This window comes from Nocardia sp. NPDC058244, assembly GCF_042882065.1.
GTDB lineage: Bacteria > Actinomycetota > Actinomycetes > Mycobacteriales > Mycobacteriaceae > Nocardia.
The window spans coordinates 1-57,671 of the sequence record NZ_JBHVWX010000016.1 but is presented as its reverse complement, the minus strand read 5'-3'; the positions used below and the strand labels follow the sequence as shown (position 1 = coordinate 57,671).

49 protein-coding genes are annotated in these 57,671 nt (G+C 71.0%); 15 read left to right on the top strand and 34 right to left on the bottom strand.

Features of this window, described 5'->3' with window-relative positions:
* The first annotated feature begins 45 nt into the window (after window positions 1–45).
* The 4 genes from ACFVW6_RS33890 (at window position 46) to ACFVW6_RS33875 (ending at window position 4,753) form a co-directional block, all read left to right on the top strand.
* The gene (locus ACFVW6_RS33890; protein ID WP_378833558.1) at window positions 46–402 is read left to right on the top strand and encodes a DUF485 domain-containing protein; all 357 of its coding nucleotides are present in this window, start codon (window positions 46–48) and stop codon (window positions 400–402) included.
* A complete protein-coding gene (locus tag ACFVW6_RS33885) occupies window positions 399–2,033 on the top strand; it encodes a cation acetate symporter (RefSeq protein WP_355284301.1) in 1,635 nt (544 codons plus the stop codon). The genes ACFVW6_RS33890 and ACFVW6_RS33885 overlap by 4 nt, the downstream gene beginning before the upstream one ends.
* A 76-nt stretch (window positions 2,034–2,109) precedes the next feature.
* A complete protein-coding gene (gene acs / locus ACFVW6_RS33880) occupies window positions 2,110–4,053 on the top strand; it encodes an acetate--CoA ligase (RefSeq protein WP_378833561.1) in 1,944 nt (647 codons plus the stop codon).
* Window positions 4,054–4,132: 79 nt separating this feature from the next.
* Complete coding sequence (locus ACFVW6_RS33875) at window positions 4,133–4,753, top strand: LON peptidase substrate-binding domain-containing protein (protein ID WP_378833607.1); 621 nt, start codon at window positions 4,133–4,135, stop codon at window positions 4,751–4,753.
* 6 nt (window positions 4,754–4,759) lie between these two features.
* Here ACFVW6_RS33875 and ACFVW6_RS33870 read toward each other — a convergent pair whose 3' ends face one another.
* Window positions 4,760–5,734, bottom strand: coding sequence for an NAD(P)-dependent alcohol dehydrogenase (locus ACFVW6_RS33870; RefSeq protein ID WP_378833563.1), 975 nt, complete (start codon window positions 5,732–5,734; stop codon window positions 4,760–4,762).
* A gap of 177 nt (window positions 5,735–5,911) precedes the next feature.
* Here ACFVW6_RS33870 and ACFVW6_RS33865 point away from each other — a divergent pair, with 177 nt between their 5' ends.
* A complete protein-coding gene (locus ACFVW6_RS33865; RefSeq protein ID WP_355284308.1) occupies window positions 5,912–6,331 on the top strand; it encodes a Rieske (2Fe-2S) protein in 420 nt (139 codons plus the stop codon).
* Window positions 6,332–6,339: 8 nt separating this feature from the next.
* Here ACFVW6_RS33865 and ACFVW6_RS33860 read toward each other — a convergent pair whose 3' ends face one another.
* Window positions 6,340–6,810 carry a VOC family protein gene (locus ACFVW6_RS33860; RefSeq protein ID WP_378833565.1) on the bottom strand — a complete coding sequence of 157 codons (471 nt, stop codon included), beginning with the start codon at window positions 6,808–6,810 and terminating at the stop codon, window positions 6,340–6,342.
* 155 nt (window positions 6,811–6,965) lie between these two features.
* On the opposite strand from ACFVW6_RS33860, the gene ACFVW6_RS33855 reads away from it, so the two are divergent.
* Complete coding sequence (locus tag ACFVW6_RS33855; protein WP_378833567.1) at window positions 6,966–7,826, top strand: TIGR03619 family F420-dependent LLM class oxidoreductase; 861 nt, start codon at window positions 6,966–6,968, stop codon at window positions 7,824–7,826.
* Window positions 7,827–7,832: 6 nt separating this feature from the next.
* On the opposite strand, the gene ACFVW6_RS33850 is transcribed toward ACFVW6_RS33855, so the two are convergent.
* A complete protein-coding gene (locus ACFVW6_RS33850; RefSeq protein ID WP_387793623.1) occupies window positions 7,833–8,537 on the bottom strand; it encodes a hypothetical protein in 705 nt (234 codons plus the stop codon).
* The gene (locus tag ACFVW6_RS33845) at window positions 8,534–9,487 is read right to left on the bottom strand and encodes a hypothetical protein (protein WP_378833570.1); all 954 of its coding nucleotides are present in this window, start codon (window positions 9,485–9,487) and stop codon (window positions 8,534–8,536) included. Before ACFVW6_RS33845 ends, ACFVW6_RS33850 begins: the two co-directional genes overlap by 4 nt.
* Window positions 9,488–9,572: 85 nt before the next feature.
* Between ACFVW6_RS33845 and lspA the strand changes: the two genes are divergently transcribed.
* The 3 genes from lspA to ACFVW6_RS33830 all read left to right on the top strand — a co-directional run bounded on the left by lspA (window position 9,573) and on the right by ACFVW6_RS33830 (window position 11,837).
* The gene (gene lspA, locus ACFVW6_RS33840; protein ID WP_378833571.1) at window positions 9,573–10,190 is read left to right on the top strand and encodes a signal peptidase II; all 618 of its coding nucleotides are present in this window, start codon (window positions 9,573–9,575) and stop codon (window positions 10,188–10,190) included.
* Window positions 10,187–11,113 carry an RluA family pseudouridine synthase gene (locus ACFVW6_RS33835; RefSeq protein WP_357349152.1) on the top strand — a complete coding sequence of 309 codons (927 nt, stop codon included), beginning with the start codon at window positions 10,187–10,189 and terminating at the stop codon, window positions 11,111–11,113. The genes lspA and ACFVW6_RS33835 overlap by 4 nt, the downstream gene beginning before the upstream one ends.
* A 70-nt stretch (window positions 11,114–11,183) precedes the next feature.
* Window positions 11,184–11,837 (top strand): hypothetical protein, encoded by a 654-nt coding sequence (locus ACFVW6_RS33830; protein WP_378833573.1) that lies wholly within the window; start codon window positions 11,184–11,186, stop codon window positions 11,835–11,837.
* A gap of 54 nt (window positions 11,838–11,891) precedes the next feature.
* On the opposite strand, the gene ACFVW6_RS33825 is transcribed toward ACFVW6_RS33830, so the two are convergent.
* The 3 genes from ACFVW6_RS33825 to ACFVW6_RS33815 all read right to left on the bottom strand — a co-directional run bounded on the left by ACFVW6_RS33825 (window position 11,892) and on the right by ACFVW6_RS33815 (window position 14,515).
* Window positions 11,892–12,533, bottom strand: a complete 642-nt coding sequence (locus ACFVW6_RS33825; RefSeq protein ID WP_378833574.1) for a hypothetical protein — start codon at window positions 12,531–12,533, stop codon at window positions 11,892–11,894.
* A 168-nt stretch (window positions 12,534–12,701) separates the two neighbouring features.
* Complete coding sequence (locus ACFVW6_RS33820; RefSeq protein ID WP_378833575.1) at window positions 12,702–13,361, bottom strand: response regulator; 660 nt, start codon at window positions 13,359–13,361, stop codon at window positions 12,702–12,704.
* Window positions 13,358–14,515, bottom strand: coding sequence for a sensor histidine kinase (locus tag ACFVW6_RS33815; RefSeq protein ID WP_378833577.1), 1,158 nt, complete (start codon window positions 14,513–14,515; stop codon window positions 13,358–13,360). The genes ACFVW6_RS33820 and ACFVW6_RS33815 overlap by 4 nt, the downstream gene beginning before the upstream one ends.
* Window positions 14,516–14,626: 111 nt before the next feature.
* Between ACFVW6_RS33815 and ACFVW6_RS33810 the strand changes: the two genes are divergently transcribed.
* Complete coding sequence (locus ACFVW6_RS33810; RefSeq protein ID WP_378833578.1) at window positions 14,627–16,711, top strand: MMPL family transporter; 2,085 nt, start codon at window positions 14,627–14,629, stop codon at window positions 16,709–16,711.
* 81 nt (window positions 16,712–16,792) lie between these two features.
* Here ACFVW6_RS33810 and ACFVW6_RS33805 read toward each other — a convergent pair whose 3' ends face one another.
* Together ACFVW6_RS33805 and ACFVW6_RS33800 are read right to left on the bottom strand one after the other, a co-directional pair.
* The gene (locus tag ACFVW6_RS33805; protein ID WP_378833579.1) at window positions 16,793–17,611 is read right to left on the bottom strand and encodes a PhzF family phenazine biosynthesis protein; all 819 of its coding nucleotides are present in this window, start codon (window positions 17,609–17,611) and stop codon (window positions 16,793–16,795) included.
* An 80-nt stretch (window positions 17,612–17,691) separates the two neighbouring features.
* Window positions 17,692–20,115, bottom strand: coding sequence for a cation-translocating P-type ATPase (locus tag ACFVW6_RS33800; RefSeq protein ID WP_378833580.1), 2,424 nt, complete (start codon window positions 20,113–20,115; stop codon window positions 17,692–17,694).
* Between the two features lie 35 nt (window positions 20,116–20,150).
* On the opposite strand from ACFVW6_RS33800, the gene rarD reads away from it, so the two are divergent.
* Window positions 20,151–21,074 carry an EamA family transporter RarD gene (gene rarD, locus ACFVW6_RS33795; protein WP_378833581.1) on the top strand — a complete coding sequence of 308 codons (924 nt, stop codon included), beginning with the start codon at window positions 20,151–20,153 and terminating at the stop codon, window positions 21,072–21,074.
* A 115-nt stretch (window positions 21,075–21,189) separates the two neighbouring features.
* Window positions 21,190–22,119: an ADP-ribosylglycohydrolase family protein gene (locus ACFVW6_RS33790; RefSeq protein ID WP_355284351.1), complete on the top strand. Its 930-nt coding sequence runs from the start codon at window positions 21,190–21,192 to the stop codon at window positions 22,117–22,119.
* 59 nt (window positions 22,120–22,178) lie between these two features.
* Here ACFVW6_RS33790 and ACFVW6_RS33785 read toward each other — a convergent pair whose 3' ends face one another.
* The 3 genes from ACFVW6_RS33785 to ACFVW6_RS33775 all read right to left on the bottom strand — a co-directional run bounded on the left by ACFVW6_RS33785 (window position 22,179) and on the right by ACFVW6_RS33775 (window position 27,553).
* Window positions 22,179–25,415 (bottom strand): arabinosyltransferase domain-containing protein, encoded by a 3,237-nt coding sequence (locus ACFVW6_RS33785; protein ID WP_378833583.1) that lies wholly within the window; start codon window positions 25,413–25,415, stop codon window positions 22,179–22,181.
* A 118-nt stretch (window positions 25,416–25,533) separates the two neighbouring features.
* On the bottom strand, window positions 25,534–26,031 hold the full coding sequence (locus ACFVW6_RS33780) for a hypothetical protein (protein ID WP_357349174.1): 498 nt from the start codon (window positions 26,029–26,031) through the stop codon (window positions 25,534–25,536).
* A 127-nt stretch (window positions 26,032–26,158) separates the two neighbouring features.
* Window positions 26,159–27,553 (bottom strand): DNA polymerase IV, encoded by a 1,395-nt coding sequence (locus tag ACFVW6_RS33775; protein ID WP_378833584.1) that lies wholly within the window; start codon window positions 27,551–27,553, stop codon window positions 26,159–26,161.
* A gap of 95 nt (window positions 27,554–27,648) precedes the next feature.
* Between ACFVW6_RS33775 and ACFVW6_RS33770 the strand changes: the two genes are divergently transcribed.
* The gene (locus tag ACFVW6_RS33770) at window positions 27,649–28,524 is read left to right on the top strand and encodes a UTP--glucose-1-phosphate uridylyltransferase (RefSeq protein ID WP_355284362.1); all 876 of its coding nucleotides are present in this window, start codon (window positions 27,649–27,651) and stop codon (window positions 28,522–28,524) included.
* 3 nt (window positions 28,525–28,527) lie between these two features.
* Here ACFVW6_RS33770 and ACFVW6_RS33765 read toward each other — a convergent pair whose 3' ends face one another.
* The 9 genes from ACFVW6_RS33765 to ACFVW6_RS33725 form a co-directional block, all read right to left on the bottom strand.
* Window positions 28,528–29,037 (bottom strand): NlpC/P60 family protein, encoded by a 510-nt coding sequence (locus ACFVW6_RS33765; protein WP_365016376.1) that lies wholly within the window; start codon window positions 29,035–29,037, stop codon window positions 28,528–28,530.
* Between the two features lie 307 nt (window positions 29,038–29,344).
* Window positions 29,345–32,476 (bottom strand): isoleucine--tRNA ligase, encoded by a 3,132-nt coding sequence (gene ileS / locus ACFVW6_RS33760; protein ID WP_378833586.1) that lies wholly within the window; start codon window positions 32,474–32,476, stop codon window positions 29,345–29,347.
* Between the two features lie 277 nt (window positions 32,477–32,753).
* Window positions 32,754–32,954 carry a hypothetical protein gene (locus ACFVW6_RS33755; protein WP_355284370.1) on the bottom strand — a complete coding sequence of 67 codons (201 nt, stop codon included), beginning with the start codon at window positions 32,952–32,954 and terminating at the stop codon, window positions 32,754–32,756.
* A gap of 83 nt (window positions 32,955–33,037) precedes the next feature.
* The gene (locus ACFVW6_RS33750; protein ID WP_355284373.1) at window positions 33,038–33,898 is read right to left on the bottom strand and encodes a DivIVA domain-containing protein; all 861 of its coding nucleotides are present in this window, start codon (window positions 33,896–33,898) and stop codon (window positions 33,038–33,040) included.
* Window positions 33,899–33,958: 60 nt separating this feature from the next.
* Window positions 33,959–34,261, bottom strand: a complete 303-nt coding sequence (locus tag ACFVW6_RS33745; RefSeq protein ID WP_019046242.1) for a YggT family protein — start codon at window positions 34,259–34,261, stop codon at window positions 33,959–33,961.
* An 89-nt stretch (window positions 34,262–34,350) separates the two neighbouring features.
* On the bottom strand, window positions 34,351–35,106 hold the full coding sequence (locus tag ACFVW6_RS33740; RefSeq protein ID WP_355284375.1) for a cell division protein SepF: 756 nt from the start codon (window positions 35,104–35,106) through the stop codon (window positions 34,351–34,353).
* Window positions 35,107–35,213: 107 nt separating this feature from the next.
* Complete coding sequence (locus tag ACFVW6_RS33735) at window positions 35,214–35,945, bottom strand: YggS family pyridoxal phosphate-dependent enzyme (RefSeq protein ID WP_365016380.1); 732 nt, start codon at window positions 35,943–35,945, stop codon at window positions 35,214–35,216.
* A complete protein-coding gene (gene pgeF / locus ACFVW6_RS33730) occupies window positions 35,942–36,673 on the bottom strand; it encodes a peptidoglycan editing factor PgeF (RefSeq protein WP_355284381.1) in 732 nt (243 codons plus the stop codon). The genes ACFVW6_RS33735 and pgeF overlap by 4 nt, the downstream gene beginning before the upstream one ends.
* Before the next feature lie 153 nt (window positions 36,674–36,826).
* Window positions 36,827–40,015 carry an AAA family ATPase gene (locus ACFVW6_RS33725; protein ID WP_378833588.1) on the bottom strand — a complete coding sequence of 1,063 codons (3,189 nt, stop codon included), beginning with the start codon at window positions 40,013–40,015 and terminating at the stop codon, window positions 36,827–36,829.
* 164 nt (window positions 40,016–40,179) lie between these two features.
* Between ACFVW6_RS33725 and ACFVW6_RS33720 the strand changes: the two genes are divergently transcribed.
* Window positions 40,180–40,725, top strand: a complete 546-nt coding sequence (locus tag ACFVW6_RS33720; protein ID WP_355284854.1) for a hypothetical protein — start codon at window positions 40,180–40,182, stop codon at window positions 40,723–40,725.
* Window positions 40,726–40,788: 63 nt separating this feature from the next.
* Here the strand turns inward: ACFVW6_RS33720 and ftsZ are convergent, their stop codons facing one another.
* The 13 genes from ftsZ to mraZ all read right to left on the bottom strand — a co-directional run bounded on the left by ftsZ (window position 40,789) and on the right by mraZ (window position 57,252).
* Window positions 40,789–42,042 (bottom strand): cell division protein FtsZ, encoded by a 1,254-nt coding sequence (gene ftsZ, locus ACFVW6_RS33715; protein ID WP_355284856.1) that lies wholly within the window; start codon window positions 42,040–42,042, stop codon window positions 40,789–40,791.
* Between the two features lie 160 nt (window positions 42,043–42,202).
* On the bottom strand, window positions 42,203–42,880 hold the full coding sequence (locus ACFVW6_RS33710; RefSeq protein ID WP_378833591.1) for a cell division protein FtsQ/DivIB: 678 nt from the start codon (window positions 42,878–42,880) through the stop codon (window positions 42,203–42,205).
* An 8-nt stretch (window positions 42,881–42,888) separates the two neighbouring features.
* Window positions 42,889–44,331, bottom strand: coding sequence for a UDP-N-acetylmuramate--L-alanine ligase (murC, locus tag ACFVW6_RS33705; protein ID WP_365016463.1), 1,443 nt, complete (start codon window positions 44,329–44,331; stop codon window positions 42,889–42,891).
* Window positions 44,332–44,456: 125 nt separating this feature from the next.
* Window positions 44,457–45,572, bottom strand: coding sequence for an undecaprenyldiphospho-muramoylpentapeptide beta-N-acetylglucosaminyltransferase (murG, locus tag ACFVW6_RS33700; RefSeq protein ID WP_357349194.1), 1,116 nt, complete (start codon window positions 45,570–45,572; stop codon window positions 44,457–44,459).
* Window positions 45,569–46,987: a putative lipid II flippase FtsW gene (gene ftsW / locus ACFVW6_RS33695; RefSeq protein WP_378833594.1), complete on the bottom strand. Its 1,419-nt coding sequence runs from the start codon at window positions 46,985–46,987 to the stop codon at window positions 45,569–45,571. The genes murG and ftsW overlap by 4 nt, the downstream gene beginning before the upstream one ends.
* Entirely contained in the window at window positions 46,984–48,420 is a 1,437-nt protein-coding gene (gene murD, locus ACFVW6_RS33690) for a UDP-N-acetylmuramoyl-L-alanine--D-glutamate ligase (protein WP_378833610.1), read from the bottom strand. Before murD ends, ftsW begins: the two co-directional genes overlap by 4 nt.
* A gap of 50 nt (window positions 48,421–48,470) precedes the next feature.
* Window positions 48,471–49,547 (bottom strand): phospho-N-acetylmuramoyl-pentapeptide-transferase, encoded by a 1,077-nt coding sequence (gene mraY / locus ACFVW6_RS33685; protein WP_218716002.1) that lies wholly within the window; start codon window positions 49,545–49,547, stop codon window positions 48,471–48,473.
* The gene (gene murF, locus ACFVW6_RS33680; protein ID WP_378833598.1) at window positions 49,544–51,043 is read right to left on the bottom strand and encodes a UDP-N-acetylmuramoyl-tripeptide--D-alanyl-D-alanine ligase; all 1,500 of its coding nucleotides are present in this window, start codon (window positions 51,041–51,043) and stop codon (window positions 49,544–49,546) included. The genes mraY and murF overlap by 4 nt, the downstream gene beginning before the upstream one ends.
* Window positions 51,040–52,632, bottom strand: a complete 1,593-nt coding sequence (locus ACFVW6_RS33675) for a UDP-N-acetylmuramoyl-L-alanyl-D-glutamate--2,6-diaminopimelate ligase (protein ID WP_378833600.1) — start codon at window positions 52,630–52,632, stop codon at window positions 51,040–51,042. The genes murF and ACFVW6_RS33675 overlap by 4 nt, the downstream gene beginning before the upstream one ends.
* A gap of 104 nt (window positions 52,633–52,736) precedes the next feature.
* The gene (locus ACFVW6_RS33670) at window positions 52,737–54,620 is read right to left on the bottom strand and encodes a penicillin-binding protein 2 (protein ID WP_365016388.1); all 1,884 of its coding nucleotides are present in this window, start codon (window positions 54,618–54,620) and stop codon (window positions 52,737–52,739) included.
* A complete protein-coding gene (locus ACFVW6_RS33665) occupies window positions 54,617–55,606 on the bottom strand; it encodes a hypothetical protein (protein ID WP_378833604.1) in 990 nt (329 codons plus the stop codon). The genes ACFVW6_RS33670 and ACFVW6_RS33665 overlap by 4 nt, the downstream gene beginning before the upstream one ends.
* Window positions 55,603–56,601 carry a 16S rRNA (cytosine(1402)-N(4))-methyltransferase RsmH gene (rsmH, locus tag ACFVW6_RS33660; protein WP_355284990.1) on the bottom strand — a complete coding sequence of 333 codons (999 nt, stop codon included), beginning with the start codon at window positions 56,599–56,601 and terminating at the stop codon, window positions 55,603–55,605. Before rsmH ends, ACFVW6_RS33665 begins: the two co-directional genes overlap by 4 nt.
* 219 nt (window positions 56,602–56,820) lie before the next feature.
* Window positions 56,821–57,252: a division/cell wall cluster transcriptional repressor MraZ gene (gene mraZ, locus ACFVW6_RS33655; RefSeq protein WP_357349461.1), complete on the bottom strand. Its 432-nt coding sequence runs from the start codon at window positions 57,250–57,252 to the stop codon at window positions 56,821–56,823.
* 200 nt (window positions 57,253–57,452) lie between these two features.
* On the opposite strand from mraZ, the gene ACFVW6_RS33650 reads away from it, so the two are divergent.
* Window positions 57,453–57,671, top strand: a 219-nt coding sequence (locus tag ACFVW6_RS33650; protein ID WP_387793611.1) for a hypothetical protein, incomplete at its 3' end; no start/stop codon positions are given.

The following is a 57,671-nucleotide window of genomic DNA, read 5'->3' as shown; positions in this document are numbered from 1 at the left end:
ACGGTCATCGCACGCACGACACTCCTCACGCTAGGACCACCAGGCATGACCGAAACCGACACCGAAGAAGCGCCCGACCGGCGCACGCCGAGTGCCGACGAATGGCTCGCCGTGCAGGCGAGCCCGCAGTTCCAGGATCTGCGCAATCGCCTGCGCCGCTTCGTCTTCCCGATGACCGCGCTGTTCCTGCTGTGGTACCTGAGCTATGTGGTGCTCGGCGCGTACGCGCACGACCTCATGGCCACGAAGGTCTTCGGCAACATCAATGTGGGTCTGCTGCTCGGCCTCGGGCAGTTCGTGTCCACGTTCCTCATCACCGGGCTCTACGTCCGTTTCGCCAATCGTGAGCTGGATCCGCGCGCCGCGGCCATTCGCGAATCTCTCGAGGAAGGCCGCGCGTGACCATTCTTGCCGCGGACACGACGGTGGGTAACCCCGTCGCCAATATCGCCATCTTCGCGCTGTTCGTCGCGGTCACCATGGTCGTGGTGATCCGGGCCAGCCGCAACAACGCCAGTGCCGCCGACTATTTCACCGGCGGCCGTGGCTTCTCCGGTCCACAGAACGGCATCGCCATCGCCGGTGACTACCTGTCGGCGGCCAGCTTCCTCGGCATCGCGGGCGCGATCGCCGTCTACGGCTACGACGGGTTCCTGTACTCGATCGGGTTCCTCGTCGCCTGGCTGGTCGCGCTGCTGCTGGTGGCCGAGATGCTGCGCAACACCGGCAAATTCACCATGGCCGACGTGCTCAGCTTCCGGTTGAAGGAGGGCCCGGTGCGCACCGCGGCCGCGCTGACCACGCTGACCGTGTCGCTGTTCTATCTGCTGGCGCAGATGGCGGGCGCGGGCGGCCTGGTCGCGCTGCTGCTCGACATCTCCAGCCGCGCGGGCCAATCGGTCGTGATCGCGATCGTCGGCGTGCTGATGATCGTCTACGTGCTGGTCGGTGGCATGAAGGGCACCACCTGGGTGCAGATCATCAAGGCGGTGCTGCTGATCGCGGGCGCCGCGCTGATGACGGTGCTGGTGCTGGCCAAGTTCGGCTTCAACTTCTCCGACATCCTCGGCGCCGCCCAGGAATCGGTGAGCGAGTCGACCAACAAGGCCGTCGCCGCGCGTGATGTCCTCGCACCCGGCGCCCAGTACGGCGGCAGCGACACCTCGAAGCTGAACTTCCTGTCGCTGGGTCTGGCGCTGGTGCTGGGCACCGCGGGTCTGCCGCACGTGCTGATGCGCTTCTACACGGTCCCGACCGCCAAAGAGGCGCGGCGCTCGGTGGTCTGGGCGATCAGCCTGATCGGCGCGTTCTACCTGTTCACCCTGGTGCTCGGGTACGGCGCGGCGGCCATCGTAGGCCCGGACAAGATCCTCGCCGCGGCGGGCGGCCAGAACTCGGCGGCGCCGCTGCTGGCGTTCGAGCTCGGTGGCGTCATCCTGCTGGGCGTGATCTCGGCGGTCGCGTTCGCGACGATCCTGGCGGTGGTCGCCGGTCTGACGATCACCGCGTCGGCCTCGTTCGCCCACGACATCTACGCCAGCGTGATCAAGAAGGGCGATGTCGACGAGCGCAAGCAGGTGCGGGTCTCGCGGATCACCGCCGTGGTGATCGGCGTGCTCGCGATCGGGCTCGGCATCCTCGCCAACGGCCAGAACATCGCGTTCCTGGTGGCGCTGGCGTTCGCGGTGGCGGCGGCGGCGAACCTGCCGACGATCCTGTACTCGCTGTTCTGGAAGCGCTTCAACACCACCGGCGCGCTGTGGTCGATGTACGGCGGCCTGATCTCGACCATCGTGCTCATCGTGTTCTCCCCGGCCGTGTCGGGCACCAAGACCTCGATGATCACCGGCACCGACTTCCACTGGTTCCCGCTGTCCAACCCGGGGATCGTGTCCATTCCGCTGGCCTTCGTGCTCGGCATCGTCGGCACCTACGCCGGTGGCCGTGGCGAGCAGGTCGACACCGCCAAGGCCGCGGAGATGGAAGTCCGGGCACTGACCGGCGTCGGTGCGGAGAAGGCGATCTCGCACTGACGTTGCCCCAGCCCGTGCCGGTGCCCTCCCACCACCGGCACGGGCTTCACCCCTGTTCGTTCGAAGGAGATTTCTTGTGACCGGTGCAGTCACCGACCCCACCCGGCCCGACCACGCGACCAGCTACCCGCCCGCCGCGGAGTTCGTCGCGCAGGCGAATGCCGATGCCTCGCTCACCGAGCGGGCCACCACCGATCGTGCCGGTTTCTGGGCCGAGCAGGCGCACCGGCTGCACTGGCACACACCCTTCACCCAGGTGCTGGACTGGAGCGACGCCCCGGTCGCGCGCTGGTTCGCCGACGGCGAGCTCAATGTCGCCTACAACTGCGTCGACCGCCACGTCATCGACGGACACGGCGACCAGGTCGCCATCCACTGGGAAGGCGAACCCGGCGACTCGCGCGACATCACCTATCACGAACTGCTCGAGGAAGTCTCGCGCGCGGCCAACGCGTTCACCGCGCTCGGCCTCGAAGCGGGTGATCGCGTGGCGATCTACATGCCGATGGTGCCCGAAGCGATCGTCTCGATGCTGGCCTGCGCGCGACTGGGACTCACCCATTCGGTCGTCTTCGCCGGGTTCTCGCCGACGGCCCTGCGGCAGCGCGTCGACGACGCGCAGGCGCGCCTGATCGTGACGACCGACGGGCAGTGGCGGCGCGGCAAACCCGCCCCGCTGAAGTCGGCGGTGGACGAGGCCCTCGGCGACGAGCCGACCTCGGTCGAGCACGTGCTGGTGGTGCGGCGCACCGGTCTGGACGTGCCGTGGACGCCGGTCCGCGATCTGTGGTGGGACGAAACCGTCGCGCTCGCTTCGCCCTCCCACGAAGCCCAGCCCTTCCCCGCCGAACACCCCCTCTTCATCCTCTACACCTCCGGCACCACCGGAAAACCCAAAGGCATCCTGCACACCACCGGCGGCTACCTCACCCAAGCCGCCTACACCCACCACAACGTCTTCGACCACAAAGCAGGCACCGACGTCTACTGGTGCACCGCCGACATCGGCTGGGTCACCGGCCACAGCTACATCGTCTACGGCCCCCTCGCCAACCGCGCCACCCAGATCGTCTACGAAGGCACCCCCAACTCCCCCACCGAACACCGCCACTTCGAGATCATCGAAAAATATGGCGTCACCATCTACTACACCGCCCCCACCCTCATCCGCACCTTCATGAAATGGGGACGCGAGATCCCCGACGCCCACAACCTGACCACCCTGCGCCTGCTCGGCTCCGTCGGCGAACCCATCAACCCCGAAGCCTGGCGCTGGTACCGCGACGTCATCGGCGCCAACAAAACCCCCATCGTCGACACCTGGTGGCAAACCGAAACCGGCGCCATCATGATCTCCCCCCTGCCCGGCGTCACCGACACCAAGCCGGGCGCGGCCACCGCACCGCTGCCGGGTATCTCGGCGAAGGTCGTCGACGACGACGGCACCCCGCTGGGCAACGACGCCTCGGGCCTGCTCGTGCTGGATCAGCCGTGGCCGTCGATGCTGCGCGGCATCTGGAACGACATGGATCGGTTCCGTGAAACCTATTGGCAGCGTTTCGCTTCCGAGGGCTGGTACTTCGCCGGTGACGGGGCCAAGCTCGACGCCGACGGCGATCTGTGGATCCTCGGCCGGGTCGACGACGTGATGAACGTGTCCGGCCACCGCATCTCCACCGCCGAGGTCGAGTCCGCGCTCGTCGGGCACCCGGCCGTGGCCGAGGCCGCCGTCGTCGGCGCCAGCGACGCGACCACCGGACAGGGCATCGTCGCCTTCGTCATCCTCACCGGGTCGGCCGAGCGCACCGACGCACTGGTCACCGAACTCAAGGCCGCCGTCTCGCTGGAGATCAGCCCGATCGCCCGGCCGCGCGAGATCCACCTCGTCCCCGAGCTGCCCAAGACCCGCAGCGGCAAGATCATGCGACGGCTGCTGCGCGACGTGGCCGAGGGCCGCGAACTCGGCGACACGTCCACCCTGGTCGACCCGACCGTGTTCGAAGCGATCGCGAAGGGATGACCCGGCGATCCGCCGCGCACGCATGTCGGAGGGGCACGGCGTCCGCGACAACGGGCATGCTGTGAGGGTGGAGATCCCTATGTTCCCGCTGGGCGCGGTCCTGCTGCCCGGCGAGCCGCTGTCGTTGCAGATCTTCGAGCCGCGCTATGTCGCGCTGGTCGAGGACTGCCTCGACGGCAGGCGGGAGCCGGAGTTCGGTGTGGTCCTGATCGCGCGGGGGCACGAGGTCGGTGGCGGTGAGGTTCGTACCGATCTCGGCGTCCTGGCCCGGATCACCGATGTCGTCGAGCTGTCGGGCTCACGGTTCCGGCTGCGCTGCGCGGGCACCGAGCGGATCCGGGTCGACGAATGGCTCCCCGACGCGCCCTACCCGCGCGCCGAGGTGACGGCGTGGCCCGACGGCATCGGCGCCGACGACAGCGAACTGCTGGCCGACCTGCGCAAACGCGCCGACCGGCTGCACACGCTCACCGCGCAGCTCGCGCGGCGCTCCGGGATCCGGCGGCCACCGCCGTCGGCGTCGCTGGAGGACCTCTCCGACGACCCGACGGTGCGCTCCTACGAGCTGGCCGCGCGCCTGCCGATCGGGCCGACCGACCGGCAGGCGGCGCTGTCGGCGCCCGACCCGTACACCCGGCTGGAGAATCTCATCGTCGCGGTCGACGACGCGATCGCGATGATGGAGTTCCGCCTGCAGTGACGGCGCTCAGCCGACGGTGATCGCGACCTTCGCCCTGGCGTGCTCGGTCTCCAGGTAGTGGATGGCGGCCGGGGCCTCGTCGAGGGGGTACGTCCGGTCGATGATCGGCCGGACCCGGCCCGCGTCGATCAGGGCACGGAGTTCGTCGAGTGCCGCGCTGCTCTGGCTCGCCGTCGGCACCCGGAGGGTGGGACGCACGAACGGGCGGCTGAGCTGGGCGCGGACCATGAGCCCGAGCGGGCCGAAAAGGCTGCCGCCGGTGTAGTTTCCGCCGCTGGACAGGACCAGGGTGCCGGTCGGCTCGACCAGGCGAAGCAGCTCGCGCAGACCCCGGCTGCCCGCCAGATCGAGGACGGTGTCGTAGCGGCCGGTCACCGTGTCGCGGGTGTAGTCGACGACCCGGGCGGCGCCGAGCCCGCGGATCAGCTCGACATTGCGGGTGCTGCACACCCCGGTGACCTCGGCGCCCGCGGCGAGCGCGAGCTGCACGGCGAAGGTGCCGACCCCGCCGGACGCGCCGATGACCAGTACCCGCTCCCCCGCTGTCACGTGCCGCAGGCAGGTCAGCGCGGTGTTGGCGGCCAGCGGGACGGCCGCCGCCTCGGCGAAGCTCAGCCCCGCCGGTTTGAGACCCACCACCGACCGGTCCACCGCCAGGTACTCGGCGAACGCCCCGCTGGTCGACTCGCCGTACACCTCGTCACCCGGCCGCAGATCCGTCACCCCGGCGCCGACCGACTCGACGGTCCCCGCGAAGTCGCCGCCGTGGATCGGCTGCGCGGGACCGCGGCGCCCGAACACCGACCGGTCCAGCCACCGCACGATCTTCGGATCGCCCCGCATGATGTGCCAGTCCCGCGCGTTCACCGATGCCCCGCGTACCCGCACCAGCACCTGCCCGGCCCCGGCCACGGGCCGCTCGACCTCCGCGACCTCGAGCATCGCCGAAGATCCGTATACCTGCTGCACGATCGCCTTCACGTGCGTGACAGTAGGCCCGCACCGGTCCCGGCCACATCGGGGAAGTCCCGGAGAAATCGTCCCCGATCATCCGGTCGAGAGTTCGAACCGGGGACCCGCCGATCCCGTTGAACCGATAAGGAGCGGTCGGACCGCCCGGCCACCGCCTATGTCGCTAGTTCCGATCGGAGTTCCACGATGACCAGTAACGAAATACAGCTCGACCGCAGGACCGTAGTCGTCGGCGCGGGGGTGCTCGCCGCGGCCGCGACCGTGGCCGCCTGCGCGGGCAAGGACGAGAGTGCGCCCGCGGCGGCGCAGGCGCCCGTCGGCGGGCCGACGGGGGCGTTGGCGAAGACCGCCGATGTGCCGGTGGGGGGTGGGGTGATCGTCGGGGACACGGTGATCACCCAGCCGTCGGCGGGGACCTTCGTCGGGTTGTCCTCGACGTGCACGCACGCGGGCTGCCGGGTCGGCTCGGTCGCCGACGGCTCGATCAACTGCCCGTGCCACGGGAGCCGGTTCGGGCTCGACGGCAGCGTCACCGCGGGTCCTGCCACGGCGCCGCTGCCGGCGAAACCGGTACGGGTGGAGGGTGATTCGATCGTTCCCGCCTAGGAGGCAGGTCAGCCCGCCGGGTTCATCATCTCGTCCATGCGGCGCTGCATCTCTTCCGGCGTGACGTCTTCGATGTGGGTCGCCACCGTCCAGCGGTGGCCCCACGGGTCTTCGAAGGCGCCGCTGCGGTCGCCGTAGAACTGGTCGGTCATGGGGTTGATCTCGGTGGCGCCCGCGCCGAGGGCGGCGGCGAACGCGGCGTCGGCGTCGGGGACGTAGACCATCAGGTTGACCGGCGAACCGCCGACCGCCTTCGGGTCGAGGAAGCCGATCTCCGGCGCCGGGTCGCCGACCATGAGAACAGAGTCGCCGACGAGGAGTTCACAGTGCGCGACGGTGCCGTCCGGACCTGGCATGCGCATGCGCTCGGTGGCGCCGAACACGGCGAGGTAGAAATCGATCGCGGCACCGGCGCCCGCACACGAGATGCCAGGACAGATACGCGGATAACCAGCGGGAAACGGGGAAACATCAGACATCGGATACCTCCGGGTCGAGGTTGATGCTCGGACCGTTCAGAGCCTATTCCCCTCCACTCGCCGGGGAAAGGTCATCCGGCGAACGGTCTTCCGGCAGGCCCGAAAGACTGGTAGAACTTGTTTCAGTTTTGTTGTCTGATCCGGAGGGCCGGAACATGCGCTACGGGCTCGTGTTGTTCACCAGTGACCGGGGCATCACGCCCGCCGACGCCGCGCTGGCGGCCGAGAACGCGGGCTTCGACGCGTTCTACGTCCCCGAGCACACCCACATCCCGGTGGTGCGGGCCGCGGCACATCCGCAGACCGGGGACTCCTCGCTGCCCGACGACCGCTACCTGCGCACCCTCGATCCGTGGGTGGCGCTGGCGACGGCGGCCGCGGTGACCGAGCGGATCACCCTGTCGACGGCGGTCGCGCTGCCCGCCGAGCACCATCCGATCACCCTGGCCAAGACCATCGCCTCGCTCGATCACCTGGCCGGCGGCCGGGTCGAGCTCGGCGTCGGATTCGGCTGGAACACCGACGAACTCGCCCACCACGGCGTCCCGCCCAAGAAGCGGCGCACCGTGCTGCGCGAGCACCTCGACGCGATGCGCACCATCTGGTCGCAGGAGGAAGCCGAGTTCGAGGGCGAATTCGTGCGGTTCGGTCCGAGCTGGTCGTGGCCGAAGCCGACCAGCCCGACGATCCCGGTCCTGCTCGGCGCCGGCGGCACCGAGAAGTCCTTCGGCTGGCTGGCCCAGCACGCCGACGGCTGGATCACCACCCCGACCGAAGGCGACCTCGGTGAGAAGATCGCGCTGCTGCACCGGGTCTGGCGGGAGGCCGGCCGCGAGGGCACGCCGCGCGTGATCGCGCTGGCCGGGCGCTACGACGCCGCGCAGCTCGCGCAGTGGGAAGAACTCGGCGTCACCGAGGTGGTCTTCGGGATGCCGGACCGCTCCGCCGACGAGGTGCGCGGCTACATCGCCCATCTCGGCGGCAAGATCGCGCCGCCCGTGCCCGCCGCCACCTGAGGCGCCTCAGCCGCGCAGTTTGCGCACCTGCGCGGCGGTGAGGTCGGCGAGCACCCCCGGGTCGACGGTCTCCGGCGCGGTGACCACGACCTGGACCAGGGTGTTGCCGACCTGCACCAGGGCCGCCGCGGAGGTGAGCGTCAAGCCTTCGCTGGTGGCGGTCAGGGTGAAGGCCGAGCTCGCGTCGCCCGCGGGCGGCTGGGCGAGGGCGGTGGTGCGGTAGTCGATGTGCACGCCCGCGTCGTCGCCGGTGTAGGCGGCGCAGCGTCGCGGCTGCGCCTGCACCGCGTCGAAGGCGGCCGCCAACGCGGCATCGGGATAGCTCGCGGCATCGATATCGATCGTGGCGTAGCTCGGCCCGGCGAACTGGACGGACGCGGCCGCCGATGATCCAGGGTGCTGATCGGCGATCGGGCTGAGCAGCCTGCCGCAGTCCGGCGGATCGGTGGGCGCCGCGGGCGGCACGGCCGGGCCGTCGTCGCCGGTGCGCGGCGGGACCACACTGAAGTCGCCGGGCAGATCCGGTGCCGCCAGCAGCCCGGCCGCGAGCTGGGCGGGATCGCGCACCACCGTGCCGCTGCCCGGCGCCGCCGTGGCGGCCGCGGGGAAGGAACCGGCGGGCTCGTCGTCGGAACCACAGCCGACGACACCGGCGAGCGCGGCGCAGGCCGACGCGGCCGCGCTCGCGCGCAGCAGGGTCGACCGCATCATTCGGTCCAGGAGACGCGCGTCGACTGGGTCTGCACGAGGGTGCTCACGCTGCGCGCGTCGCGGTAGATCTGCTGACCGCCGACATCGATGGCCCCCGAGACCGGCAGCGGGAGACCGAGATCGACGGTGATCGTGCCGGTGCCCTCCATCACGTAGCCCTCGATCTCGAGCGAGCCCGCGTTGTTGGGCAGCATCCACACCTTCTCGGTTGGGGTCTGGGTCACCTGCAGGTCGATGGTGAGCCGGTCGCCGTCGCGGCTGGTCAGGGTGGCGGTGGTGATCTGGTCGAGGGTGACGCCGCCGGTGATCTCCTGGTGCACCGTCCACACCGCGCCAACGCCGACCGGTGCGTCGGGGAACGCGATCGAGCGGTAGACGGCCTGGTAGAAGGCCTGTTCCAGGGCGGCGCGCGCCGTGTTGGGGGTATCCGGCGACGGCGCGAGGCGCAGTTCGGTGATCGCGCCCAGGTCGCTCATCTCCAGGCCCGCGTGCGAACCGTCGGCGGTGGTGAACGCCTTGTTCAGGACCGGGTCCGGCGTGGTGACGGTGCCGACGGTGACGTCGACCCCGTCGGTGCCTGCGCGGGCGGTCATCGGGATGGTCAGCGCGGCGGGCGAGAAGTCGCGGGCGGGCTGATCGTTGACCTGCTGCTGGATCCGGTAGTCGGTGCACAGCGTCACCTCCTGCGTGGTGCCCGCCGGGTAGCGGGGACGCAGCAGATCGCGCGGCTCGTCGCCGGCCGAGACCAGGGTGGTGACGGCGGCCGTGATCGGCACCGTCACTTCCTTACCGATGCCGAGCGGCTCGGTGCCCTCGACATCGGCGGGCGATGCCGACCGGTCGGCGCACCCCGCGCCGAAGGTCGCGAACCCGAGCACGAGCGCCACGAGTAACACCCCGGGACGCGCGATGCGGGGTAAGCGAGAACTAGACAACACCGTCACAGCCATCAGGGTACGACCGCTTCCTGAGTAACAGCTGGGACTCCCGGGCACCGCGGCGCAGCGCGGATCGCCACTAGGGAATGATGGTCGCGTGAGTGAAGACCGGCCATCCGACAACGCTGCCGTTCCCGAGACGGGCGACGACTCGGCGGCACCGGCCCCCGACGCCGCGCCCGAGCCCACCGGAACGGACAAACCCGCTGGTCGCCGTCGGTTGACGACGCTGCTGATCATCGCCGTCGTGCTGTTCGGCCTCGACCTGCTGACCAAGTGCCTCGCCGTGGCCTTCATCGATCCCGGCGAATCGGTGCCGATCATCGGCGATTTCGCGCGGTTCACCCTGGTGCGCAACCCGGGCGCGGCGTTCTCGATGGCGACCGGCATGACCTGGCTGCTGACCCTGATCGCCGCGGCCGTGGTGATCGGCGTCATCCGGATCGGGCGCACGCTGCGCTCGCTGTGGTGGGCGATCGGCCTCGGCATGGTGCTCGGCGGCGCGCTGGGCAACCTGGTCGACCGGATCTTCCGCTACCCCGGCCCGCTGCAGGGCCATGTCGTCGACTTCGTCGCCGTCGGCTGGTGGCCGGTGTTCAACGTCGCCGACTCGGCCATCGTCTGCGGCGCGATCCTGCTCGTCGCACTCACCGTGTTCGGGTTCGAGCCGGACGGCACCCGCAGCGGTCGCAAGCACACAGAGGAGACCGCGTGAGGGAAACCAGGACCATGCCCGTTCCCGACGGGCTGGACGGGATGCGGGTCGACGCGGGCCTGTCCCGGCTGCTCGGGTTGTCGCGGACCGCGGTCGCCGCGCTGGCCGAGGAGGGCTCGGTGCAGCTCGACGGCGTCGCCGCGGGCAAGTCGGACCGGCTGACCGCGGGCGCGTGGCTGGAAGTGGTGTTCCCCGAACCGAAGCGCGAGCTGACCGTCGAGGCCACCCCGGTGGAGGGGATGAAGATCCTCTACGCCGACGACGACATCGTCGCGGTGGACAAGCCGATCGGCGTCGCCGCGCACACCGGCGTCGGCTGGACCGGCCCGACCGTGGTCGGCGGCCTGGCCGCGATGGGCTACCGGATCTCCACCTCGGGCGCGCACGAGCGGCAGGGCATCGTGCACCGCCTGGACGTCGGCACCTCGGGCGTGATGGTGGTCGCCCAGTCCGAACACGCCTACACGATGCTCAAGCGCGCCTTCAAGCAGCGCACGGTGGACAAGCAATACCATGCCCTGGTGCAGGGACATCCCGATCCGAGCAGCGGCACCATCGACGCGCCGATCGGGCGGGCGCGCGGCAACGACTGGAAGTTCGCGGTCACCGGCGACGGCAGGCCCAGTGTCACCCACTACGACACGATCGAAGCCTTCCAGTCGGCCAGCCTGCTCGATGTCCATCTGGAGACCGGCCGCACCCACCAGATCCGGGTGCACTTCTCGGCCGTCCGCCACCCCTGCGCCGGTGACCTGACCTACGGCGCCGACCCGACGCTGGCCAAGCGCCTCGGGCTGGAACGGCAGTGGTTGCACGCGCGTCAGCTCGGTTTCCACCATCCCGCCGACGGTCGCTGGCTGGAGATCACCAGCGAGTACCCCGACGACCTCGCGGGCGCACTGGACGTACTGCGCAATGCCTGACGACCCGCGGTCGTCCGAACCGGTGCCGGACCCGGCGCCGGACGACCGCGGGAGCGCCGGGGATCGCCGCGTGTCGGGGCGGACGGCGCTGTTCATCGCCGCGGCCGTGGTGCTGGCCGTGGTCGTCGTCGTGCTCGGCATCCTCAATCCCCGCCCGTCCATGGGCGTGACGACCGATCGGCTGGGTCCCGCCCAGGGCGAGCAGGTCGAGGACTATCTGCGCGAGGCGCGTGCCTCGCTCGACGGCGCCGACACCGATCCGCACTGGGCGCTGGTGTCGTTCACCGACTACCTGACCGCGCAACAGATTCCGGCCGCGGCTGACGGCCTGCGGGTGGCGGGCGTGATCCAGCACGTCCCGATCGACCGGGTCCAGACGCCGGTGATCACCGTCGCGACCCCGGCCGGTGACGAACCGGCCGTGCGCTCCGCCGACGCGGCGGCGGGACTGGTGGCCGCCCAGCGGTTCCGGGATCAGCGCAGTGCCGATATCGCCCGGGTCACCGAGGCCAGGTTGCGCGCGGGCTGCGCGTGCACGGCCGGGCTGGTCGTGCGCGGCACCCTCCCCCAATTGCGGGAGCTGGCAACGCGACCCGGCGTCCGCACCGTGCAGGCGCTGCCCGCCGACGCGATCGCGGGCCGCTTCGCGGTGGCTCCGCTGCTGCCGGAATCGACCGGGGTGATCGCGCCGACGCCCGACGACGGCCCCGTCCCCGCCGAGTAGCCCGACCCGGTCGGCGACCGTCCGCACCGGGAGCGGCCGCCACCGGGCAGCGGGTCACGCCGCGACGGTGGCGTGACCGATGGTGATGTCGCCGTACATGTTCCGGGCGAAGACGCGCACCGTGTCGTCGCCCGCCGCGGCGGCCGCGGCGACGTCGTTGGTGATCGAACCGTAGGCGGCGAAGGTCTCCAGGTGCGCGGCGGTACCGGCGCGGACACCCACGACCAGCTCACCCATCGACGTCTCCAACTGGAACACCCCGCGGGCGGCTTCGCCGATCCGGATGTCGCCCTTGGCCGTCTTCGCGGTCACCGACCCGCGCGGGCGCTCGACCGTGATGTCTCCGGCGGCCACCTCCAGGTCGCACTCGCCGAGATCGCCCGCGCCGACCAGGCGACCGAGCGCGGTCGAGGCCTTCAGTTCGGAACCGGCCGGAACCTGGATGCGCACCTGGACCGAGGACTTGCCGCTGAACGCACCGGAGTACCACTTGCTCTTCGGCGAGCGCACGGTCAGCGCACCCGCGACGAACTCGGCCGTCATCTGCTCGGCGGCGCGGATGTCGCTCTTGCTGGACGGGTCGGTGGGGCGGATCTCGACGACGGTGTCGGCGCGGTCGGCGGCGGTGACGACCACGTCACCACACGGCACGTCGACGGTGACGGTGATCGGGTCCGGGGTCTGGAAGGTAGGCATGGCGATACTCCTCGGAAGGTGTGGAAGGAACGTCCCGGGCTGACTCGATGTGGTGTCGCTCCGGCTATGCCCCAACTATATGTAGAAGTATACGTATACACAAGCCCGAATCGTGGTCGACCACGTTTTCGCAGATGAAGCGGCCTTTTCGCGCCCCCGTCGACCGGCCTAGCCCGGGCCCGGGATGACCAATCCGGCTTCGTAGGCGGCGATGACGAGCTGTACCCGGTCGCGGGCCAGCAGTTTGGCGAGGATCCGGCTCACGTGGGTCTTCACCGTCAGAGGGCTCACCACCAGGGTCTCGGCGACCTCGGCGTTCGACATCCCCTTGGCGACGAGGATCAGCACGTCGAGTTCGCGGTCGGTGAGAGTGCCCAGCGACGGTCGCGGCGCGGGATCGGGCACGGCCCTGACCCGGGCGATGACGGTGGCGGTGGCGCTCGGCGACAGCAGCGACTCCCCCGCGGCGACCGTGCGGATCGCGGCGAGCAGGGCGGCGGGCCTGGTGTCCTTGATGAGGAATCCGCTGGCGCCCGCGCGCAAGGCGGCCAGGACGTTGTCGTCGGTGTCGTAGGTGGTGAGCACCAGCACGCGCACCCCGGCCAGGTCCTCGTCGGCGGCGATCCGGGCGGTGGCGGCGATGCCGTCGAGTTCGGGCATCCGGATGTCCATCACCACGACATCGGCGCGTTCGGACCGGGCCAGCGTGATCGCCTCGGCGCCGGTGGCGGCCTGCCCGACGACGGTCAGGTCCGGTGCCGAGTCGACCAGCAGCGCGAAAGCTTCGCGGACCAGGGCCTGATCGTCGGCGAGCACGACCCGGATCACGGTGCGCCCCCGCCGGATTCGGCCGCCACCGCGGACAACGGCAGGTCCGCGGTCACCGTGCAGCCGGTGGGCGTGCCGTCCACCCGCAGGGTGCCACCGATCGCCTCGGCGCGTTCGGTCATCCCCCTGATCCCGAATCCGGTGGTCGTCGACCGTGTTCCGCGGCCGTCGTCGGCGACGGTGACGATCAGCCGGGTGTCGCGATAGTCCAGGCCGACCCGGACAGCCTGCGCGCCCGAATGTTCGACGACATTGGTCAGCGCCTCGCCGATGATCCGGTAGGCGACGAGTTCCACGGTGGGTGACAGGGGCCGGACCCGGCCGGTGCCGGTCGTGGTCACTACGACACCCGCCGCCGCGACCGTGTCGGTGAGCGCCGGGAGGTGCTCGAGTGTCGGCAGCGGCGAGCGCGAATCGCCGCCGGGCGCGCGCAGGACACCCACGGTGGCCCGGAGTTCGGCCCTGGCGTCGACGCACGCGTCGGTGATCGTGCCGAGCGCGGCGCCGAGCACGGCCGGGTCGTCGTGCCCCTCGGCGAGCAGGTGCCCGGCGACCCCGGCCTGCACCTGGATGACGGTGATCGTGTGGGCGAGCAGGTCGTGCAGGTCGCGGGCGATGCGCAGCCGTTCCTCGGCGACCCGGCGCTCGGCCTCCTCGTCGCGGGACCGCTCGGCGCGTTCGGCGCGGGCCAGTACCTCACCGAGGTAGGCGCGGTGCAGCCGGACGGCCTCGCCCGCCACGCACGACACCACGATCCAGCCGGTCGTGCCGAAGGCCTGCAGCGGCAGGTTCTCGCCCAGTTCGGGTGAGGCGAGCATGCCGCCGACCCCGAGCAGGACCACCGCCGTGATCACCACGAACGTGCGGCGGCGATTCCCGTCGGCCGCCACGGTGTACAGCGCGACCATCGTCGACGGGAACGCGGCCTCGTGCGGGTACTCGAGCGTGTGATAGCCGAGCGCGAACAGCACGTGCACGGCCAGCACGATCATCGGCGCCCGGCGCCGGGCGACCAGCGGCACCGTCGTGCCGGCCAGCAGCGCCACCCCGACCGCGTCGAGCGGGCGCTGTTCGGCGAACGCCCGCGCGAGGACCAGCTCCCCGACGAACACCGCCGCGGCGAGCGCGCCGTCGGTCCACCATCGCCTGTGCATCGCCGTTCATTGTCCGGCAGCCGCGACCGCCGTGCGTACTCCGCGCGGAGTATCCGCGAGACCGGCCCGTGGGCGGACGATTCGGCGCGGATCCGGCGCGACGCTGCTCGCATGAGATTCCTGTTCCCCTCGAAAGCACGCGCGTGGCTGCTGATCGGGCTGTGGGTCGCGGCGGTACTCGCCCTGTTCCCGCTCGCCGGTTCGCTCGACGCGGCGAAGTCCGACAAAGAAACCGACTATCTCCCCGCGGCGGCGCAATCCACCCTGGCCGAGGAACTCTCGGCGGCGCTGCCCGGCGGCACCGAGAACACCTTCCTGGTGGTGTACCACCGGCCGGGCGGGCTCACCGCGGCCGACCGGCAGGCGGCGACCGGCCACTACGCCGCGCTCCGTGCGGAATACGGCAGCACCGCGGGTCCAGAGCAACCCGTGGCCGCCGAAGACGGTGCGGCGGTGATGTATCCGCTCCTGGTCGCGGCGAGCCACGGCGAACCCGCCGAGTACCTCGCCGATCTGCGTTCGGCAGTCGCCGAGCATCCTGCGGGACTGGCCGTTTCGGTGACCGGACCCGGTGCGCTCGACGGCGACTTCGAGGGCGCGTTCGACGGGATCGACGAGCGGTTGCTGATCGTCACCGTGCTCGTCGTCACGGTGATCCTGCTGCTGACCTACCGCAGTCCGCTGCTGTGGCTGCTCCCGCTGGTCTCGGTGGCGGTGGCGAATGTGGCGGCGATGGCGGCGGTGTACGGGCTGACGCGCGCGTTCGGCATCACCGTCAACGACCAGAGCGCGGCGGTGCTGACCATCCTGGTGTTCGGCGTCGGCACCGATTACGCGCTGCTGATCGTCGCCCGGTATCGCGAAGAGCTGCGCACCACGGCCGAGGTCGGGGCGGCCATGGTCGCGGCGTTGCGGCGCACCGTCCCCGCGATCGCGGCCTCGGCGGCCACGGTGAGCCTGGGCCTGCTGTGTCTGCTGGCAGCGGACATGAACAGCGCGGCGGGCATGGGGCCGGTCGGGGCGGCGGGCATCGTCTGCACGGTCGTGGTGATGGTGACGCTGTTCCCGGCGATCCTGATGGTGTGCGGGCGGTGGATCTTCTGGCCGCGCATTCCGCGACCCGGCACCGCCGCGCCGACCGTCTCGGGGCTGTGGGTCCGGATCGGGACCGCCATCGCCGACAAGCCCGCGATCAGCGCGGTCGCCGCCTTGGCGGTGCTGGGCGGGCTGAGCCTGGGTCTGCTCGGCACCACCGACTCGCTGTCTCGCGCCGACCAATTCGTGAACGCGCCCGAGTCGGTGACCGGTCTGCGGGTGATCGCCGAGCACTTCCCGGCCCGCGCGGGCACCCCGCTGACCATCGTGAGCCCCACCGGATCGCGGGACGCGGTCGTGGCGGCCGTCCGCGCCGATCCCGGCATCGCCGAGGTCGAGGACGGGCGCAACGGCGCCGGGATCAGCGAAATCACCGCGCTCCCGCGCGATCTCGCCGGCACCCCGGCCGAGACCGCGACCATCGACCGGCTGCGCGGTGCCCTCGCCACGATCGCGCCCGGCACCGTCGTCGGCGGGCCGAGCGCGGCGAACCTGGACACCACCGAGGCCTCGGCGCACGACCGCAGGGTCGTCATCCCGCTCGTGCTGCTGGTGGTCACGGTGGTGCTCGCGGTGCTGCTGCGCGCGCTGGTCGCGCCGATCGGGTTGGTGCTCACCGTGGTGGCGTCCTTCGCGGCGGCGCTGGGGGCGAGCGTATTCGTGTTCGAGCACGTCTTCGGATTCCAAGGCCTGGATTCCGGATTGGTGCTGATGGCGTTCCTGTTCCTGGTCGCCCTCGGCGTCGACTACAACATCTTCCTGGTCAGCCGGGCGCGCGAGGAAGCGGCGGAAGTGGGGACCAGGGCGGGCATGCTGCGCAGTCTCAGCGTCACCGGCGGGGTCATCACCTCGGCGGGCATCGTGCTGGCCGCCACCTTCGCCGTCCTCACCACGCTGCCGGTGGTCTCGCTGGCGCAGCTGGGCTTCACGGTCGCGTTCGGCGTCCTGCTCGACACGCTGCTCGTGCGCACGGTGCTGGTCCCGGCGCTGACCTTCCTCGCGGGTGATCGGGTGTGGTGGCCGCTGGGCAGGCCGACCCGATCGGCGCTACGGGAGGATCGCCGGGAGCCGTTGGCGGACAGCCTGTCCCGGGTCACCTAGCGCCACCAGCGCGGTACGACGGCGCCCGTCCCGACCGGAGGGGCGCCGCTCGTGTGCGGGGGATGCGGCGGGCGGCCCGGCTCAGTCGGGCAGGGTGACCACACCGTCGAGGTAGCGGCGGCAGCGTCCGAGCAGCAGCACCCGGTCGTCGGCGAGCTCGGCGCGCAGCGTGCCGCCGCGCCGGGACAGCTGACGGGCGGTCAGCGTCGTGCGGCCCAGCTCCCGGCTCCACAGCGGGACAAGCTGGGCGTGCGCCGAACCGGTGACGGGGTCCTCCGGGATGCCGACACCGGGGGCGAACAGGCGCGAGACGACATCGGTGGCGGTGCCGGGCGCGGTGATGATCGCGCCACGGGCCAGGGCCGGGAAGGCACCGAGATTCGGTGTGGCGGAGCGGACTTCGTCCTCGGAGGCGAGGACGATCACCTCGTCCTGGCCGGTGAAGGCGCGGACCGGGGTGACGCCGAGCGCGGCGACCAGGGCCGGGTCCGGGTCGACCCGCACCGAGGCGAGCGCGGGCAGGTCAAGGACGTACTCGTCGTCATCGGTGCGGTCGACGTGCAGCCAGCCCGAGCGGGTGTAGAAGCTGACCCGATCGTGCTCGGGGTGCAGGTCCTCGATGATCTGGGTGGCCGAGGCCAGCGTGGCGTGCCCGCACATGTCCACCTCGACCGCCGGGGTGAACCAGCGCAGGTGGAACGCGGGCCATTCGCCGGGCGGGCCGCCGGCGTCCGGGGGTAACTCGGAGGTGTAGAACGCGGTCTCGGCGAGGTTGTTCTCCTCGGCCAGCTGTTGCAGCAGCGCGTCCGGCAGCCAGCGGGGCAGCGGCATGACCGCGGCCGGGTTGCCCGAGAACGGTGCGTCGGTGAACGCGTCGATCTGGTGCAGCAATACCTCCATAGTGCGCAAAGGTACTCCAACACCGAATGTGCGTCCGGCGCAAGGGTTCTCGAGGCAAACCCGGCCTGGTCAGCGCGGTCTCAGGCGCCCTGGGCGCCCACCGCGGGCGCAAACTTGCCCGCGTTGCCGGACAGTCGCGCCTGCACCCACCACGCCAGCTCCACCAGCACGATGCCCACCGCGCCGCAGACGAACGCGGCCAGCGTCAGCCGGGGGTTGGACGGGTCGAGCTTGAAGAACTCCCGGGTGAACGGAATCGTGAACAGCGCGATGTAGGCGAGCACCGACACCGCGATCAGCACCACCTTCCACCAGGTGTACGGCCGGGCGACCAGCGCCAGCACCCATACCGCGATCATGATCAGGGTGATCAGCGCGGTGGTGCCCGCCTGGATCTTCTGCGTCTCCGTGGCTTCCGGCCCGGCGTAGGCGATGAGGTAGGCCACGAACGTCGCCACGCCGATCACCACGCCCGAGGGCACGGCCAGGCGCATGACCCGGCCGACGAACCCGGTGCGGGCGCGCTCGTTGTTCGGCGCCAGCGACAGGATGAACGCCGGGATGCCGATGGTGAACCAGGCCGCGATGGTGACGTGGCGCGGCAGGAACGGATAGCCGATCGGGTCGTAGCCGAAGATCTGCGAACCGACCCCGGCCAGGCCGACCAGGAACGCCAGCAGCACCGAGTACACGGTCTTGGTGAGGAACAGATTCGAGACCCGCTCGATATTGCCGATCACCCGACGGCCCTCGCCCACCACGTACGGCAGCGTGGCGAACTTGTTGTCCAGCAACACGATCTGGGCCACCGCGCGCGTCGCCGGGCTGCCCGCGCCCATCGCGACGCCGATATCGGCGTCCTTGAGCGCGAGCACGTCGTTGACGCCGTCGCCGGTCATGGCGACGGTGTGCCCGCGCGACTGCAGCGCGCCGACCATGGCGCGCTTCTGATCCGGGCGCACGCGGCCGAAGGTGGTGTCGCGCTCGAGGACGTCGGCGAGCGCGTCGCGGTCCTCGGGCAGCGAGCGCGCGTCGACGGCGTGATCGCCGCCGGGCAGGTCCAGCGAGGAGGCCACCGCGCCGACCGAGACGGCGTTGTCGCCGGAGATCACCTTGATCGAGACGTGCTGGCTCGCGAAGTATTCCAGCGTGCCCTTGGCGTCGGGGCGGACCCGCTGTTCGAGCACGACGAGCGCCGCGGGCTCGACCCGGCCGGGGGCGTCGTCGGCGTCGACCGGGCGATCGGAGCGGGCCAGCAGCAGCACGCGCAGGCCCGAGGAGCCGAGGTGTTCGGCCCGCTCGGCGTCGGCGGAGCTGGGGTCGAGCAGCACGTCGGGCGCGCCGAGCAGCCAATCACCGTGGGCGCCATAGGAGATGCCGCTCCACTTCTTGGCCGAGGAGAACGGGGCGATGGCGGTCTGCGACCAGTCCGGTGCCTCCGGGAAGGCTTCGGCGATGGCCTGCACGCTCGCGTTCGGGCGCGGGTCGTCACCGGCCAGGGCGGCCAGCACCTGCCGCACCTGGTCCTCGTCGAAGCCATCGAGCGGTTCGATCTGCGACAGCCGCATGCCGTTCTCGGTGAGGGTGCCGGTCTTGTCCGCGCACACCACGTCGACGCGGGCCAGGCCCTCGATCGCGGGCAGTTCCTGCACCAGGCAGTTGCGCTTGCCCAGGCGCACCACGCCCACCGCGAACGCGATGGAGGTCATCAGGACCAGGCCCTCGGGCACCATCGGCACCAGCGCCGCGACCATGCCGGTGACGGCGGGCCGCCAGGACTCCTTGCTCGAGACCAGCTGGTTGTAGATGCTCAGCGCGCCCGCCGGGATCAGCAGGTAGGTGATGAATTTGAGGATCTTGTCGATGCCGGAGCGCAGCTCCGAGTGCACCAGGGTGAACTTGCTGGCCTCCTCGGCCAGCTTGGCCGCGTAGGCGTCCTTGCCGACCTTGGTCGCGCGGTAGGCGCCCGACCCCGACACCACGAAGCTGCCCGACATCACCGGGGCGCCGACGCCCTTGTCGATCGGGTCGGCCTCACCGGTGAGCAGCGATTCGTCGACCTCGAGCGCGGCGGCCTCCTCGACCTCGCCGTCGACGACGATCTGGTCGCCCGGGCCCAGCTCGATCAGGTCGTCGAGCACCACCTCGCCCGGCGCGACCTGCTGGGCGACGCCGTCGCGGCGCACCGTCGGCTTGGCCTGGCTGACGATCGCCAGCTGATCCAGCGTCCGTTTGGCCCGGATCTCCTGGATGATGCCGACCGCGCTGTTGGCCACGATGAGCAGGCCGAACATGCCGTCGATGATCGAGCCGGTGGACAGCACCAGCAGGAACAGCACACCGAGAATGGCATTGATCCGGGTGAAGACGTTCGCGCGCACGATCTCGCGCACGGACCGGCTGGCTCTGGCCGGGACATCGTTGGTTCGCCCGTCGCGGCGTCGTTCCTCGACCTGTGCTGCGGTGAGCCCGGTCGCCGCGGGCTCCTGCACGGAAATGGACATGCTCGTCAGGCTACGTCAGTCGTAACATGGGATGAATGCAGCGCAGCCCCTCTCCGCCCGGTGTCGTCTTCGGTACCGGCGCCTATCTGATCTGGGGTCTGTTCCCCGCGTTCTTCGGGTTGCTGGCGTTCGCGTCGGCGGCCGAGGTGGTGGCCCAGCGCATCATCTGGACGCTGGTCGTCGTGCTGATCGTGCTGGCGCTGACCGGGCGGCTGCGGGCGATGCGCGGGATCGACGCGCGGACCTGGCGGCTGGCGGCCGCGGCTTCGGCGGCCATCGCGATCAACTGGGGCACCTATGTGTACGGCGTGAATTCCGGGCATGTCGTGGAGTGCGCGCTGGGGTACTTCATCAATCCGCTCGTCACCGTGGCGTTCGGCGTCGTGCTGTTCCGGGAGCGGCTGGCCCGCGCGCAATGGGTGGCGCTGGGACTCGGCGCGCTGGCCGTGGTGGTGCTCACCGTCGACTACGGCAGGCCACCGGTGATCGCGCTGGTGCTGGCCTGTTCGTTCGCCACCTACGGTCTGGTCAAGAAGGTGATCCCGCTCGACGCGCTGCGCGGCATCGCCGCCGAGGGCATCGTCGCGGTGCCGTTCGCCGTCGCCTTCCTGATCGCGCTGATGGCCACCGGACGCACCGAATTCACCTCCACCCCCGCCCATTTCGGGCTGATGCTGGCCACCGGACCGGTCACCCTGATCCCGCTGCTGCTGTTCGCGGTCGCCGCCCAGCGGGTCCCGCTGTCGACCATGGGCATCCTCCAGTACCTCACCCCGGCCCTCCAGATGGCCTGGGGTGTGGCCGTCATGCACGAGCCGATGCCCGCCTCCCGGTGGGCAGGCTTCGCCCTCATCTGGGCCGCGCTGGCCGTCTTCACCACCGACGCCCTGCGCCGCGCGCGACGGACGCGCCGCGAGAGCGCGGTCCCCGCGCCCGCCGATGAGGTCAGCACGCCCTGACCGGGCCGAATCCGCCGCGCGACACGGGCGCGCCGGGGGCGAAAGCTTGGTGTGTCTCACAATCCGACCGGTAGGCTCGACAGCTGGACAAACGGCGAGCGGGCGCCCGAGAGGGGTGGGTTCGGTGCATGATGCGGGGTTCTCTGATCGGGTCGCGGGGGTGCTCGTCGGCGGGGCCGCGGGGGACGCGCTGGGCGCGGGCTACGAGTTCACCGTGCCGGGTCCGGGGGCGGTGATCGACATGGTCGGCGGCGGGCCGTTCCACTGGGCGCCGGGCGAGTGGACCGACGACACCTCGATGGCGCTGGCGATCGTGCTGGCGGCGGTGAACGGGCCGGGGATCGACCTGGACGCGGTCGCGGCGGGGTTCGTCGCCTGGTACGACAGCGTGCCGCCCGATATCGGGAACCAGACCCGGAATGTGTTGTCGGCCCGGCCTTCGTCGGCGCTGAGCATGCAGGCGGTGGCGATGTCGCTGTCGGGTCGCACCGGCGGCAACGGCTCGCTCATGCGGACCGCCCCGGTCGCGCTCGCCTATCTGGACGATCCCGCGGCCTGTGTCGCGGCGGCGGGCCGGATCGGGATGCTGACTCACTTCGACGAGCACGCCGTCGAGGCGTGCAAGATCTGGACCTACGCCGTGCGGCACGCGGTGCTGCACGCCGACTTCGACGGTGTGCGCGAATATGTCTGTGGCTCACCACAAGCCGCGTACTGGAACGAACGCCTCGACGAAGCCGAGAAGGGCACCCCCGCCGACTTCCCGAACAACGGCTGGGTGGTGCACGCCCTGCAGACGGCCTGGTGGGCGATCACCAGCACCGACCGGTCGACGCCCGAGCACCTGCCCCGCGCGCTGGAAGCCTGCGTGCGCGCGGGCAACGACACCGACACCACCGCCGCCATCGCGGGTGGGCTGCTCGGCGCGCGCTGGGGCGCGTCTGCGGTCCCGGCGCGCTGGCGGTCCCTGCTGCACGGCTATCCCGGCCTCACCGGCGCCGATCTCCCCGACCTGGCACAGCGCATCGCCGCCCACTCCCGCTGACGGGCCCCCGACGCCGCCGATCTCCCGGCGCGGGGACACCTCCGCGCCGGGCTACCCGATTACCAGGCGGTGATGATCGGGCCGGGAGTCCAGGTCCCCCAGCGGTTCTCGGAGTCCACCTGCGGTCGTGCGGGCACCGCGGTGGTGTCCAGGGGCAGGTACTGCTCGAGCGAACCCCAGTCCCGATCCCAGTCGTTGTTCAGGTAGGTCGGCAGGGTGCGGGCGGTGAACAGCAGCTGGGTCCAGCCGAGCGGGCCGCCACCGTCGTGGCCCTGCCACAGGTTGGTGATGGTGGCACCGTTGCGGTCGGGCAGGATGCGATAGGTGGGCAGCTCCGCGATGCCGTTGTAGGTCGGGAGGTGGTTCTGGCACGGGAAGTGCAGGCCCACCGCCCAATCCAGCAGCACCGGCGTCTCGCTGCCGACGAGGGCGTTGAGCGTGGTGGTCTGCGGCATGCGCGGCGGGGTGAGCGCCAGCCACTGGTCCGGGCCCAGGTCCTTGTCCTGGGCGACCAATCGCACCACGCTCGTGTCGGCGGGCAGCTGGTCCAGCGGGACGCGCAGGTTGCGCCACATGGGCGCGGGACCGATGTCGATCGGCGCCACCTGCCCGGTCACCGTGACGGTGCCGTCGGCGGCCGCGGTGCCGTACTCGACGGCCAGTTCCTGGCCGGGGTGCACGATGCCGTCGGCGTCCACCGAGCGGATCCGGCCCGCCACCGACACCGCGAGGATCGGGCCACGCGGACCCTCGGGCAGGCGGAACCAGCCGGTGGTCAGCGCGGCGGGCTCCTGCGCGCCCGCGCGGTAGCTGCCGAGCACGGGCGTGGTCGCGGGGTCGAGGCCGAACGGCAGGGCCAGCGAACCCTGCCGGGACTCCGAACCGGCCGAGGTCGACGCGTCCCGCAGCTTGTCGGGATCGTCGGAGACCGAATTCGCCTGACCCGTGGTCGATTCCACCTCGTCGGAGGTCAGCACCGGCGCCACGCCGTCGGGGCGGAACCCGGTCGAGTCACCGGCCATGGCGCTCGCCACGTCGCCGGTCAGCGGCGCCAGCATCGACGCGTTCGGGTCGGTCTCGACGAGCACCTCGTCGGCCATGCCGCAGCCACCGCCGAAGGCCGCCTCGAGGTTCGAGCCTGCCAGCGAGTACGCCGGGTACTGCGCGACGGTCGCCTTCGCGAACGAGGCCACCTCGAACAGCACCATCATCGCGGCGACCACCGCCAGCACCGGCACCCGCGCCAGCCGCCCCGACCGGGTGGCCGGGCTCGGATGGATGTGGAACCACGCCGCGATCGCCAGGCACAGCACGGTCAGGCCGACGAAGGCGGTCGAGATGCCGTAGCCGGCGATGCTCGGCGGCTTGTCCCACCACGGGATGCCCCACGACGAGACGTACCAGTAGCCGTTGGCGCCGACGAAGGTCATCGAGAGCGCGAAGAACACCGCGGCGGCGAACAGCGCGCGATTGCGCAGCGGCCGCAGCACCGCCGGGCTCACCGCCACCGCGGTCACCGCGGCGACGCAGGTGGCCAGGCCGGCGAACACGCCGAACTGGTGGGTCCACTTGGTCGGCGAGAACATCATCAGCACCATGGCGGCGAGGGTGATGCCGAGCAGCCTGCGGGTCGGGCCGACCGCCGTGCCGGGGATGTGCCCGCCGCGGCGCAGCATGGTGGCCGCGCAGACGATCAGCCCGAGCAGCATGGCGAAGACACCGAAGCGGCGGGTCAGCCAGCCGTCGGCGTTGAGCTGGAGCAGGTACTGGTAGCGCAGGAACTCGAAGAACCAGGACTCCCCCGGCCCGATCTTGCCGTGCACCGCGAACATCTCGCGCACACCGGCCAGGGTCCGGTCGGCGAACACGACGGTCAGCACCAGCGTGCCCGCGGCCAGGATCGGCAGCAGCTGCGCCAGGTAGCCCACCGTCTTGGCCCGCCGCACGATCACCGCGGTGACGACGCGGGCACCGGCCACCAGCGCACCCAGGCAGATCAGGCCCGACGGCGCGCCGGTGAGGGTGAACGCCGCGACGATCACCGCGACCGCGAACGGCAGCAGCCGCCGGGTCGCGATGGCCCGCTCGACCGAGACCCAGGTGACCAGCACACCCAGCGCGACGACGAACTCCGCGCGCAGGCCGTTGTTGTAGGGCAGCCAGAAGGCCAGGAACACCAGCGCCGCGGTCCAGGTCGCGACCCGCTGACGGCGCACCGCCGTCCCGAGCCGGGGCAGCACCTCGCGGCTGATCAGCCACCAGGTCAGCAGGCCGGCGCCGAGCGCGGGCAGCCGCACCAGCGGGCTGACGGCCGAAAGATGGGTGATCCAGCCGATGATGTCGGTGTAGGGCGTGTAGAACGGCCCCTCGTCGACGCTGAACCAGCGGTAGTAGTTCGACATGCTGCCCGAGGAGCGAGCGCCCCTGGCCATGCCGAGGATGTAGCCGTCGTCGGAGGTGTTGGCGCCGATGAAGTGCCAGACGACCAGCACCGCGAACACCAGCCAGTCCACCGGCCGCAGCCGCCACCAGCGCTGCGGCAGGAACCGGCGGGCCGAGCGACCGTCGAGCGCGTCCAGGCGGTGCAGCGCGAACAGCGAGAGCGCGGTCGCGAGCAGGCACAGCGCGATCACACCGAGCTTGAGCCAGGTCGGCGAGGTGGTGTAGCGCGAGTCGGCCACCACCCGCACGTCCAGGCCGGCGGGCGGCGCGCCGGTCAGCTCGCTGAAGACGCCGACCACCTGGGGACGCAGATCGCTGGGCAGCACCGCGCCGGACGCCCCGAGACCCGTCGTGGTGACGGCGGCTTCCTGCGGCGTGAGGGCGACCGAGAGCGCGCAGCCGCTCCCGAGGACCTCGGCCAGCGGCACCGTCCACAGCAGGGTCGAGCGGGACACCACGTCGACGCGACCCGCGCGCTCGGGCGTGTCGGCGACGACCTTGACGACGAAGCCGTACTTCTCCATGTCGGCCGACTGGTGCGGGATCGTCGACACCGCGACGCCGCCGGTCTCGGCGAGCGAGCTCAGCGCCGCGCACGGCACGGTCGCCGTCAGCTCGGCGGGCGCGTAGGCGACCAGCGGGGATTCGATCGAGGTGGTCGCGCCACGCTGCGGCCAGGACACCGTCGCGGTGTCGACGCGGACCGGCAGGAACGGGATGGCGATCGCGCTGAGGACGCCGACCAGACCGGCCACGATCGCGACGACGCGGACCCAGCGGTCGGGCCCGGCCCCTCGCGCGGAGTCCGAAACATCCTTGGGCGGATGCCCCTGCCGCACGATCGTCTCTACCACGGGGCCCGATAGTAGCTGCGCCGCCGACGGCCCGCGAAACACGTGCTGGTCACTCGCGATCGCCGAACGCGCGAACCCCGGCCGCGACGAGGTCGGGGCCGGGGTTCGCGGCGGGCGGTCAGACGCAGGCGACCGACTGCTGACCCAGGTTGGTCAGCATGGTGCACGCCCACGCCTTCTGGACCTTCCACTTGCCGTCCTCGGCCACGAACGGCACATCGACCACATTGGTCTGACCGTTCACCGTGAAGTTCGCCTTCGCGTTCACACTGTCACCGAAGGAAGTCACCTCGGTGACCTGCACCTGCACATTGGCGTCCTTGGCCGCCTGGGCCAAACGGTTCGGCAGCTCCGGGTCGGCCGAGCCGCCCTGCACGAAGTCCAGCTTCTCCTCGTTGGGTACCGAGGGGTCCAGCGCGGTGTTCAGCTGCGCGTTCAGCTGCTCCACGGTCGGCACCGCGGGCAGGTTCGCGGCGGCCGAGGCCGAGGTCTTCACGCTGGTGGTGGTCTTGGCGGCGGGCTTGTCACCCTTGTCGTCGCTGCACGCGCTCAGGCCAAGTGCGGCGACAACGGCCAGTCCGGCGATCGCGACACGTCCGGTCGTACGAAGCTTCAACTGCTCGTCCTTTGCGTTCGGTGGGAGGGTTCCATCGCGGTTGCCGAGGCTACCGGAGATCGCTCGGCGGGCGGACCGACGGGCAACTTGCGCAGGCGCAGACCGGAGTTCGGCCCCGCCGGCGCGCTCACGCGAGGCTGTCGAGCGGGTCGGCCCCGACCAGGTTCCCGTCGTCGGCGGCGAAGGTCCGCGCCGGGCCGGGGCCGGTCGAACTGGTCTCGAACCGCACCGTCACCACACCGTAGCCCGCGCCCTGCACCCAGCCGTGCCCGAAGTCGGGATGACGCACATCCATGCCCGGAAACCACTGCCCCGCAGGCGGATTCCGTGCCTCCTCGGGCTCCGGTACCGGTGCGGGCTCGGTGACCGGATCGGCGCCCAGATCCTCCGGCACCGCCTGATCCAGTTCCGGGAACAGCGATTCCTGACGCACCAGCGACAATCCGCCGTAGCCGACCCCGACGAGCCGGATCGGGCCGAGTTCGGCCGGATCGATCGCCGAGCGCTGCGCGGCCGCGGACAGGGTGGTCAGGTCGGCGGTGGCGTAGGGCAGGGTGAACGACCTGGTCACGATGCTCATATCGGACTTCTTGAGCTTGAGCACCACGGTCCGGGCGGCGCGGCCGTCGCGCTCGAGCCTGCGGTGCGCGGCCGCCGCCATGGCGGTGACGGCGGCGCGCAGGTCGGGCAGGGTGACGATGTCGCGCTCGTAGGTGTTCTCGGCGCTGATCTGCTTGGCCTCGGCCCGCTCGGCGACCGGGCGGTCGTCGATGCCGCGGGCGAGCCGGTGCAGAGCCGCGCCGACACTGCCGCCCAGGATCGAGGCGGCCTCCGATTCCGGCAGCGCGGCGAAGGCGCCGACCGTCTCGATCCCGAGACTGCGCAACCGGCCCTCGGCCACCGGACCGATCCCCCACAGCTTGCGCACCGGCAGCCCGGCCAGCAGCGCGCCCTGTTCGGCGGGCGAGATCACCCGCATGCCGTCGGGTTTGGCCAGGCCCGAGCCGATCTTGGCCAGCTGCTTGCCGGTCCCGGCGCCGATCGAGGCGGTGAGTCCGGTCCGCGCGGTGACCAGGGCGCGCAACATCGCGCAGTACTGCTCGACCTCGGCGACGCTCGCGCCCGCCAGCTCGGCGGGCTCGGCGAACGCCTCGTCGAACGACAGCGTCTCCAGCACCGGGATCCGGCCGCGCAGGGTGTCGAACACCGCGGCGCTGAGCACCGAGTACACCGCGCCGCGCGGCGGCACCACCACGGCCGACGCCCCGATCAACCGCCGGGCCTGATGCATCGGCATGGCCGAGCGCGCGCCATAGACCCGCGCCTCGTAGCTGGCCCCGGCGACCACCCCGCGCTGTCCCGCCCCGCCGACGAGCACCGGCCTGCCGCGCAGCGTCGGGCGGGTGAGCTGTTCGACCGAGGCGAAGAACGCGTCCATATCGATGTGCAGCACCCAGCGGCGGGCGGTGACCGCCGCATCTGCCCTGGCCGGGACGCCGGCGGTGTCGGCATCGGTGCGCACGCCCGCAATCTACGCGGCGCCGCCGACATATTTCCGACAGCAGGTCGACAGCCGTGGCACAGCGATCACCCAGCCGGATATGTGATGATCGGTGGATGAAGATCCGCAAGGCTGTCATTCCGGCTGCGGGAATCGGCTCCCGGCTCCTTCCGCTGACCAAGGCGACGCCGAAGGAGATGCTGCCGGTCGGCGACAAGCCGGTCATCGAGCACACCGTCCGTGAACTGGTCTCCTCCGGGATCACCGATATCACCATCGTCGTGAGCAGCGGCAAGTCGCTGATCCAGGACCACTTCCGCCCCAACCCGGCGCTGGTCGCGCAGCTACGCGCCGACGGCAAGTCCGCCTACGCCGACGCGGTCGAGGAAGTCGGCGAGCTCTCGCGCGCCGGTCACATCACCTACCTCGACCAGCACGGCCCGTACGGCAACGGCACCCCGGTGCTCAACGCCGCCCGGCACCTCGGCGACGAGCCGATGCTGGTGCTGTGGCCCGACGACGTCTTCGTCGCCGAGGTCCCGCGCGCCCAGCAGCTCATCACCGCCTACGAGTCCACCGGCTGCCCCGTGCTGGCCCTGCTGCCGATGGCACCGGGCGAGTCGCAGCGCTACGGCGTTCCGGTGGTCCGTGAGGACCTCGACAACGGCCTGCTGCGCATCTCCGGCCTGATGGAGAAGCCCAAGCCCGAGGACGCCCCGTCGGCGTTCGCGGCGATCGGCGGCTACGTGGTGACGCCCGGCATCATCGACGAGCTGAGGACGCAGACCGACAACTGGTACACCCACCGGACCGGCGAGGTGTACCTGACCGACGCGATCAACACCTACGCCGCCAACCACGCGGTGTACGGCCAGGTCATCCAGGGTCGCTGGTACGACACCGGCAATCCGGCCGACTATCTGGTCGCCCAGTTCGCCTCCGCGCTGGCCCACCCCGAGTACGGGCCGCTGCTGCGGCAGCTGGTCGACTGACGCTCAGAAGCGCCGGATCGTGAAGATGTCGAATTCCCGCAGGGGATGCAGCCCGACCGGAACGCCCCAGTCGTGGGCGTCGAGGATCTGGCCGAGCCCCGCGTAGATACCGACGTGCGAGCCGTCGCCGTTGAGGATGACGACATCGCCGGGCGCGAGCCCGCGGAAGGTCACCGGCATGCCGACCTTCGCCTGCTCCCAGGTGGTGCGCGGCAGGTCCACCCCGACCTGCCGGAACGCCCACTGCACCAGCGCGGAGCAGTCCCACGAGTGGGGCCCCATGGCGCCCCACTCGTAGGGTTTGCCGATCTGGGTGGCGGCGGCGGTGAGCGCGCCGATCCCGGTCGCGCTGGGTAACGGGAGCGCGCCGGAGCCGCTGGAACTGCCGGACGAGGACCCACCCGAGCCGGACGCGCTCCCGGTCTGCGACCAGGCCGGCCCGGCGAGGACCAGGGTGGTGATGGTGGTGGCGACGAACCCGAAGGCCAACCGTCGCAAGACTTTTCGCCGCATATGCTGTTCCGCCTCCCCGCGTTTCCTACCGGACGTAAGAGCGTGGCGAGCAGCTCGCCGAGCCGACGACCCGGTACCGGGGTGACCCGGCGAACTACCCGTGTTCGGACGAGATCAGACGTAACACACAGCTACTGCCGCCTCAGCGGGTTCCATGCGCATCAGCAGTAACACTGTCGATTGTGCGCGAAGATCACCGGGCTGTCACACACATTCAGCAACTTGTCAGCATCGTTATCATCGGCCGGGCGGACGTACACGAACGGGGCGGGACCGAAAGCCGGTCCCGCCCCGTCGTTGTCGTCGATCAAGCCTTGCGCACGACCGCCTTCACGCCGCCGGTGAGCTCGGCCGCGTCCGCCTCCGCCGCACCGAAATCGAGCGTGGTGGCGAGGACTTCACCGGCGATCAGCTCGCGGTGGGTCTGCGCCCAGGCCAACCGCTCGGCCGGGACCTCCAGGGTGACGGTGATCCGGTCCGACACCTCGAGGCCCTGCGCCTTGCGGGTCTCCTGCAGATCACGGATGAGATCGCGGGCCCAGCCCTCGGCCTCCAGCTCCTCGGTGACCACCGAGTTCAGCACCACCAGACCGGCATTGGCGGGCAGCGCGGCGGTGGACTCGGGTTCGGCGGCCACCAGGCGCTGGGTGTACTCCTCGGGCAGCAGGGTGATCCCGGCGGCGGTGACGACACCCTCGGCGGATTCGCTCCACTCCCCGGCCTTGACCGCCTTGATCACCGTCTGGACCTGCTTGCCCAGCCGCGGACCGGCGGCACGCGCGTTGACGACCAGCTCGAAACGGCCGTGCGCGTCGACATCGGTGGTCAGGTCGACCTTCTTGACGTTGACCTCGTCGGCGATCAGCTCGGCGAACGGCGTGAGCCGCTCGGCGTCGGCCGCGGCGATGGTGACCTCGGCCAGTGGCAGCCGCACCCGCAGGTTCTGTGCCTTGCGCAGGCTCAGCACGGTCGAGCAAACCACCCGCACCTCGTCCATCGCCGCGACCAGCTCCGGATCGTGCGGCAGCTCGGTCTCGGCGGGCCAGTCGGTCAGGTGCACCGAGCGCTCCCCGGTGAGCCCACGCCAGATCACCTCGCTGATCAGCGGCAGCAGCGGCGCGGCGAGGCGGGTGACCACCTCGAGCACCGTGTGCAGCGTGTCCACCGCGTCCCGGTCCTCGGACCAGAACCGCGACCGCGACCGGCGCACATACCAATTGGTGAGCGCGTCGGCGAACGAGCGCAACTCGTCGGTGGCACCGGCGATGTCGTAGCTCTCCAGTGCCTCGGTGATCACGTCCCGGGTGACCGCGAGCTTGGCCAGGATGTACCGGTCGAGCACGTGCGGCGAATCCGTGCGCCACACACCGGGCTTCGAGGCGTAGAGCTGCAGGAAGGTCCACGCGTTCCACAGCGGGCGCAGCGCGTGGCTGACGCCTTCGCGGATGCCGCGCTCGGTGACGATGAGATTGCCGCCGCGCAGGATCGGCGAGCTCATCAGGAACCAGCGCATCGCGTCGGAGCCGTCGCGGTCGAAGACCTCGTTGACGTCGGGGTAGTTGCCCTTCGACTTCGACATCTTCAGGCCGTCGTCACCCAGCACGATGCCGTGCGCGGCAACGGTTTTGAACGACGGCGAGTCGAACAGCGCGGTCGAGAGCACGTGCAGCGTGTAGAACCAGCCGCGGGTCTGCCCGTTGTACTCGACGATGAAGTCGCCGGGGAAGTGACTGTCGAACCACTCCTTGTTCTCGAACGGGTAGTGCACCTGGGCGAACGGCATCGAGCCCGACTCGAACCAGCAGTCGAGCACCTCCGAGACCCGGCGCATGGTCGACTTGCCGGTCGGGTCATCGGGATTCGGCCTGGTCAGCTCGTCGATGTAGGGGCGGTGCAGGTCGGTCGGGCGCACGCCGAAATCGGCCGCCAGCTCGTCGAGCGAGCCGTAGACGTCCAGGCGCGGGTAGGCCGGGTCGTCGGAGACCCACACCGGGATCGGGCTGCCCCAGTAGCGGTTACGGCTGATGTTCCAATCGCGCGCGCCCTCGAGCCACTTGCCGAACTGGCCGTCGCGGATGTGCTCGGGCACCCAGCTGATCTGCTGGTTCAGCTCGACCATCCGGTCGCGGAACTTGGTGACCGCGACGAACCAGGACGGCACGGCCATGTAGATCAGCGGCTGGCCGGAACGCCAGCTGTGCGGGTAGGAGTGCTCGATCGTCTCGTGCCGCAACAGCTTTCCGGCGGCCTTGAGGTCCTTGATGATCACCGGGTTGGCGTCGAAGACCATCAGGCCCTCGTACGGCGGCACCATCGAGGTGAACTTGCCCGCCGGGTCCAGCGGCTGGACGATCTCGATCCCGTTCGCCGAGGCGACGTCCATGTCCTCCTCACCGAACGCCGGGGCGAGGTGGACGATGCCGGTGCCGGAGTCGGTGGTGACGTAGTCGGCGGTGAGCACGCGGTGCGCGTTCGGGTGACCGACGAAGAAGTCGAACGGCGGCGCGTAGGACAGGTCGGCCAGCGCCGCGCCGTCGTACTCGCCGAGCACCTCGGGCTCCTCGCCGAATTCCCGCGCGTAGTGCGAGACCCGTTCGGCGGCCAGCACATAGCGCTTGCCGTCGGCGGCGCGCAGGTGCACGTAGCGCACGTCGGGGTGCACCGCGATCGCCAGGTTGGACGGCAGGGTCCACGGCGTGGTGGTCCAGATCAGCGCGTTCGCGCCGTCGAGTGCGGCGAAGGGGTGCTCGGCGGGCACGCTCAGCACCATGTCGACGGTGACCGCCGGGTCCTGGCGCATCTTGTACGCGTCGTCGAGGCGGGTCTCCTGGTTCGACAGCGGCGTCTGCTCGTACCAGCTGTAGGGCAGCACGCGGAAGCCCTGGTAGATCAGGCCCTTGTCGTAGAGCGACTTGAACGCCCACATCACCGACTCCATGAAGTCGAGATCGAGGGTCTTGTAGTCGTTGTCGAAGTCGACCCAGCGGGCCTGGCGGGTCACGTAGTCGCGCCACTCGCCGGTGTAGCGCAGCACCGAGGACTTACAGGCGGCGTTGAACTCGGCCAGCCCCATCTCGTCGATCTGCGCCTTGTCGGTGATGCCGAGCTGCTTCTCGGCTTCGATCTCGGCGGGCAGGCCGTGGGTGTCCCAGCCGAAGCGGCGGTCGACCTTGTGGCCGCGCATGGTCTGGAAGCGCGGGATCAGGTCCTTGACGTAGCCGGTGAGCAGGTGGCCGTAATGCGGGAGGCCGTTGGCGAAGGGCGGGCCGTCGTAGAAGACGAACTCGGCGTCGCCCTCGCGGTTGGCCAGGCTGGCGCGGAAAGTGTCGTCGCGCGCCCAGTAGTCGAGTACCCGCTGTTCCAGTTCCGGGAACGACGCGCCGGAACCGGCGCCGAAGTCGACCCGGGGGTACGCACCGGTGGTTGTCTCGTCCGCCATCGCGGATCTGCTCCTCGTGCCGCCGCGCCGTCGGCGCGAATCCTGGGCACGGGGACGATGCCGGCGCCGGTGCGCCGTACCGCGGTACCACCCCGTTTGCCCGTTCCGTCCCCGAGGGAGCGGCGCGGGCCTCTCGTTGTGTGAGCTGTGACGGGCTCACCCGTTCGGTTCTACTGAGCGCGAACGCCGTTCTTCCGAAGGCTCCCCGGTGATGGCCGGATCAGTGCCGTGTGTAGTTCGATTCTAACCGGGACCGTCCAGCGGATATTTCGCGCCGTCAGTCCCGCCGGGCGTGTCGGCCGGGTGGGACCGGGTCGTTCTCGGGTTTTCGGGTGGCCAGCGCGCTCACCAGCAGAGTGGCGGCACCGACGACGCAGATCAGAATGCACCCCCACGCCCACAGCACCGAACCGGTGGCGAGCGCCGCGACGAGCAGACCGAAACCGATAGCCGCGAGGACGAGCGTCAAGACGAGCATGCTGACTCCCAAGAACCCGAGCAGCCCGACGAAAGCTGGGCGTTTCCCTGGTCACACGGCGGGCCGTGTGACCAGGGTCCAGTTTACTTGGCGCCCTTGGCGAAGGAGGCAGGAGCCAGACTGTTGGCCGAACCGTTGGTTTCGCCGGCGAACTCGCCACCGTCGACCGGGACGGCCGAGCCGCGGTTCTCCAGCTCCTCCAGCTGCGACTCCAGGTACGACTTCAGCCGCACGCGGTACTCGCGCTCGAAGGTCTTCAGCTGCTCGATGCGGCTTTCCAGCACCGTGCGCTGCTGGGTGATGGTGGCCATGATCTCGGCGTGCTGGCGCTCCGCGTCGGCGGTCAGCGCCTCGGCCTTGTCCTTGGCCTGCCGGATCTGGGTGTCGGAGCGGTTCTGCGCGTCGGTCAGCATCGCGTCGGACTTCTGACGCGCGTCGGCGATCATCGCTTCCGAACGGGTGCGGGCGTCGCCGACCAGTCGCTCGGAGTTTGCCCGCGCGTTCGAGAGCAGGCCCTCGGCCTCGGTCTTGGCGTCGGTGGTGAGCCGGTCGGCCATTTCCTGCGCCAGCGTGAGCACCTTCGCGGCCTGCATGTTCGCGTCCGGGCCCGAGTTGTCGCGCACCGGGGCGGCGACCGGCATCGGCGCAGGCGGTGCGGGTGGCACCGGCGGCGCGATCGGTTCCGGGGCAGGCGGCGGGGCCTGTTGGACAGGCGCCTTGACGGCGTTGACCGGCGCGGACGCGCGGTTCTTCTTGGCGTCGGCCAGCTCGGTGTCGAGTTCGGCGACCCGCTGACGCAGGTCGGCGTTCTCTTCGATCAGGCGCGAGAGCTCCTGCTCGACGAGATCCAGGAAGGCATCTACCTCGTCCTCGTTGTAGCCGCGCTTACCGATCGGCGGTTTGCTGAACGCGACGTTATGCACATCGGCGGGAGTCAGCGGCATCGAAGGATCCCTTCACGCGTCTTTTGGAGAACTAGCAAGCGGTCTTCTCGATTCAGTATGTCACACGGAGGTCACGGGCTGCCCGAGCCTACCCACGATGGACATCAGGATGAACACCACGAAGAGCAGGACCATTATCGACAGATCGAGCCGAATACCCCCGAGATTCACAGGAGGTATCAACCGCCTCAGGAGTTTCACCGGCGGGTCGGTCACCGTGAAGATCACCTCGAGGATGATCACCACCACACCGGTCGGGCGCCAATCGCGCGCGAAACTGCGAATGAACTCGACGATCACCCGGCTGATCAGCAACAGCCAGAAGATGAAAAGCACCAGGTACAGAACCGCGAACAGGGCCACGTCTTCACTCTGCCGCAAAATCGGCGGCGTGCAAAATGGCCGCGCCGCGCAGTGCGCGGGCGGCCATCACGGCGTTGCGGAGGTAGTCGCTATTTCTGGTTGTAGAAGCCGTTTTCGGCGATCCGGCGGCGCTCTTCCGCTGATACGTCGACATCGGCCGGTGAGAGCAGGAACACCTTCGTCGCCACCTTGTCGAACGAACCACGCAGCGCGAACGCGAGCCCGGCCGCGAAATCGACCAGCCGTTTCGCATCGGCATTGCTCAGGTCGACCAGATCCATGATCACCGGGTTGCCCTCACGGAAACGCTCACCGATGATCCTGGCCTCGCTGTAGTCCCGCGGACGCAGCGTGGTGATCTTGGACAAGGGACCTCCGTCCTCGAAGATCCCAGGCCGCCGCGCGGCGGCAGGCTCGGGGCGCATGCGCTCCTCCAGCCTGCGCTCCTCGGCGTCGGGATCGACCGCGAGCGCGCCACGGGTGGAACCGCGCATGCCGGGTGCGACACCGCCCGCCCTGAACGAGCGCCCCGATGACGGCGCGGTCTCGATCCTGGTGGGGCGACGTGGCGTCTCATAACGATCGTCGGCGTAGGTGTCGGCGACGTAATCGTCACGACGCGCCTGGTAGGCCGACTTGTAGGCCGGCTGCGGGTAGTCGTCGGCCTCGTCCTCGAAACGGTCGGCGCCGTATCGGTCTTCGGCGTAGCGGTCGTAGCTGCGCGGACGAGTGCGACCCGCGCGCTCGTCGGCGCCGCGAGGGGCGTGATCGTCGACGTAATCGTCTTCGTACTCGTCGAGCGGAACCATGCCGAAGTACGCCTTGAACTTGTGCAGCGTGCTCATCTGGTCGACCTTCCTTCGGCCCCGGTGGCGGCCGGGTGTTGAAGTTCTTGCTCAGCGCCTCGTCGGCCCAATCGTATGTGTCGAATGTGACTGATGAGGTTTCTTTGCTACGCCGAGGTTATCGGTCGCGCGCCCATCAAGGCGGTACCGACACGCACACACGTCGAACCGTGTTCGACCGCAACTTCCAAATCACCCGACATACCTGCAGAAAGTTCGGTGGCGTCGGCGTGTCGAGCCAGCAGCGAAGTGTGCAAAGTCGCAAGATTCGCAAAGGACGCATCACTGGCGGCGTCAAGGGGCGGAATCGCCATCAGACCGGCCAGATGCAGGCCGGGGGCCTTCGCCACGAGGTCGGCAAGGGCGGGCAGATCGGCCGGTGCGACACCCCCGCGACCGGGGTCGTCGTCCAGGCTCACCTGGAGCAGGACGCGCAGGGGCGCGGTACGCTCGCCGGCTGCCATGGCGTCCTGCGCGGCCCGGTCCAGGGCGGTTGCCAGGCGTTCGCTGTCGACCGAGTGCACGGTGTGCGCCCAGCGTGCCACCGCGCGCGCCTTGTTCCGTTGCAGGCGGCCGATCATGTGCCATTCGACGTCGTCGTAGCCGAGCTCGGTGACCTTGGCCGAGGCCTCCTGCTCCCGCGACTCGCCGAACTCGCGCCTGCCGAGGCCGTAGAGGATGTCGACGTCGGCGGCGGGGAAGAACTTCGTCACCGGCAGCAGCCGGACCGCACCGGCCGGTCGGCCGGCGGCCGCCACGGCGGCATCGATGCGGGCCAGCAGGCCGTCGAGGCGGGCCGAGAGTTCCTGGGCGCGGGTGGTCTCGCGCGCCGCGCTCACGCGGTGGGGTCCATCCAGATCACGCCGGCGATGCGGCCGGTCGGGGCGCCGCGGCGGTGGCTGAACAGGGTCTTGTCCTCGATCGTGCAGCGCGGGTCCAGCGCGATGCCGCCGACGCCCGCCTCGGTGAGCTGCCTGCTGATGCCCGCGCGCAGGTCCAGACCGGGGGTCTTGCGGACCGTGGTGGTGGCGCTGCCGGGCAGGTGGGCCTCGACGTCGGCGCGCATCGCGGCGGGGACCTCGTACTGGCGGCCGGAGGCGGCGGGGCCGAGGAAGGCACCGATTCGCTCGACCCGCGCGCCCACCGACACCATCGCCTCGAGCACCCGCGGCACGATCCCGATCCTGGCGCCGATGCGGCCCGCGTGCACCGCGGCGATGACACCCGCCTCGTCGTCGGAGAGCAGGATCGGCACGCAGTCGGCGGTGAGCACCACCAGGGCGAGGTTCGGCACGGTGGTGACCAGCGCGTCGGTGACCGGGACCGGTTCGGCGCGCGGCCCGTCGACGATCTCCACGGCGCGCCCGTGCACCTGCTCCATCCACACCAGCCGGTCCGGGGTGAGCCCGATCCCCTCGGCCAGCCGAACCCGGTTGCGGCGCACGGCTTCCGGATCGTCGCCGACGTGATCGCCCAGGTTGAACGAGTCGTACGGGGCGGCGGAGAAGCCACCGGCGCGGGTGGTGGTCACCCGGCGAACGGTCACGGTGGGAGGTGCGGAAGTCATGTCTTCGAGCGTAGTGCCGTCCGGGCGGGGTGCGGCGCCCGTGGGTGGTGACGTCGGTCAACCCCGGTGCACCGTGCCGAGCCGGGCGCCGAACAGCCGCGGCGAGCCCGGTCCGCGCGCTGTGGGTTCGGCGTCGCTCGGCACCGAGCACACTCAGCGGCGCGAGGCCGAGGTGCCGGACGGGTCGCTCGGGGCGCTCAGCTCGTCGAGCTTGCGGGCGATGCCCGCGCGACTGGTGAGGCCGAGCTTGCGCAGGACGCGGCCGAGGTGGTCCTCGACGGTGCGGGGACTCAGGTACAGGTGCGCGGCGATGTCCTTGTTCGCGTAGCCCAGCGCCGCCAGGTCGGCGACTTCGCGTTCGCGCCTGGTCAGGATGGTGACGGTGGGTGAGCAGCTGCCGGCCAGGCGGCGCTGGGCCGTGGTGGTCTCGGCCAGCAGGCGCTGCGCGCCCGCGTCGGCGAAAGCCGCCCGCGCCGAGGCGAATCGGCTGGTCGCCTCGCCGAAATCGCCGCGACGGCCCGCGACTGTGCCGGCCAGCAGTTCGGCCTGCGCGCGGTTGACCGCCATTCCAGCGCGGGTGAACGCGGCGATCGCCCGCTCGGCCGCCGCCGCGGCGGCACCGAGATCACCGATGGCGGCGGCATAGTCGGCCATGGCCAACGCGGCCGACCCGACCTGACTGCCCAGACCCCCGTCCGACGTAAAGGCGCCGCCACCCGGACTCTCGTGCGCGGTGCTCCGACTCCCGTCGGCCGGATGCGGCACGTGCGCACCGGCGGCCGAGCCGTCCGGTGCGGTGTGCGGCATGCCGGGAGCACCGCCCGCGACGCGCGCGGCACCGACTACGCGCGGCTGCGGGGCGCGACCCGGACTGCTCGGCAGCTGGTCCCCCGGGGTGGAGCCGTCATCGCCCGCGATGGTTTCCCGGACACCGATGGCCGACATCTGGGACGCCGCTGCGGCGGCCGCCCGGGCGACGAGGTCGGCGGCTCTCGTGAGGTCACCGTCGGCGATGGCGGCATGGGCTGCCCTGGCGAGATGCGTGGGATGCAGCGGGCCGGGGCGGGTGTCGAGGGCGGGCAGGATCGGTGCCGAATCGCCGGGAAGCGCGGAGACGCCGGGCGCCGGAACACCCGGGACCGGCGGAACGGCGGGCGGGCGACCCAGGTCGGGGACCGGGTCGCCGGGCGGGCGACGGTCCGGGGACGGGAGGCCGAGCAGGCGGGCGGTTTCGGCGAGGGTGGTCTCGACGACCTGGCGCCACCAGCGCATGGCGGGGCGCGGCAGGGCGGCGACGGCGTGCCACTGGATGGTGACGGTGTCGGTGGGGGCGGTCAGCAGCAGGGTGCGGAGTTTGACCGCGCCGGCGAAGGAGAGCAGGTCGGGGTGGTGGAAGGTGGTGGCGGCCTCGGTCGCGTCGTCGGCGGCGGCGATCGCGGCGTGCAGGCGACCGAGTTTGGCCAGCGAGTAGGCGCGGACGGTCTGGAGTTCGGCGAGGGCGTAGCTGCGGCCGAAGCGGTGGCTGACCCGGAGGGCGCGGTCGAGGTGGACGAGACCGTCGCGGTCGTGGTCGAGGAAGTAGGCGCACCAGCCCAGGGCCGGGATCGCGTGGACGACCTCGCGGAATCCGGCGTCGGTGAGGTCCTCGAAGGCCCGATGGCACCCGGGATAGAGGTCGGCCGCGGTCCGGATCTGGCCGTCGGCGACGAAACCGAGACAGCGCAACGCCAGCGCGGCGGCACGGACCGCCGGGTCCTCGATCTCGGCGGACCCGAACAGGGCGCCCAGGCGGGCGTGACCCTCGGCGTCGCGGTGGTCCTGCAATTCCAGGATGGCCAGTTCCAGCTGGACCGGGCCGTCACCGGCGCGGCGGGGCAGGGTCGCGGCGGTCGCGAGCAGCGTCCTGGCCTGCTCGACCCGGCCGCACATGCGGGCACACCGAGCCGAGAGCAGCAGCGCTTCCAGCTGGTGGGGGCCCGGTTCGGCGGCGGCCGGGTCGAGCGCCGCCGCCGCGCGCTCGCCCGCGCCGGCCAGCAGCAGCGCCCGGCCGAGCGCCACCGCGTCGGCGAGCGGATCGGTGACCGAGGGCGCGATCCGGTGCGCGAGCGCGAGCCAGCGCGCGGCCGAGGCCGGGGCGTCGGCGAGGACCTGGTCGGCGGCCAGCCGCAATTCGGCTCCCGCGATCTCGTCCCGGCCGAGCAGCGCGTGTTCGAGTTGCGTGGCCCGCGCGGCCATCGGCGCGTCGCGGGCACGCAGGGCCAGGGCGGTGCGGCGGTGGGCCAGCGTCAGCCAGCCCTGCCCGGCCAGGCGGTAGGCGGCGGTGCGGATCAGCGGGTGGACGAAGGTCACCGTGCCGTCGACCGCGCGGACGACCCCGCGCGCGACCAGACCGTCGAGCGCGCCCGCCACCGACGCGGCGGGCAGATCGGCTGTCGCGGACAGCAGTTCGAGGTCGGGCGGCGCACCGCACACGGCGACGGCCTGCGCGACCGACCGTTCGAGCTCGGGCAGCTGGGCCAGTTCCGCGCGGATCGTCCGGTCGACGGCCGCGTAGTCGGTCGACGCGGGATCCGGGTTCTCCCCGCGCAGCGCCCGGTCGAGCTCCCGGTCGGGCAGGTCGGCCAGCAGTGACAGGTACAGCGGATTGCCCTGGGAGGCGTCGAGCAACCGCGCGCGCCGCCGCGGGTCCTCCCCCGGCAGCAGTCCGTCGACATCGACCCGGGTGAACGGCGGCACCCGGACCTGCGCCGAGCGGACCCGCGGCGCCCGCAGCAACCGGGCGATCGACGGCGGACAACCGCCGTCGCGGAACGCCAGGAGCAACCGGAACCCGCCCACCGGCCGATTGCGGATCAGGAAGGCCAGCAGCCGAACCGATTCCGCGTCGGCCCACTGCGCGTCGTCGACGACCAGCAACGTCTCCGCCGCGCCGAGCGCGCGCCGCAGCCACCGGGCGAGCGCGAGGTCGGCCAGCAGTTCCGCCGCGGGCACGGCGGCTTCGGGGTCGTCGACCGGCGGCATCGCGCGACCCGCGTCGGCGAGATCGGCCTCCGGGCGGTGGCCGACCATCGCACCACGCGCCCGGTCCGGGTCGGCGTCACCGAGTTGTTCGACGAGATCGTCGGCGAGATAGCGCGGTTGGGTGCGGGCGTCCTCGGCACCGGTGATCGAGAACACCCGGCACGGTGCGGCCTGGGCGAAATGGGTGATCAAGCGGGACTTGCCGATTCCGGCGGGCCCCTCCACCAGCAGCAGCCAGGGGGCGTCGAGGCCGGTGAACGTCGAGGTCAGGGTGGCGAGTTCGGGAGTTCGGCCGACGAAGGCGCGTTCGATCACCGTCACCACCCCCTCTCCTGCCCGGATTGTCCGGGGTGAGCCTAACCCGGGCCGCCGACGGGCGAATGCCGTGGTTTCCCGGATGCTCCGGAGACGGCCGTGGGGTTGGGTGGGCGAGGCCGATCACCGCCGAAGGGTCCGCGGTGAGGTTCTTCAGAAAGAAGGTTCGCATGACATTCACCGGCAAGGGCAAGGTTTCGCGGTTCGCGCTCGCACTGCTGGCGGTCTCGGCACTCGGTGCCGCGGGCTGCTCGGCCGTGGACAAGGTCACCGAGGTGGCCAAGGACGCGGGCAAGTCCGATACCGCCCGCTCGAAGGTCGGTGACTGCATCAACGTGATCTCGGCGTCGATGATCGACTCCAAGACCGAGCCGGTCGACTGCTCGGCCGAGACCGCCGTCTACAAGGTCGTCCAGGTACACGATCAGAAGGTCGAGTGCCACGAGGACTACACCTCCTACGAGGAGACCTTCGGCAGCGGCGGCACCCTCGCGTTCCTCTGTCTGGCCCCCAACTTCAAGGAGGGCAGCTGCTACAACGAGGGCATGATGACCGGCTACAAGTTCGTGCCGTGCACCGCCACCGAGGCCGACTTCAAGGTCGTCTCGCGGATCGACGGTCAGGTCGACGAGCAGCTGTGCGGCGCGGACGCCGACTCGGTGCTGGTCGTCAACGACCCGAAGACCACGTTCTGCCTGGGCAGCGCCAAGGGCTGAGCCCGTACCTACGAGAAGAGCCCGGACTCCGTTGGGAGTCCGGGCTCTTCTCGTAGGTGGTGCCTATCGGCGCATGAAGATCGGCACTTCGATGTCGTCGTCATCGTCGCCGTCGTCGCCCTGGTCGGGGTTGTTGACGCGGTTCATGGCCTGCTCGGTGACCCGCTGCCGCTCCGATTCCCGGTAGCGCTCGGTGTCGCGGTAGCTCGGCGCGCTGGTGCGCCCGCTCGACACCCCGCTGGTGGCGGGCTCGGTCGCCCGGACCGGTGCCTCGCTGGTGCGCGCCTGGCCGACCTCGCCGGCCCGACCCGCACCGATCGAGCCGGACCCGACCCGGGTGTGCGATTCGGGCGCGGCACGCCGGGACGGACCGCCACCGTCGAAACCGGCCGCGATGACGGTGACGCGCACCTCGTCGCCCAGCGAATCGTCGATGACCGTACCGAAGATGATGTTGGCCTCGATGTGAGCAGCCTCCTGCACCAGCGAGGCCGCCTCGTTGATCTCGAACAGACCGAGGTCGGAGCCGCCGGCGATCGAGAGCAGCACGCCGTGCGCGCCGTCCATCGACGCCTCGAGCAGCGGCGAGTTGATCGCCGTCTCCGCGGCCTTCACCGACCGGCCCTCACCGCGCGCCGAGCCGATGCCCATGAGCGCCGAACCGGCGCCGGACATGACGGACTTGACGTCGGCGAAGTCGACGTTGATCAGACCCGGGGTGGTGATCAGGTCGGTGATGCCCTGGACACCGTTGAGCAGCACCTCGTCGGCCGAGCGGAACGCGTCCATCAGGCTCACCGCCGCGTCGCCCAGCTGCAGCAGCCGGTCGTTCGGGATGACGATGAGCGTGTCGCAGGACTCGCGCAGCAGGTTGATGCCGACCTCGGCCTGGTTGCCACGGCGCTTGCCCTCGAACGAGAACGGCCGGGTGACGACGCCGATGGTCAGCGCGCCCAGCTTCCGGGCGATGCTGGCGACGACGGGCGCGCCACCGGTACCGGTGCCACCGCCCTCGCCCGCGGTGACGAAGACCATGTCGGCGCCCTTGAGCACCTCTTCGATCTCGTCCTTGTGGTCTTCGGCGGCCTTGCGGCCGACTTCCGGATCGGCACCGGCACCGAGGCCGCGGGTCAGCTCGCGGCCGACATCCAGCTTGACGTCGGCATCGCTCATCAGCAGGGCTTGGGCGTCGGTATTGACCGCGATGAACTCGACTCCCTTGAGTCCCTGTTCGATCATTCGGTTGACGGCGTTCACGCCGCCGCCGCCGATACCGACGACCTTGATCACCGCAAGGTAGTTGTGCGGGGGCGTCATGGGCTCTCGCCTTCCTTCGATCTTAAACCCTCAACCTCAACCATAGGGTTGGCGTTATGTCAAGTATCCGACTGCTGCGGAACGCTATTCGCAGCCACTGCGATCCCGGCGCAGGCGCGCCGAGACGAGAGCCAGAATCTTGTGCCACAAAGAGTGTCGCTCACTTTACCGTGACCAGATTCGGACTCGACACGTCGAACACGGTCCCCTCACGGGTCAGCAGCGGCAACACGACGGCAGCTTTGCGCTCGCCGTCGCCCGTGCCGCCCCACACTACCTTCCTACCGTCACGTAGGTTCAACGAGACGTCCGAAATCGACCGCGCGACAACCTCGCCCACCTGCACCGACAGCGCGGGCGGCAGCGTGACCAGCACATCCACCGCGGCCCTGGCCGCCGGGGGCCCGGTGAAGGACCCCTCGGTGAGCAGCTTCGGCACCCCGATCGGCGGTGCGGGCTCGATCGCGAATTCGACGCTCTCGGCGTCGATCAGGTGCGCGCCGTCCGGTGATTCGATGTACAGCACCGGTGTTCGTTCCACCACGCTCACCAGCACGGTGGAGGGGAACGTGCGCTGCACCCGGACCGAGCGCACCTTCGGAATCGCGGCCACACGCTGGGCGATCGAGGTGGTGTCGATGCGCAACATCGAACGGCCGTCCGGGATTTCGAGCCGTCCGCGGACTTCTTCCTCGGAGACCGCGACCAAGCCGTCGACGCGCACGGTACGCACGGACAACACCGGGGTGAACCAGGCGAGAACAACGAGCACCGTCACCACGAGGAGACCGACCACCGTCCAGAGGCGGTAGCCGCGCCACCCGCGCGCGGCGGGCATCGGCAATCTCACCGGCCGCCCTGTTGCGGCCGGGCGCGCAAGCCGTCGAGGATCTGGCTGCCGAGCATGGTGACATCACCGGCGCCCATGGTGATCACGACGTCGCCGGGCTGCGCGAGCGCGGCGACCTGCTTGCCCACCTTCGACATGTCCGGCTGGTAGTGCACCGGGCTCGTCACGGCCTGGGCCACCAGCGCGCCGTTGACGCCGGGCAGCGGCTCCTCGCGCGCGCCGTAGACGTCGAGCACGACCACCTCGTCGGCCAGGCTCAGCGCGGCGCCGAACTCGGTGGCGAAGGTGGCGGTGCGGCTGTACAGATGCGGCTGGAACACCACGATCACCCGGCCGCGCGTGGTCCGCGCGCCGTCGCGTGCCTCCTGGGCGACCAGCTGGGCGGCGGCCTCGAGCACGGCGCGCACCTCGGTGGGATGGTGGGCGTAGTCGTCGAAGACGCGCACGCCGTTCTCCCGGCCGGTGAACTGGAACCGGCGGTGCACGCCGCCGAAACCCTCCAGGCCCTGCACGATCTCATCGATATCGGCGCCGGTGGCCCTGGCGGCCAGCAGCGCGGCCAGCGCGTTGAGCGCCATGTGCCTGCCCGGCACCGACAGCCGCACCGTGCGCGGCGTGCTCTCCCCCGCCAGCTCGAACTCGACGATGCCGCCGACATCGCGCGGCTGCCAATCGATCAGGCGCGCGCCGACCGGCACCGGGGCCGCCGACAGGTCGCCGGAGCCGTAGCCGAGGACCTCCACACCGCGCTCGCGCAGTCGCGGGGCGACCCGATGCGCCAGTGCCAGCGAGCCAGGATCGTCCAGGCACACCACCAGCAGACCGCCCGGCGCGAGCCGGTCGGCGAAGTCGTCGAAGACCTGGATGTAGGCCTCGTCGGTGCCGAAGAAGTCCAGGTGATCGGATTCGATGTTGGTGACCACGGCGACGTCCGGGTCGTATTGCAGCAGTGAGCCGTCGGACTCGTCGGCCTCGGCGACGAAGATGTCACCGCTGCCGTGGTGGGCGTTGGTGCCCGCCTCGTTGAGCTCGCCGCCGACCGCGAACGACGGATCGGCGCCGCAGTGCTGCAGCGACACGATCAGCATCGAGGTGGTCGAGGTCTTGCCGTGCGTGCCCGAGACCAGCAGGGTCTTGTGCCCGCGCATCAGCGCGGCGAGCACGGTCGGGCGCAGCAGCACCGGGATGTGGCGCCGATTCGCCTCGACCAGTTCCGGATTGGTCTTCGGGATCGCGGCGTAGGTGGTGACGACGACCGTCGGGCCGCCGGGCAGCAGGTCGAGCGCGTCGGCGTCGTGGCCGATGCGGACCTGCGCGCCGCGTGCCCGCAGCGACAGCACGCCGCGGCTCTCGCGGGCGTCCGAGCCGGACACCGCGCCGCCGCGGGCGAGCAGGATCCGGGCGATGCCGGACATGCCCGCGCCGCCGATGCCGACCATGTGCACCCGTTCGAGTTCGGGCGGCAGCGCCGTAGCGAGGTCCTCGCCGCTCGAGCTGTGCCCACTGCCGATGATCGGGCGGCCTGCGTGGTCACGCTCCGCTGCCGCCTCCGGCCGCTGACCGCTCATCGGGCGACCTCGGTGACGATCCGGGCCACCGTGTCGGCAGCGTCGCGATGGCCCGCGCCTGCGGCGGCGCGGCTCATCTCGGCGAGTCGAGCGGGGTCGAGCAGCAGCGGAATCACCTCATCGATCACGTATTTCGGGGTCAGGTCGGCGTCGGCGACAATTCTGCCACCTCCCTGCGCGACCACGGGCCTGGCGTTGAACTCCTGCTCGCCGTTGCCGTGCGGCAGCGGCACGTAGAAGGCGGGCAGCCCGACCGCCGACACCTCGGCCACGGTCATCGCGCCGGAGCGGCAGACCACCGCGTCGGCGGCGGCGTAGGCCAGATCCATCCGGGACAGGTACGGCACGGCGACATACGGCGCGTCCGCGTCGGCGGTACTCACCTCGACGCTGTTCTTCGGGCCGTGCGCGTGCAGCACCGCGATCCCCGCGGCCGCCAGCTGCGGCGCGGCGCCGGAGACGGCCTCGTTGAGGCTGCGCGCGCCCTGCGATCCGCCGAACACCAGCAGCACCGGGCCCTCGGCGGGCAGGCCGAAGTGGGCGCGGGCCTCGGCGCGCAGGGCCGCGCGGTCCAGACCGGTGATGGAGGCGCGCACCGGGATGCCGACGACCTGGGCGTCGGCCAGGCCCGAATCGGGCACCGCGGCAAGCACCTTCGCGGCGAGCTTGGCGCCGACCTTGTTCGCGATACCCGCCTTGGCGTTGGCCTCGTGCACGACCACCGGCACGGCGCGCTTGCGGCCGAACAGGCCACCGCGCGCGGCGAGGTAGGCGGGCAGGGCGACATAGCCGCCGAAGCCGATGATCACGTCGGCCTGCACCTCGTCGATGACGGCCCTGGTCGCCTTCACCGAGGCGCGCACCCGGCCGGGCAGGCGCAGCAGGTCGGCGGAGGGCTTGCGCGGCAACGGCACCGGCGGGATCAGCTCGAGCGGGTATCCGCGTTCGGGAACCAGCTTGGTCTCCAGACCGCGTTCGGTGCCCAGCGCGGTCACCCGGATCGAAGCGTCGAGCGCGCGCAGGGCGTCGGCGACGGCGAGCGCGGGTTCGATATGGCCTGCGGTGCCTCCGCCTGCGACGATCACCGACAACCCGGGACGCGGGTGACTCACTTGGATCTACCTCGTTCTTTCGCGTGTGGCATCGGATAGGTCGGTTCCCATGCTCGGGTCGACCGTAGCGAACTGGTGCCGCGGCTCTGGGGGGCGCGTCGGCGGCGCGGGGCCGGGCTCTCGCGGCGCGCGGCCGGACGGGGCCGCTCGGCCTTGGCTTTCGGGGCGGGCCTGCGCGGTGCGTCGGCCTTGAAGGGGGTGTACACCTCGGGCACCGGCAGCCGCAGCATCCGGCTCACCCGGCCGTCCTGCCCGGCCTGCAGGGCCGAGACCGCCTCCGGTTCGTGCCGGGCGGCGCTGGCGATGATGCCGAACATGAACAGCGTGATGGCCAGCGAGGATCCACCGGCCGAGACCAGCGGCAGCTGCAGACCGGTCACCGGCAGCAGCCCGACGACGTAGCCGATGTTGATCAGCGCCTGCGCGGTGATCCAGGTGGTGGCGGTCGCGGTGAGCAGCCGCAGGAACGGGTCGACCGAGCGCAGCGCGATCCGGATGCCCGCGTAGACGAACAGCGCGAACAGCGCCAGCACCAGCATGCAGCCGAGGAAGCCGAGTTCCTCGCCGATGATGGCGAAGATGAAGTCGTTGTGCGAGTTGGGCAGGTAGCTCCACTTCGCGCGGCTCTGGCCGAGGCCGCGGCCCCAGATGCCGCCGTCGGCGAGGGAGTACTTGGCCTGGCGCGCCTGATAGTTCACGCCCTGCGGGTCGTCACCGGGGTTGAAGAACGCGCGCACCCGATCGGAGCGATACCCGGCCGACAGCGCCAGCACCGACGCCGCGACCACCCCGGTGACCATGATCCCGACGAACAGCCGCACCGGCAGTCCGCCGAACCACAGCAGCGCCATCAGCACGATGCCGAGCGCGATGGTGGTCGACAGGTTCGGTTCCAGCACCACCAGCAGGCACACCAGCAGACCGGCGGGCACCAGCGGCACCAGGATGTCCTTGAGCTGGGCGCCGCGCCGCGAGGCCAGCAGGTGCGCGCCCCACACCACCAGCGTCACCTTGACGACCTCGGACGGCTGGATCGACAGCGGGCCGATGTCGAACCAGCGCCGCGCGCCACCGTGGATGGCGCCGATGCCGGGGATGAGCACCAGCACCAGCGCCAGCACCGAGATGCTGAAGATCGGGAACGACCACTGCCGCAGCAGCCGCAGCGGCAGCCGCAGCGCGATATAGAAGGCGACGGCGCCGAGCGCGGCGAACATGGCCTGCTGGATGAACAGCGCGTACGCCGAACCGCCGCCCGCGTACGCCTCGACACTCGACGCCGACAGCACCATGACCAGGCCGAGCACGGTCAGCAGGGTCGCGATGGTGACGATCAGGTGGAAGGACGCGAGCGGACGGGCCAGCCAAGCGCCGAAGCGCTCCCCCGCCCAGCCGGTCCGCCGCGTCTTTGTCATAGGGCCCGCCCGATGTCACCGTCTTCCAGTGCCGTCACCGCGTCCACGAAGCAGCGTCCGCGGTGGGTGTAGTCGTCGTACATGTCCAGGGAGGCGGCCGCGGGGGCGAGCAACACGGTGTCTCCGGCGCGGGCCAGACCCGCCGCGGCGCGGACCGCGCGGCCCATGACCGCTTCGGCACGCTGGGATCTCGACGACTCCATGCCTGCATCGTCTCGCGCATCCAGCTCGATGACCGGGACCTCGGGTGCGTGTCGCGCCAACGCGGCGGCGATCACCGGCGCGTCGGCACCGAACAGGACCGCGCCGACCAGCCGGTCGCCCACCTCTTCGATCAGGTCGTCGACGCTGGCGCCCTTGAGCAGGCCGCCCGCCACCCAGACCACGTGCGGGTGCGCCAGGATCGCGGCGCGCGCGGCGTGCGGGTTGGTGGCCTTGGAGTCGTCGATGAAGTCGACCCCGCCCAGTTCGCGGACGAACGCGGTGCGGTGCGGGCCCACCTTGTGCTCGGCCAGGCCCTCCTTCACGAACTGCGGCGCCACGTCGATCGCCCTGGTCAGCGCGGAGGCGGCGAGGGCATCGGCGATGCCGGCCGGGCCCTGCGGGCTGATGTCGGAGGTCTCGGCGAGGATCGCGGCCTTGGTGAACGCGCGGTCGAGCAGCTTGCCGTCGACCACACCGAGTTCGCCGTCGGCGGGCACCCCGATCCGGAAGCCGACGGTGCGCCGGGCCTTGGCCTTGCGCGCCAGCGAGCCCGCCACCGGATCGTCGAGGCCGACGACGCCGACCCGCCCGGTCAGCGCGCGCGCCTTGGCGGCGGCGTAGGCGTCCAGGCCGCCGTGCCAATCCAGGTGGTCCTCGGCGACATTGAGCACGACCCCGGCCTCCGGGCGCACCGACGGCGCCCAGTGCAGCTGGAACGAGGACAGCTCGACCGCGAGCACCTGCGGGCCGGGATTGCGGCGCAGCGCGTCCAGGATCGGCAGGCCGATATTGCCGCAGGCCACGCTGGCGATGCCAGCGGCACGCAGGATCGAGTGCGTCATGTTGGTGGTGGTGGTCTTGCCGTTGGTGCCGGTGATCACCAGCCACTTGCGGACCGGACCGTAGATCCTGGCCTGGTCGACCCACCAGGCGAACTCGACGTCACCCCAGACCGGGATGCCCTCGGTGACGGCGGAGACCAGCACCGGCGAGTCCGGCCGCCAGCCCGGGCTGGTGATGACCAGCGCGAACCGGCTCAGATCGGCGTTCTCCAGCTCGATGCTGGTGGCGACCTCGAGACCCAGTTCGGCGGCCTCGGCCAGCGCCTTGGCGCCGCTGTCGGTGACCACCGGATGCGCGCCGATATCACGCAGCGGTTCGATCAGTGAGCGCCCGGAGACGCCCCAGCCCGCGACGAGAACGTCACGGCCACGCAGGAATTCGAGCATGGGGCCCGGGGAGCGGAGGGCGCGGGGAGAGTGTTCGACCATGTTCGTCCTCACCCGACCTGCGAAAGGTATTCGCTGTAGAACAGGCCGAGACCCACGGCGGCGGCGATGCCGGCCAGGATCCAGAACCTGATGATCACCGTGGTTTCCGCCCACTTGCTCAATTCGAAGTGGTGATGGAACGGCGCCATCTTGAACAAGCGGTTGCGAGTGGTGCGGTAGACCGCCACCTGCAGCACCACCGACGCCGCCTCGGCGACGAACAGCGCGCCGATGACGACCATCAGCAGCTCGGTGCGGGTGGTGACCGACAGACCGGCCAGCATGCCGCCCAGGGCCAGCGACCCGGTGTCGCCCATGAAGATCTTGGCGGGCGCGGCGTTCCACCACAGGAAGCCGATGCACGCGGCGGCCGCGGCGGCGCACACCAGCGCCAGGTCCAGCGGGTCGCGCACGTCGTAGCAACCGGCCTCGGGGCTGGTGGAGCACGCGTTGCGGTACTGCCAGAAGGTGATGATCACGTACGCGCCGAGCACCAGGCTCATCGAACCGGCGGCCAGACCGTCCAGGCCGTCGGTCAGGTTGACCGCGTTGGACCAGGCCACCACCAGCAGGCAGACGAAGACGACGAACACGATCGCGCCCATCGACACCGTCGAGATGTCGCGCACATAGGAGATGTGCTTGCTGCCGGGGGTGAGCCCGTTCTGGCCACGGAACTGCAGCACCAGCACCGCGAACAGGACCGCGGCGCCGATCTGGCCGATGTACTTGCCCGCGGCCGACAGGCCGAGGTTGCGCTGCTTGCGCAGCTTGATGAAGTCGTCGAGGAAGCCGACCACGCCGAGCGCGGTGGTCAGCCCGAGCACCAGCAGACCCGAGGCCGTCGGGCCCTCGGCGTCGTAGCCGATGCCGATCAGGTGCGAGCCGAGGTAACCGGCCCACATGCCGATCAGGATGGCGACGCCACCCATGGTGGGGGTGCCGCGCTTGGCCTGGTGGCTGGCCGGGCCGTCGACCCGGATCTCCTGGCCGAAGCCCTGTCTGGCGAAGACCCGGATCAGCAACGGCGTCAACAGGATCGACACCGCCAGTGCGATCCCCGCCGCGAAAAGAATCTGCCTCATCGAGCCGCCTCCGTGCTACCTTCCCCTGCCCTGGTCAGGTGCTCGGCGACGGCCCACAGGCCCACCGCCTTCGACGCCTTGACCAGTACCACATCGCCCGCGGCGATCTCGTCGTCGAGCAGCGCGATCGCCGCCTCGATATCGGGCACGAGGATCGACTCCTCGCCCCATGAGCCTTCCATCACCGCGCCCTGGTGCATTCCCCGGGATGGCCGTCCGGTGCCCACCACGATCAACCGGTCGACGTCGAGGCGGACCGCGAGGCGGCCGATCGCGTCGTGTTCGATCACCGAGGTGTCGCCGAGCTCGCCCATCTCGCCGAGCACGGCCCAGCTGCGGCGCGGCTCCGCGCCCGCCTTGGCCAGCGTGACCAGCGCCTTGAGCGCGGCCTTCACCGAGTCGGGGTTGGCGTTGTAGGAGTCGTTGATGACGGTGACGCCCTCGGCCGTGGTGCGCACGTCCATCCGGCGCGCCGAGGCCGCGGTGGCGCCCGACAGCGCCTGGGCGACGGTGGCCAGGTCGGCGCCGCACTCCAGCGCGACGGCGGCCGCGGCCAGCGCGTTGCCGACCTGGTGCTCGCCGTGCACGGCCAGCCGCACCGGCACGGACTCGCCGCCCGCGTGCAGGGTGAACCGGGCGCGGGCCTGCTCGTCGGTGACCACGTCGGTGGCGCGGATGTCGGCGTCACCGGCGAGACCGACCTTCACCACGCGCGCCTTCGTGCGCGAGGCCATGGCGGCGACGTTCGGGTCGTCGGCGTTGAGCACGGCCAGTCCCTCGGCGGGCAGCGCCTCGACCAGCTCGCCCTTGGTCTGGGCGATGGCCTCGCGGCTGCCGAACTCACCGAGGTGCGCGGTGCCGACATTGAGCACGACACCGATGCGCGGCGGGGCGATGCGCGCCAGCGCGGCGATGTGACCGGGTCCGCGGGCGGACAGCTCGAGCGCGAGGAACTTGGTGTCCAGGCCGGCGCGCAGCGCGGTCCAGGGGTGCCCGAGCTCGTTGTTGAACGACCCGGGCGGGGCGACGACCGGACCCAGCGGCGCCAGCACGGCGGCCAGCAGGTCCTTGGTCGAGGTCTTGCCGGAGGACCCGGTGACGCCGACGACGGTCAGCCCGGTGCGCACGGCCAGCCGCTCGGTGCTGGCGCGCGCCAGCTCGGCCAGCGCCGCGAGGACGGCGGCGCCGGAGCCGTCGGCGTCGGCGCTGAGCGCGACCGAGGTCGCCGGGACCGAACCGCGGTCCGGCGCCACGACGATCGCGGGCACGCCGACCGGGCGGGCCGCCAGCACGGCGACCGCGCCCGCGGCCACCGCGGCGGCGGCGTAGTCGTGTCCGTCGGAGGTGGCGCCCGGCAGCGCGAGGAACAGATCGCCGGAACCGATTCGGCGCGAATCGAATTCGACCGAACCGGTCACCAGTGCCTGAGGGTCGGGTACGTCGTGCAGCTCGCCGCCGACGACGTCCGCGATCTCCCGCAGTGTCATCTCGATCATGAAACCGTCAAGTCCTCCGAGTCCGTCTGCGGACTGTGTCGTGTCTGCAGGGTTTCCAGCGCCGCCGCGACCACCTCGCGGTCGTCGAAGGGATGCTTGACGCCCTGGATCTCCTGACCCGCCTCGTGGCCCTTGCCCGCGATGAGCACCACGTCGCCGGACCGCGCCCAGGCGAGGGCGGCGGCGATGGCCGCCGCGCGGTCACCGATCTCGCGGATCTCGCCGCGGTCGGTGGCCGGGAGTTCGTGCGCACCGGCCACCACGGCGGCCCTGATGGCCGCCGGGTCCTCGGTGCGGGGATTGTCGTCGGTGACGATCAGCAGGTCGGCGCCGCGCGCGGCGGCCGCCCCCATCAGCGGGCGCTTGGCCGCGTCCCGGTCGCCACCGGCGCCGACGACGACGGCCAGCCTGCCGTGCCCGGCCTCGGTGAGGTGACCGCGCAGGGTGGCCACCACCGATTCGACCGCGGCGGGCTTGTGCGCGTAGTCGACGACGGCGAGGAAGTCCTGGCCGCGCTCGACCCGCTGCATGCGGCCGGGGACGTCGACGGTGGCCAGCGCGGGCGCGGCGACGGCCGGATCGACCCCGGCGGCGGCGCAGGTCGCGACGGCCAGCAGGGCGTTGGCGACGTTGTAGCGGCCGGGCAGCCGCAGCCGCACGGTCAGTTCGCCGTCCGGGCCCGCCGCGGTGAACTCCTGCTCGCCGCCGGTGGCGTCGACGTCACCGGTGACCTGCCAGGTGGCCGGGCCGGTGGTCGAGACGGTGACCGGCGCGGTGAGGTCGCCGGCGAGCCGGGTGCCCCACTCGTCGTCGACGCAGATCACCGCGGTGCGCGCGGCGACCGGCGAATCCGCGTCGAAGAGCTTGCGTTTGGCGGCGAAGTAGTCCTCGAAGTCGGCGTGGAAGTCGAGGTGGTCCTGGGACAGGTTGGTGAACGCGCCGACGGCGAAGCGCACGCCGTCGACCCGGCCCAGCGCCAGCGCGTGGCTGGAGACCTCCATCACGACCGCCTGCACGCCCTGCTCGACCATCGCGGCGAACATCGCGTGCAGCTGCGGCGCCTCGGGCGTGGTGAGCGCGCTGGGCACCCGCCTGCCGCCGATGCGGGTCTCGATGGTGCCGATCAGCCCGGTCGACAGGCCCGCCGCGGCGAGCCCGGCCTCCACCAGGTAGGAGGTGGTGGTCTTGCCGGAGGTGCCGGTGATGCCGATGATGCGCAGGCGGTCGCTCGGGTGGCCGTAGATCTCGGCCGAGAGCTCGCCGAGCACGGCGCGCGGCTGCTCGCGCACCAGGACCGGCACGGCGACCTCGCCGATCAGGGCGGCGCCTGCGGCGTCGGTGTACACGGCCACCGCGCCGCGGTCGATGGCGTCGGCGGCGAAGCGCGCGCCGTGCGCGTTCGCGCCGGGCAGCGCGGCGAACAGGTCACCGGGGCGCACCGCGTTGGAACGCTGCTCGATGCCGGTGACGGTGGGTTCGGTGGTCACCGGGGTCGCCACCGTGGCGCCGGTGAGGTCCAGCAGGGCCCGCAGCGACGTCGACGGCGGCGTGGTGGGCCGGAGCGCGTGCGGGCTGGACTGCGCGGGCACAAGGCTCCTCTCTGAGAGTGATCGAGCGCGTGGGCGAGACGAGCAGTCAGGTTACCGACGCGCGGTGTCGGATGGACAACGCGGGTTGTGCCTAGGCGGAGGAGTTAGAGCCCGGCCTCCAGCACCAGCCGTTTGGGCTCCGGCGACGGCGGCACGCGGTCACGCTGCAACGCCCAGGAGGCGATGCTGTGGAACAGCGGCGCGGCCGACCCGCCACCGCTGCCGTCGGAGCTGCGGATCGGCGCGTCGAGCATCATGCCGATCACATAGCGGGGGTTGTCGGCGGGCGCCATCCCGGCGAAGGTGATGTAGAACGACGAGGACGAATAGCACCGGCAGCCCGGGTCGACCTTCTGCGCGGTGCCGGTCTTGCCCGCCACCTGATAGCCCTCGATGGCGGCCGGGGCGCCGGTGCCCATCTGGTAGCCCATCGGGTCCTTCTGCACGGTCGCCTGGAAGACGGTGCGCAGCGTGTTCGCGGTCTGCGGGCTCACCACCCGCACGCCGTCGGGCTGCAGTTCCTCGGTGCGGGTGCCGTCGGGGGCGATCCTGGCCTTGACGATGCGCGGCGGGATGCGCAGGCCGTCGTTGGCGATGGCCTGGTACATGCCGGTCATCTGCAGGGTCGTCATCGACAGGCCCTGGCCGATGGGCAGGTTCGCGAAGGTGCCGCCGGACCACTGATCACGCGCGGGCACCTGGCCGGGGCTCTCGCCGGGCAGGCCGATCCCGGTGCGCTTGCCGAGCCCGAAGCGGTCGACCATGTCGGCGAAGCGATCCTCGCCCACCCGCTGCGCGAGCATGAGAGTGCCCACGTTGGAGGACTTTCCGAAGATGCCGGTGGTCGTGTACGGCGCGGTGCCGTGCTGCCACGCGTCGTTGACGGTGACCCCAGCCATCCGGATCGAGCCGGGCACCTGCAGCACCTCGTCGGGCGTGGTGAGCCCGTACTCGATGGCGGCGGCCGCGGTGACGATCTTGTTCACCGAGCCGGGCTCGAACGGTTCGGCGACCGAGGGGTTGCTCATGTCGGCCGAGGCCCAATGCTGCGGTCCCAGTGCGGGATTGAAGGTGTTGTCGTTGGCCATCGCCAGCACCTGGCCGGTCTTGGCGTCGAGCACCACCGCCGAGGCCGAGGACGCGCCGGAGAGCTGCTTGGCCTGCTGCACCTGCTGCTGGACGTAGTACTGCATGTCCTCGTCGAGGGTCAGCTCCACGCCGTAGCCGTTCACCGCGGGCTGCTGGTCGCGGTAGCTGCCGGGGATCACCGCGCCGTCGGACCCGCGATCGTAGGTGCGCGAACCGTCGGTGCCGGCGAGCACCGAGTCCAGCGCGGACTCCAGGCCGATCTGGCCGTGCCCGTCCCAGCCGGTCGCGCCCACCACATTGGCCGCCAGGGCGCCGCCGGGGTATTCGCGCAGGTCCTGACGTTCGGCGCCGACCTCGGGGAACTTGGCCTGGATCTCCGAGGCCACCCGCGGATCGACATTGCGGGCCAGGTACGTGAAGGTCTTGTCGCTGCGCAGCTTGTCCAGCAGCTCTTCTTCCTTGGGCGCCGCGGCGCCCAGCTTCTCGTGGACGAACTTCGCGATGTCCTTCAGGCGCTGCTCGGGGTCGGGCGCGCTCGGCTTGGTCTTCTTGGCGTCGGCGAGCTGCTGGCGCACCCGGACCGGCTGGAAGGTCAGCGCTTTCGCGGTGATGGTGAAGGCGAGCTGGTTGCCGTGCCGGTCGGTGATCGGACCGCGCACGGCGGCCTCGGTCTCCTTGGTGGTGCGCTGGGACGCGGCCTGCGCGGAGAGCGCGGGCGCGGCCAGACTCTGGATGTAGAGCAGCTGCAGTGCCACCACCGCCAGCGTCGCCAGCAGGGTGACCCGGCCGACGCCCAGGCGCAACCGGATCGGCCGGTCCGGCGAGAGCGACCCCGATCGGCGGGCCCTCGACGAGACCGGCCCGCGTCGCTGTCGCGACGCGGGCCCGCTCTGCCTCATCGACCGTCCTCCGGAGCGACGATCCGCGGTGACTCGCTCGGCGGCCCCGCGACCCGGCCGGGTAGGCCGGCCGCGACGCCCGGGGCGGGCGGCGGCGAGTCGGCCGGTTCGCCCTGATCGGTGGGGGCGGCGACGTCGACCCGGTCGGGCACGGTGACCGGGGCGATCGGCGCGGGCGCCGGTCCCTCGGCGGGTGCGGGCGCCGGGCCTTCGGCGGGTGCGGGTGCGTCGGCGGGCGGGGCGGCGTCGGCCGGGGCCAGCGGCGCCGGAGCCGGAGCGACGGCGGGCTGCGGCGCGACGGCCGGGACCTGCGGCGCGGCGGGCGCCGGTGCGGGCGCCGCGCCCTGGGCCGCGGGCGCGGCGAGCACATTGGCCGGGGTGCCGCTCGGCGTGGCCGGACCGGCGGTCGAGGCGCCCGGCTGCACCGGAACCACCCGCTCACCCTGCGCCTGGGCATGGCCCGGCGCGGGGTTGGGAGTGGTGGTCGGCGGACCGTTCAGCGGCGGCACCGGCGCGCCCTGCGCGGGCGTCGGCGTCCCGATGACGGTCACCTCACCACCGGGGCCGAGCACCAGCCGGGCCGGGTCCTTGGCCGGGATCATGCCCAGTTCCCTGGCGCGCGCGGCCAATTCGGGCGCGGAGTCGGCGGCGGCGACCTCACGCTGGAGCGCGGCCCGTTCGTCGGCGAGCTTGCGGTTGACCGTCCTGGCGTCGCCGAGCTGGTAGCTGTCCTCGGCGGCGCGCGTGGTCAGCAGGAGGGTCAGCGCCAGGCCGCAGCCGAGCAGTCCGATGATGGCGGTGACGAACGGGATCCGCCCGGCCATCGTCGAGGCCCGCTCGGGCAGCTCGATCCCGTCGAGCAGCTGCTCCCTGGTGCGCTTGCGCGCGTAGGCCCGCTGCGCGGCACCGGATTTCACCCGTTCGGCCGCCTCGACGCGACGGGCCGTACGCCCCGGCACGGCGACGGTGCTCGTCCGCACGCTCATCGTGTCCCCTCCTGTGTCCTCCCTGACCTCTCCGCGATCCGTTCGGCCGCGCGCATCCGCACCGGCGCGGATCGCGGGTTGACCTCGATCTCGGACTCGGTCGCCTTCTCCGCACCTCGGGTCAGCATCCGGAATTCCGGTCCCATGCCGGGCAATTCGACCGGCAGGTCCATCGGCGATCTGGAGACGATCCGTGGCGCGAACTCCTGCTTGACCAGCCGGTCCTCCAGCGACTGGTACGACATGACGCAGATCCGCCCGCCCACGCGCAGCGAATCCAGTGCCGCGGGCAGCGCCGCGCGCAGCGAGTCGAGCTCGCCGTTGACCTCCACCCGCAGGGCCTGGAACGTGCGCTTGGCCGGATGACCGCCGGTGCGCCGCGCCGCGGCCGGGATGGTGTCGTAGAGCAGCTCGACCAGCTCGGCGCTGGTGGTGAACGGCTTGACCGCGCGCCTGCGCAGCACCTCGGAGGCGATCTTGCCCGCGAACCGTTCGTCGCCATAGGTTTTCAGCACCCGGGCCAGGTCGCCGTGGCTGTAGGTGTTGAGCACGTCGGCGGCGGTCGGGCCGGTGGTCGGGTCCATCCGCATGTCCAGCGGTGCGTCGACGGAGTAGGCGAAGCCACGATCGGCCTCGTCGAGCTGCATCGACGACACCCCGAGGTCCATCAGAATCGCTGACACCGCACCGATCTCGGGCAGGCCCGCCTGGCTCAGCGCGTCGGCGATGCCGTCGTAGCGGGTGTGCACCAGCGTGATCCGGTCGGCGTAGGGCGCGAGCCGCTCGCCCGCCAGTTTCAGCGCGGTGGTGTCGCGGTCGAGCCCGACCAGGTGCGCGTTCGGATAGGTGCGCAGGAAGTGTTCGGCATGGCCGCCCAGGCCGAGCGTCGCGTCGATGTAGACGGCGCCCGGTTCGCTCAGCGCGGGGCCGAGCAGTTCGTCGGCGCGTTCGAGCAGGACCGGCACATGACGGGGGTTCTCGGTGTCATGGTTCACCTCGACCTCCCGGGATACTGCCTCGCGTCGCAGACGGGTCGCCTTGCCACACAGTGCTTTTCGAATGAGATTGCGGTCTGAATGAAGCCGTTCCACCGCCCTTGCGATGGAACCGGCGAATGCGTCGAGGTCTCTGACCGAGGCGCGGCACCTGGCGTCGGGGAAGTACGTCAGGGTCCGCGCCCGGGCAGAGGCCTCGCAGCACTCGCGTGCTCCGAGCTAGAAGATCCCGCCCAGCGACTCGTCTCTGGCTTGCGCGTAGTCCTCCTCGTGCTCGGCGAGGTAGGACTCCCACGCCTGCTTGTCCCATATCTCGAGGAAGTCGACCGAACCGATCACCACGCAATCTCGCGTGAGATCGGCATAGCGTCGATGGTCCGGCGACAGCGTGATCCGGCCCTGTGCATCCGGACGTTGCTCGTCGGTGCCCGCCGCCAGCGCTCGGACGAAAGCCCTTGCCTGCGGGTTGCTTCGAGACGCCGCGGCGGCCCGCCGCGCGAGCGCGGTGAACTCGTCCCTCGGGTACACGGCCAGGCTGTGGTCTTGACCTTTGGTGACCATCAACCCTCCCGCCAGTTCGTCTCGAAACTTCGCAGGCAACGTCAGTCGCCCTTTGTCGTCCAGGCGGGGGGTGTAGGTACCGAGGAACATCTCGGCCACCTCCCTACTGGATCACCTCGCCGTACGGCCTCTCCTGTAGTGCGCGACCCACATTACCCCACTTTCCCCCACTTTCAATCGAAACCCCGGGTGATCTCGCTCCCCGCCAACACAATTCCGCAGGTCATGCCAGCTATCACCGAGATTCGGTGTTATCGCGTGTTCGGGCAACCCGCGCGGGTCGGCAACCCGTGGTTCCGACAACGTTCAGCAAACATCGCAGGTGCCACCGGCGGCGGCGCGAGCCGTGGGGGCGCGGTGGGGAACGGTGGGGAAAGTGGGGGAACCGCCCTGACCATCGATCCGGCGGCTGGCGGACGGGCGAGTGGGGCGGCTACTTCAAGCTCCAGCACGACGCCTGGCTGCACTACTTCGACTTCGGCCACGGCACCTTCGAGGCGATCCGCGGC

Coding starts and splice junctions, on each gene's coding strand:
- ACFVW6_RS33765 (WP_365016376.1), bottom strand. CDS start 29,037: ATGCGGCGAAAAGTCTTGCGACGGTTGGCCTTCGGGTTCGTCGCCACC.
- mraZ (WP_357349461.1), bottom strand. CDS start 57,252: ATGTTCCTCGGTACCTACACCCCCCGCCTGGACGACAAAGGGCGACTG.
- ftsZ (WP_355284856.1), bottom strand. CDS start 42,042: ATGACGCCCCCGCACAACTACCTTGCGGTGATCAAGGTCGTCGGTATC.
- ACFVW6_RS33825 (WP_378833574.1), bottom strand. CDS start 12,533: ATGCCTACCTTCCAGACCCCGGACCCGATCACCGTCACCGTCGACGTG.
- ACFVW6_RS33815 (WP_378833577.1), bottom strand. CDS start 14,515: ATGCACAGGCGATGGTGGACCGACGGCGCGCTCGCCGCGGCGGTGTTC.
- ACFVW6_RS33860 (WP_378833565.1), bottom strand. CDS start 6,810: ATGTCTGATGTTTCCCCGTTTCCCGCTGGTTATCCGCGTATCTGTCCT.
- ftsW (WP_378833594.1), bottom strand. CDS start 46,987: ATGACAAAGACGCGGCGGACCGGCTGGGCGGGGGAGCGCTTCGGCGCT.
- ACFVW6_RS33710 (WP_378833591.1), bottom strand. CDS start 42,880: ATGCCCGCCGCGCGCGGGTGGCGCGGCTACCGCCTCTGGACGGTGGTC.
- ACFVW6_RS33670 (WP_365016388.1), bottom strand. CDS start 54,620: ATGAGGCAGAGCGGGCCCGCGTCGCGACAGCGACGCGGGCCGGTCTCG.
- ACFVW6_RS33740 (WP_355284375.1), bottom strand. CDS start 35,106: ATGAGCACGCTGCACAAGTTCAAGGCGTACTTCGGCATGGTTCCGCTC.
- ACFVW6_RS33800 (WP_378833580.1), bottom strand. CDS start 20,115: ATGTCCATTTCCGTGCAGGAGCCCGCGGCGACCGGGCTCACCGCAGCA.
- ACFVW6_RS33805 (WP_378833579.1), bottom strand. CDS start 17,611: ATGGAGGTATTGCTGCACCAGATCGACGCGTTCACCGACGCACCGTTC.
- ACFVW6_RS33850 (WP_387793623.1), bottom strand. CDS start 8,537: ATGATGCGGTCGACCCTGCTGCGCGCGAGCGCGGCCGCGTCGGCCTGC.
- ACFVW6_RS33845 (WP_378833570.1), bottom strand. CDS start 9,487: ATGGCTGTGACGGTGTTGTCTAGTTCTCGCTTACCCCGCATCGCGCGT.
- ACFVW6_RS33865 (WP_355284308.1), top strand. CDS start 5,912: ATGACCAGTAACGAAATACAGCTCGACCGCAGGACCGTAGTCGTCGGC.
- ACFVW6_RS33750 (WP_355284373.1), bottom strand. CDS start 33,898: ATGCCGCTGACTCCCGCCGATGTGCATAACGTCGCGTTCAGCAAACCG.
- ACFVW6_RS33720 (WP_355284854.1), top strand. CDS start 40,180: ATGACATTCACCGGCAAGGGCAAGGTTTCGCGGTTCGCGCTCGCACTG.
- mraY (WP_218716002.1), bottom strand. CDS start 49,547: ATGAGGCAGATTCTTTTCGCGGCGGGGATCGCACTGGCGGTGTCGATC.
- rarD (WP_378833581.1), top strand. CDS start 20,151: ATGCAGCGCAGCCCCTCTCCGCCCGGTGTCGTCTTCGGTACCGGCGCC.
- murC (WP_365016463.1), bottom strand. CDS start 44,331: ATGGTCGGCATCGGCGGCGCGGGCATGTCCGGCATCGCCCGGATCCTG.
- ACFVW6_RS33665 (WP_378833604.1), bottom strand. CDS start 55,606: ATGAGCGTGCGGACGAGCACCGTCGCCGTGCCGGGGCGTACGGCCCGT.
- ileS (WP_378833586.1), bottom strand. CDS start 32,476: ATGGCGGACGAGACAACCACCGGTGCGTACCCCCGGGTCGACTTCGGC.
- murF (WP_378833598.1), bottom strand. CDS start 51,043: ATGATCGAGATGACACTGCGGGAGATCGCGGACGTCGTCGGCGGCGAG.
- ACFVW6_RS33755 (WP_355284370.1), bottom strand. CDS start 32,954: ATGCTCGTCTTGACGCTCGTCCTCGCGGCTATCGGTTTCGGTCTGCTC.
- ACFVW6_RS33855 (WP_378833567.1), top strand. CDS start 6,966: ATGCGCTACGGGCTCGTGTTGTTCACCAGTGACCGGGGCATCACGCCC.
- ACFVW6_RS33810 (WP_378833578.1), top strand. CDS start 14,627: ATGAGATTCCTGTTCCCCTCGAAAGCACGCGCGTGGCTGCTGATCGGG.
- pgeF (WP_355284381.1), bottom strand. CDS start 36,673: ATGACTTCCGCACCTCCCACCGTGACCGTTCGCCGGGTGACCACCACC.
- ACFVW6_RS33875 (WP_378833607.1), top strand. CDS start 4,133: ATGTTCCCGCTGGGCGCGGTCCTGCTGCCCGGCGAGCCGCTGTCGTTG.
- ACFVW6_RS33770 (WP_355284362.1), top strand. CDS start 27,649: ATGAAGATCCGCAAGGCTGTCATTCCGGCTGCGGGAATCGGCTCCCGG.
- murD (WP_378833610.1), bottom strand. CDS start 48,420: ATGCTCGAATTCCTGCGTGGCCGTGACGTTCTCGTCGCGGGCTGGGGC.
- ACFVW6_RS33890 (WP_378833558.1), top strand. CDS start 46: ATGACCGAAACCGACACCGAAGAAGCGCCCGACCGGCGCACGCCGAGT.